General features: G+C 38.8%; 48 protein-coding genes and 1 riboswitch (2 of these 49 only partly in view). Of the genes, 20 read left to right on the top strand and 28 right to left on the bottom strand.

From position 1 onward, the window contains the following. Nucleotides 1-182, bottom strand: the 5' portion of a protein-coding gene (locus tag EMK97_RS01550) for a cystathionine beta-lyase (RefSeq protein WP_130598795.1). 997 nt of this gene lie to the left of the window's left edge; the window shows 182 of its 1,179 coding nt (coding positions 1-182); its start codon is at nucleotides 180-182; its stop codon lies beyond the left edge, outside the window. Between the two features lie 194 nt (nucleotides 183-376). After that, nucleotides 377-2,788 carry a DNA polymerase II gene (locus tag EMK97_RS01545; protein ID WP_130598793.1) on the bottom strand — a complete coding sequence of 804 codons (2,412 nt, stop codon included), beginning with the start codon at nucleotides 2,786-2,788 and terminating at the stop codon, nucleotides 377-379. Between the two features lie 120 nt (nucleotides 2,789-2,908). Here EMK97_RS01545 and dinG point away from each other — a divergent pair, with 120 nt between their 5' ends. Next, nucleotides 2,909-5,041, top strand: coding sequence for an ATP-dependent DNA helicase DinG (gene dinG, locus EMK97_RS01540; RefSeq protein WP_130598791.1), 2,133 nt, complete (start codon nucleotides 2,909-2,911; stop codon nucleotides 5,039-5,041). A 63-nt stretch (nucleotides 5,042-5,104) separates the two neighbouring features. Here dinG and EMK97_RS01535 read toward each other — a convergent pair whose 3' ends face one another. The 5 genes from EMK97_RS01535 to pdsO form a co-directional block, all read right to left on the bottom strand. After that, complete coding sequence (locus EMK97_RS01535) at nucleotides 5,105-6,721, bottom strand: di-heme oxidoredictase family protein (protein WP_130598789.1); 1,617 nt, start codon at nucleotides 6,719-6,721, stop codon at nucleotides 5,105-5,107. A 120-nt stretch (nucleotides 6,722-6,841) separates the two neighbouring features. Then, nucleotides 6,842-7,993 carry an imelysin family protein gene (locus EMK97_RS01530; RefSeq protein ID WP_130598787.1) on the bottom strand — a complete coding sequence of 384 codons (1,152 nt, stop codon included), beginning with the start codon at nucleotides 7,991-7,993 and terminating at the stop codon, nucleotides 6,842-6,844. 41 nt (nucleotides 7,994-8,034) lie between these two features. Beyond that, entirely contained in the window at nucleotides 8,035-9,396 is a 1,362-nt protein-coding gene (locus tag EMK97_RS01525) for an alginate export family protein (protein ID WP_130598785.1), read from the bottom strand. A 246-nt stretch (nucleotides 9,397-9,642) separates the two neighbouring features. Continuing rightward, nucleotides 9,643-10,683, bottom strand: a complete 1,041-nt coding sequence (locus EMK97_RS01520) for a tetratricopeptide repeat protein (RefSeq protein ID WP_130598783.1) — start codon at nucleotides 10,681-10,683, stop codon at nucleotides 9,643-9,645. 322 nt (nucleotides 10,684-11,005) lie between these two features. Next, the gene (pdsO, locus tag EMK97_RS01515; RefSeq protein ID WP_130598781.1) at nucleotides 11,006-11,788 is read right to left on the bottom strand and encodes a sortase-associated OmpA-like protein PdsO; all 783 of its coding nucleotides are present in this window, start codon (nucleotides 11,786-11,788) and stop codon (nucleotides 11,006-11,008) included. Nucleotides 11,789-12,016: 228 nt separating this feature from the next. Between pdsO and pdsR the strand changes: the two genes are divergently transcribed. Both pdsR and pdsS read left to right on the top strand, forming a co-directional pair. Then, nucleotides 12,017-12,709 carry a proteobacterial dedicated sortase system response regulator gene (gene pdsR, locus EMK97_RS01510; RefSeq protein WP_130598779.1) on the top strand — a complete coding sequence of 231 codons (693 nt, stop codon included), beginning with the start codon at nucleotides 12,017-12,019 and terminating at the stop codon, nucleotides 12,707-12,709. A gap of 1 nt (nucleotide 12,710) precedes the next feature. Further along, entirely contained in the window at nucleotides 12,711-14,909 is a 2,199-nt protein-coding gene (pdsS, locus tag EMK97_RS01505; RefSeq protein WP_130598777.1) for a proteobacterial dedicated sortase system histidine kinase, read from the top strand. Nucleotides 14,910-15,053: 144 nt separating this feature from the next. Here the strand turns inward: pdsS and EMK97_RS01500 are convergent, their stop codons facing one another. Next, complete coding sequence (locus EMK97_RS01500) at nucleotides 15,054-16,043, bottom strand: questin oxidase family protein (RefSeq protein WP_130598775.1); 990 nt, start codon at nucleotides 16,041-16,043, stop codon at nucleotides 15,054-15,056. A 69-nt stretch (nucleotides 16,044-16,112) separates the two neighbouring features. After that, nucleotides 16,113-16,655 (bottom strand): helix-turn-helix domain-containing protein, encoded by a 543-nt coding sequence (locus EMK97_RS01495; protein WP_130598773.1) that lies wholly within the window; start codon nucleotides 16,653-16,655, stop codon nucleotides 16,113-16,115. Between the two features lie 264 nt (nucleotides 16,656-16,919). Between EMK97_RS01495 and EMK97_RS01490 the strand changes: the two genes are divergently transcribed. Further along, on the top strand, nucleotides 16,920-17,108 hold the full coding sequence (locus EMK97_RS01490; RefSeq protein WP_130598771.1) for a hypothetical protein: 189 nt from the start codon (nucleotides 16,920-16,922) through the stop codon (nucleotides 17,106-17,108). A gap of 43 nt (nucleotides 17,109-17,151) precedes the next feature. Here the strand turns inward: EMK97_RS01490 and EMK97_RS01485 are convergent, their stop codons facing one another. From EMK97_RS01485 to EMK97_RS01465, 5 genes are all read right to left on the bottom strand, one after another. Beyond that, the gene (locus tag EMK97_RS01485; protein ID WP_170176706.1) at nucleotides 17,152-18,081 is read right to left on the bottom strand and encodes a P-loop NTPase fold protein; all 930 of its coding nucleotides are present in this window, start codon (nucleotides 18,079-18,081) and stop codon (nucleotides 17,152-17,154) included. Nucleotides 18,082-18,147: 66 nt separating this feature from the next. Next, complete coding sequence (locus EMK97_RS01480; protein WP_130598767.1) at nucleotides 18,148-19,425, bottom strand: DUF3300 domain-containing protein; 1,278 nt, start codon at nucleotides 19,423-19,425, stop codon at nucleotides 18,148-18,150. A gap of 91 nt (nucleotides 19,426-19,516) precedes the next feature. After that, nucleotides 19,517-20,908: an ATP-binding protein gene (locus tag EMK97_RS01475; protein ID WP_130598765.1), complete on the bottom strand. Its 1,392-nt coding sequence runs from the start codon at nucleotides 20,906-20,908 to the stop codon at nucleotides 19,517-19,519. Nucleotides 20,909-20,932: 24 nt separating this feature from the next. Then, nucleotides 20,933-21,610 carry a response regulator transcription factor gene (locus EMK97_RS01470; protein ID WP_130598763.1) on the bottom strand — a complete coding sequence of 226 codons (678 nt, stop codon included), beginning with the start codon at nucleotides 21,608-21,610 and terminating at the stop codon, nucleotides 20,933-20,935. Between the two features lie 5 nt (nucleotides 21,611-21,615). Next, nucleotides 21,616-21,900: a PepSY domain-containing protein gene (locus EMK97_RS01465; protein WP_246028851.1), complete on the bottom strand. Its 285-nt coding sequence runs from the start codon at nucleotides 21,898-21,900 to the stop codon at nucleotides 21,616-21,618. A 222-nt stretch (nucleotides 21,901-22,122) separates the two neighbouring features. Here EMK97_RS01465 and EMK97_RS01460 point away from each other — a divergent pair, with 222 nt between their 5' ends. Continuing rightward, entirely contained in the window at nucleotides 22,123-22,947 is an 825-nt protein-coding gene (locus EMK97_RS01460; RefSeq protein ID WP_130598761.1) for a choice-of-anchor H family protein, read from the top strand. On the opposite strand, the gene EMK97_RS01455 is transcribed toward EMK97_RS01460, so the two are convergent. The 5 genes from EMK97_RS01455 to EMK97_RS01435 form a co-directional block, all read right to left on the bottom strand. Next, nucleotides 22,944-23,690: a substrate-binding periplasmic protein gene (locus tag EMK97_RS01455; protein ID WP_170176705.1), complete on the bottom strand. Its 747-nt coding sequence runs from the start codon at nucleotides 23,688-23,690 to the stop codon at nucleotides 22,944-22,946. The two genes, EMK97_RS01460 and EMK97_RS01455, sit on opposite strands and share 4 nt — an antisense overlap. 133 nt (nucleotides 23,691-23,823) lie before the next feature. Continuing rightward, nucleotides 23,824-24,483 (bottom strand): peptidylprolyl isomerase, encoded by a 660-nt coding sequence (locus EMK97_RS01450; RefSeq protein WP_130598757.1) that lies wholly within the window; start codon nucleotides 24,481-24,483, stop codon nucleotides 23,824-23,826. 54 nt (nucleotides 24,484-24,537) lie between these two features. After that, nucleotides 24,538-24,894 (bottom strand): HopJ type III effector protein, encoded by a 357-nt coding sequence (locus EMK97_RS01445; protein WP_130598755.1) that lies wholly within the window; start codon nucleotides 24,892-24,894, stop codon nucleotides 24,538-24,540. Between the two features lie 5 nt (nucleotides 24,895-24,899). Further along, nucleotides 24,900-25,163, bottom strand: coding sequence for a DUF2999 family protein (locus tag EMK97_RS01440; protein WP_130598753.1), 264 nt, complete (start codon nucleotides 25,161-25,163; stop codon nucleotides 24,900-24,902). A gap of 77 nt (nucleotides 25,164-25,240) precedes the next feature. Further along, nucleotides 25,241-26,308: a CNNM domain-containing protein gene (locus EMK97_RS01435; RefSeq protein ID WP_130598751.1), complete on the bottom strand. Its 1,068-nt coding sequence runs from the start codon at nucleotides 26,306-26,308 to the stop codon at nucleotides 25,241-25,243. A 364-nt stretch (nucleotides 26,309-26,672) separates the two neighbouring features. On the opposite strand from EMK97_RS01435, the gene sbcB reads away from it, so the two are divergent. After that, complete coding sequence (sbcB, locus tag EMK97_RS01430; RefSeq protein WP_246028850.1) at nucleotides 26,673-28,130, top strand: exodeoxyribonuclease I; 1,458 nt, start codon at nucleotides 26,673-26,675, stop codon at nucleotides 28,128-28,130. 104 nt (nucleotides 28,131-28,234) lie between these two features. Here sbcB and EMK97_RS01425 read toward each other — a convergent pair whose 3' ends face one another. The 3 genes from EMK97_RS01425 to EMK97_RS01415 all read right to left on the bottom strand — a co-directional run bounded on the left by EMK97_RS01425 (nucleotide 28,235) and on the right by EMK97_RS01415 (nucleotide 32,732). Continuing rightward, nucleotides 28,235-29,599, bottom strand: a complete 1,365-nt coding sequence (locus tag EMK97_RS01425) for a sigma-54-dependent transcriptional regulator (protein WP_130598749.1) — start codon at nucleotides 29,597-29,599, stop codon at nucleotides 28,235-28,237. Between the two features lie 9 nt (nucleotides 29,600-29,608). Beyond that, nucleotides 29,609-31,450: a sensor histidine kinase gene (locus EMK97_RS01420; RefSeq protein WP_130598747.1), complete on the bottom strand. Its 1,842-nt coding sequence runs from the start codon at nucleotides 31,448-31,450 to the stop codon at nucleotides 29,609-29,611. A gap of 238 nt (nucleotides 31,451-31,688) precedes the next feature. Then, nucleotides 31,689-32,732, bottom strand: coding sequence for a porin (locus EMK97_RS01415; protein WP_130598745.1), 1,044 nt, complete (start codon nucleotides 32,730-32,732; stop codon nucleotides 31,689-31,691). Between the two features lie 549 nt (nucleotides 32,733-33,281). On the opposite strand from EMK97_RS01415, the gene EMK97_RS01410 reads away from it, so the two are divergent. Both EMK97_RS01410 and EMK97_RS01405 read left to right on the top strand, forming a co-directional pair. Next, complete coding sequence (locus EMK97_RS01410; RefSeq protein ID WP_130598743.1) at nucleotides 33,282-34,733, top strand: SLC13 family permease; 1,452 nt, start codon at nucleotides 33,282-33,284, stop codon at nucleotides 34,731-34,733. Between the two features lie 346 nt (nucleotides 34,734-35,079). Further along, nucleotides 35,080-36,786: a methyl-accepting chemotaxis protein gene (locus tag EMK97_RS01405; protein WP_130598741.1), complete on the top strand. Its 1,707-nt coding sequence runs from the start codon at nucleotides 35,080-35,082 to the stop codon at nucleotides 36,784-36,786. 18 nt (nucleotides 36,787-36,804) lie between these two features. On the opposite strand, the gene EMK97_RS01400 is transcribed toward EMK97_RS01405, so the two are convergent. Then, nucleotides 36,805-37,668, bottom strand: a complete 864-nt coding sequence (locus EMK97_RS01400) for an NAD(P)-dependent oxidoreductase (protein WP_130598739.1) — start codon at nucleotides 37,666-37,668, stop codon at nucleotides 36,805-36,807. 154 nt (nucleotides 37,669-37,822) lie between these two features. Between EMK97_RS01400 and EMK97_RS01395 the strand changes: the two genes are divergently transcribed. Then, nucleotides 37,823-38,302, top strand: coding sequence for a glutathione peroxidase (locus tag EMK97_RS01395; RefSeq protein ID WP_130598737.1), 480 nt, complete (start codon nucleotides 37,823-37,825; stop codon nucleotides 38,300-38,302). A gap of 116 nt (nucleotides 38,303-38,418) precedes the next feature. Here the strand turns inward: EMK97_RS01395 and lysC are convergent, their stop codons facing one another. Further along, nucleotides 38,419-39,792 (bottom strand): lysine-sensitive aspartokinase 3, encoded by a 1,374-nt coding sequence (gene lysC / locus EMK97_RS01390; RefSeq protein ID WP_130598735.1) that lies wholly within the window; start codon nucleotides 39,790-39,792, stop codon nucleotides 38,419-38,421. Between the two features lie 110 nt (nucleotides 39,793-39,902). Further along, nucleotides 39,903-40,106, bottom strand: a riboswitch (Lysine riboswitch). A gap of 439 nt (nucleotides 40,107-40,545) precedes the next feature. On the opposite strand from lysC, the gene EMK97_RS01385 reads away from it, so the two are divergent. Continuing rightward, nucleotides 40,546-44,349 carry a collagenase gene (locus tag EMK97_RS01385; RefSeq protein ID WP_130598733.1) on the top strand — a complete coding sequence of 1,268 codons (3,804 nt, stop codon included), beginning with the start codon at nucleotides 40,546-40,548 and terminating at the stop codon, nucleotides 44,347-44,349. 57 nt (nucleotides 44,350-44,406) lie between these two features. Here the strand turns inward: EMK97_RS01385 and EMK97_RS01380 are convergent, their stop codons facing one another. Next, complete coding sequence (locus EMK97_RS01380; protein WP_130598731.1) at nucleotides 44,407-44,823, bottom strand: DUF4124 domain-containing protein; 417 nt, start codon at nucleotides 44,821-44,823, stop codon at nucleotides 44,407-44,409. 231 nt (nucleotides 44,824-45,054) lie between these two features. On the opposite strand from EMK97_RS01380, the gene EMK97_RS01375 reads away from it, so the two are divergent. After that, the gene (locus tag EMK97_RS01375; RefSeq protein WP_246028849.1) at nucleotides 45,055-45,777 is read left to right on the top strand and encodes an ElyC/SanA/YdcF family protein; all 723 of its coding nucleotides are present in this window, start codon (nucleotides 45,055-45,057) and stop codon (nucleotides 45,775-45,777) included. Nucleotides 45,778-46,077: 300 nt separating this feature from the next. Here the strand turns inward: EMK97_RS01375 and EMK97_RS01370 are convergent, their stop codons facing one another. Together EMK97_RS01370 and EMK97_RS01365 are read right to left on the bottom strand one after the other, a co-directional pair. Then, nucleotides 46,078-46,836, bottom strand: a complete 759-nt coding sequence (locus EMK97_RS01370) for a Nif3-like dinuclear metal center hexameric protein (RefSeq protein ID WP_130598727.1) — start codon at nucleotides 46,834-46,836, stop codon at nucleotides 46,078-46,080. Nucleotides 46,837-47,012: 176 nt separating this feature from the next. Further along, the gene (locus EMK97_RS01365; protein WP_130604333.1) at nucleotides 47,013-47,753 is read right to left on the bottom strand and encodes a class I SAM-dependent methyltransferase; all 741 of its coding nucleotides are present in this window, start codon (nucleotides 47,751-47,753) and stop codon (nucleotides 47,013-47,015) included. 132 nt (nucleotides 47,754-47,885) lie between these two features. On the opposite strand from EMK97_RS01365, the gene gloB reads away from it, so the two are divergent. Both gloB and EMK97_RS01355 read left to right on the top strand, forming a co-directional pair. Next, on the top strand, nucleotides 47,886-48,683 hold the full coding sequence (gene gloB, locus EMK97_RS01360) for a hydroxyacylglutathione hydrolase (protein WP_130598725.1): 798 nt from the start codon (nucleotides 47,886-47,888) through the stop codon (nucleotides 48,681-48,683). 95 nt (nucleotides 48,684-48,778) lie between these two features. Next, nucleotides 48,779-50,413 carry a lytic transglycosylase gene (locus EMK97_RS01355; protein ID WP_130598723.1) on the top strand — a complete coding sequence of 545 codons (1,635 nt, stop codon included), beginning with the start codon at nucleotides 48,779-48,781 and terminating at the stop codon, nucleotides 50,411-50,413. A 216-nt stretch (nucleotides 50,414-50,629) separates the two neighbouring features. Here EMK97_RS01355 and EMK97_RS01350 read toward each other — a convergent pair whose 3' ends face one another. Further along, a complete protein-coding gene (locus EMK97_RS01350; protein ID WP_130598721.1) occupies nucleotides 50,630-51,130 on the bottom strand; it encodes a hypothetical protein in 501 nt (166 codons plus the stop codon). Between the two features lie 113 nt (nucleotides 51,131-51,243). Here EMK97_RS01350 and EMK97_RS01345 point away from each other — a divergent pair, with 113 nt between their 5' ends. The 7 genes from EMK97_RS01345 to EMK97_RS01315 form a co-directional block, all read left to right on the top strand. Continuing rightward, on the top strand, nucleotides 51,244-52,017 hold the full coding sequence (locus EMK97_RS01345; protein WP_130598719.1) for a Crp/Fnr family transcriptional regulator: 774 nt from the start codon (nucleotides 51,244-51,246) through the stop codon (nucleotides 52,015-52,017). 396 nt (nucleotides 52,018-52,413) lie between these two features. Beyond that, nucleotides 52,414-53,838, top strand: coding sequence for a cytochrome-c oxidase, cbb3-type subunit I (gene ccoN, locus EMK97_RS01340; protein WP_130598717.1), 1,425 nt, complete (start codon nucleotides 52,414-52,416; stop codon nucleotides 53,836-53,838). Between the two features lie 10 nt (nucleotides 53,839-53,848). Further along, nucleotides 53,849-54,493 carry a cytochrome-c oxidase, cbb3-type subunit II gene (ccoO, locus tag EMK97_RS01335; protein WP_130598715.1) on the top strand — a complete coding sequence of 215 codons (645 nt, stop codon included), beginning with the start codon at nucleotides 53,849-53,851 and terminating at the stop codon, nucleotides 54,491-54,493. A gap of 6 nt (nucleotides 54,494-54,499) precedes the next feature. Beyond that, nucleotides 54,500-54,700, top strand: a complete 201-nt coding sequence (locus tag EMK97_RS01330) for a cbb3-type cytochrome oxidase subunit 3 (protein WP_130598713.1) — start codon at nucleotides 54,500-54,502, stop codon at nucleotides 54,698-54,700. Next, nucleotides 54,693-55,664 carry a cytochrome-c oxidase, cbb3-type subunit III gene (ccoP, locus tag EMK97_RS01325; protein ID WP_130598711.1) on the top strand — a complete coding sequence of 324 codons (972 nt, stop codon included), beginning with the start codon at nucleotides 54,693-54,695 and terminating at the stop codon, nucleotides 55,662-55,664. Before EMK97_RS01330 ends, ccoP begins: the two co-directional genes overlap by 8 nt. 168 nt (nucleotides 55,665-55,832) lie before the next feature. Continuing rightward, on the top strand, nucleotides 55,833-56,327 hold the full coding sequence (locus EMK97_RS01320; RefSeq protein ID WP_130598709.1) for a FixH family protein: 495 nt from the start codon (nucleotides 55,833-55,835) through the stop codon (nucleotides 56,325-56,327). Nucleotides 56,328-56,332: 5 nt separating this feature from the next. Beyond that, on the top strand, nucleotides 56,333-57,671 hold the 5' portion of the coding sequence (locus EMK97_RS01315; RefSeq protein WP_130598707.1) for a heavy metal translocating P-type ATPase. The gene runs 1,094 nt beyond the window's last position; the window shows 1,339 of its 2,433 coding nt (coding positions 1-1,339); it begins with the start codon at nucleotides 56,333-56,335; its stop codon lies beyond the right edge, outside the window.

Here is a 57,671-nt window from a genome sequence, read left to right as displayed (position 1 = left end):
GCTGTTGTTGTACCTCGTCTACCATAAACCATGGTTTGATTAAAACGGTTAGCAACAGCGTTATTCATTTCATCAACAGTATTAAAAACAACGGTTGATGCTCTGGTAACACTTGGGTTTACTACACCATTGGTCCACTTGTCATTGCGTCCCGCTGTTACAAACTTGGTTTCATTCTTCATGGGTTACTATCCTAAATTTTAATTGCCAATATTAAATGACACTAGGCTGTAGCTATCTAGCCATCTAAACGTTTATTGGCTTTATTTATAACCTGAAATACAACTTTATGCACTAAGTAAAGACAAAAAAATTAAAATAACTCATAACATACTTATATAAAACAGAGCTTAATATCTCACTAAGCTGAGGTTAACTAAAAAAGCTCTTGCTGGCTGTTGGTGAGTTGCTCAAAAGATGTGTGTAAAAAGGGCAATATATCATTGGCGATGGGTTTTATTTGTTTATCAATATAATAATCATAATCTAAAGGGCTAGTTAACATCTCAAGCGGCTGCACACCATTAACGGTAATAACATAGTCAATTTTGCTACCACGCTTATAGTGATTTTTACCTAGCTGTTTATTGGCAATAATGCAGGCTTTAATATGTGGTGGAGTATTCTTATAATCTTGTAAGTTTCGCCTGATTTTTTTACTAAAAACCAATTGCTCGTCATGATCTCCTGCTCTAATTTGCGCAATCAGCTTTATTAAATAATCTTTATACGGCTCACCATTAAAAATCAAAGAGTACAGTTGTTGTTGAAATAACTTCGCGGTCTCTGTCCAGTCACTTCGAACCGTTTCCATACCTTTAAACACTATTTTGTCATCTGCTAGTCCTGCGTACCTTTTTTTAGTGCCGATTGACTTTCCACCTTTAGCAATATCTAACCCTCGTATGGTTGGCATCAAAAATTTACTAAAGTGAGTTTCAAATTCAATTTCCAAATAACAATCCAGCTGGTACTTTTCTTGCAGTGTTTCTTGCCAACGCTCATTGATATACCCTTCAAGTTGTTTACCTAACTTTAAACTCTCAGCATTAGCTAAATCATTATCAAGATAAACAAAAATAGAATCGGTATCGCCATAAATTACCCGATAGCCTTGCGCTTCTATCCATTGCTTGGTGGTTTTTAAAATTTCATGACCTCGTTTAGTTATTGCACCTGATAAACGCGGATCAAAGAATCGACAGCCCGTTGAGCCTAAGACACCATAAAAGCTATTCATAATAATTTTTATCGCTTGTGATAATGGCGCATTTTTTTGCTGTTTTGCTTTGTCTCGCTCTTGCCAAAGGTTAGTAATGATATCTGGTAAAAAGTGCGCCTCTCTTGAAAAATAAGCGTCATCAAATGCTGGGATAACTTGGCTGACATCTTCCTGCTGCGCTTTAACTTGCATGCCTTCAATCAGCCCCATAGGGTCTATTTTAAAAGTACGAATAATACTCGGGTACAGGGATTTAAAATCTAACACTAAAACATTGTCATATAAGCCAGGTAATGAGTCCATCACGTAGCCACCCGGTGACACTAAATCAGAGTTGCCATCCCCCATATTCGGTGCAACATAACCGCTTCGATGCAATTTAGGTAAATACAGGTTAGTAAAAGCCGCAACTGAGCCACCTACTCTATCTATGGTCAGCCCAGTTAAGCTTGCTCTTAATAAAGCAAATTCAAGCAATTGCTCTTTGGCAAAAATAAGTGATACTAATCGGCAATCTTCTAAGTTATACGCCGCTAATGCCGTTTTGTTATGATGAAAGTTGTCAGTGATTTCTTTAACACGATTTTCAACATCAGTTACTTGCTTTTTTTTCCCTAAAAGTTGTTGGGCTATGAAATCTAGTGAAAAGCTAGCAAACTGGTAGGTCGCCGTTTTTAGCACATCAATACCATCAAGTACTACTCGACCGGCAATATCAAGGAAGTAATGCTCATTTGCATTACTGTTTTGTCGCCAACGCACCGCACTATGGTCACGGCCAATGGCAAACGGTAAGCCATATTTATCAAAACGCTTTTGCAATAACCTAAAATCAAAGTTAATAACATTCCATCCTATAAACACATCAGGGTCAAAAGTATTAATTTCTGCTAAGAGTTGCTCTAGTAATAACTCTTCATTCGCCACCCAGTGAATATAACTTGGTGCATCTGCTTGCTCAGCCCCAATCATAATAACTCGCTGAAATTCTTCATGGTTATTATTATGCTTAGCCAGCGCGTACAGGCCTATAGAATAGAGCTCTCCTTCCATTGAACACTCAATATCAAGTGATAGCGTTTTTAATGATACATTGTTTTGCTCAGTCGTTTTTTTACACTTAACTTCATATACCTTTCTATAGCGATGACAATGTTGACTTGCGCCGATAAAAGATAAGTCAGCAGTAATAAAGCGCTCCATTAAGTAACGATCATCAGGGCGAATATCATCTTCATAACACTTTATTCCCTCTCGCTTTAATACATCACGAGCACGATAAAAATGTTGCAATGACTGAAAATAGCAGGCAAATACTGGCTTTTGATTAAAAGTCTTTAATGGCACAGCTTGACAGTCCACAGCCATATTTACCAATAGGCTCTTGGCCTTGTGAGCATAGTCAGCTTCAATAAATAATGTTGCCCGTTGATCATCAATAATTAACTGAAATACACCAGACTGACCTTTTACCCACAACCTAATTTGCAAGCGACCATCAACATCAAGTGCTTGGCGAGTCAATAACTTACCGGATTGAATGACATTTGTTGCTGTACTAGACATGTCGCCCCATTTCTTTAAAAATTTATCAGTTTTTCGCAGTTAATTATGTCAACAAACAACAAACCTGTTAATATATACAGCACTTTACCCTAATACTAACTATTTTTAAACGACTTATCTATGCTAACTGATGCGCTAAAACAAGTGATACGTGAATCGTACAAAGCAATTGGCGAGAACTTAACTAACTTCAGCCCACGTAAACAGCAAAACTTTCTTATTGCCGAAATAGCAAAAACATTAGCGGGTGAATATTCGAAAGAGCGTAAAATCATTACTATAGAAGCTGGTACAGGCACAGGTAAATCTCTCGCATATAGCTTAGGTGCTATTCCTCTGGCTATAGCTCGTGATAAAAAGGTCTGTATTTCAACAGCAACCGTTGCTCTACAAGAGCAGTTGGTCAATAAAGATCTGCCCTTTCTTAAAGATTACGCCAATATAAATTTTGACTATGTCTTAGTGAAAGGAAGACAAAGATATGTTTGCCGACAAAAACTTAGCCAAGCGGTAACATCAGACTCATCGCAAATTGGTTTTACCTTCGCGCAAAAACCGGACGCAAGTGATATTCGCACACTCAATGCGATGCATAAGGCGCTACTTGATGGCAGTTGGCAAGGCGATATTGACTCGTGGAAAACTCATTTACCTCAGCACATTTGGCAACAAGTACAAAGCGATAAACACAGCTGTTTAAAGCATTTATCTGAGCATAGTCATTGCCCTTTTCATAAAGCGCGTGAGCTTATGGAGCAAGCCCATGTGTTAGTGATAAACCACAGTTTATTACTGGCTGATTTAGAGCTTGGTGGTGGAAAAATCCTTTCAATTCCTGAAGATACCTACTACATCATAGATGAAGCTCACCATCTACCCAAGGTAACGCGTGACCATTCAAGCGCAACAATCACGCTAAAAGGCGCCTTAGACTGGTTAAAAAAATTACAAGAAACTGGCGACAAAATGGCAAAGCTGATTAAATCACAAAAAGCCATTTCTCCGTCGTTAAAACTCGCTGATGATTGCCAAGATTTATTGGTTGAGATGCAAAAAGTACTCACGTTTATCGAGAATAATCGAGCAAGTTATTTCCCTGTGAGCGAACAGTCGCAAGCAAAATTCAATCAAAGTGACGAGCAAATTTACCGTTTTGAAAATGGTATTATTCCCAGTACCTTAAAAAACTGGGCGCAAGATATTCAAGAACTCAGTAAAAAAGCCCTTAACAGCTTAAATAAATTGTACAATAGTTTGATAGAAGCAGTTAAAGATGGCGATTGTCAACTTTACCTCGCTGAGCCCTTACTGGCGGAAGCTGGCTTTATGATCCAGCGCTTGGAAAATTTGCAATCACTTTGGGCGATGTACGCTAAAACTGATAGTGAAAAAGCCGCCCCTATGGCACGCTGGCTGGAAAACTTACCTGTTGGTGAAAATAGAAAACGACAAGACTTTTTACTTTGTGCCTCACCGATTGACGTTGGCTTTGCTCTTGAAGATATGCTTTGGAGTCAATGTGAAGGCGCGGTATTGTGCTCAGCCACCTTAAAAGCACTTAATTCATTTGATCACTTTCGCTACCAAGCAGGATTAAGAGCCGATGATGGCTCTCAATATCAGCAAGTCAACTCACCTTTTAATTATCAGGAAAATGCTCAACTAATTATTGCTGATATGCTTAATGAGCCCAGTGCTAAAGCATTCACCCAAGAATTAATTAATGTCATGCCAAACTACTTATGTGCAAGTGAAGAAATTAACAAAGCGAGCTTAGTATTATTCTCTTCTTATTGGCAAATGAAAGAAGTGGCTAAATCACTGCGCAGTGATCACAAGCTTAAAATATTAATGCAAGGAGAAGATTCCAGACAGCATATTATTGATACGCATAAGAAAAATTGTGATAACAATAAGCAAAGTATTATATTTGGCACACAAAGTTTTTCAGAAGGGTTAGATTTACCAGGTCATTACTTAACCAATTTAATTATCACTAAACTGCCCTTTTCTGTCCCTACCTCTCCTGTTGAACAAGCACAAGCTGAGCACATCACGGCAAAAGGTGGTAATCCATTTATGACACTTTCTGTACCAGATACCTCCAAAAAATTGGTACAAGCGTGTGGTCGATTGCTACGTAATGAAAAAGACAGCGGCCGTATTATATTATTAGATAAACGTGTTGCTACTAAACGCTATGGCAAACAATTACTCGACTCTTTACCGCCATTTAAACGACTTTACGAATAAAAAGCCAAATAAAAAAGCCGAAGGTTAATCCTTCGGCTTCAATACTATAGCTGTGCAATCAACTTATAGTGACATAACAAAATCAAGTAATGATTGACGCTCGGCTTTATCAAGCGCCATAAAATCAGTTTTACTTTGCTCAGCCTCGCCGCCATGCCATAAAATAGCTTCTTCAACGCTTGCTGCACGGCCATCATGTAAAAAACCAGCGCCGGGGTTTACTGTTTTCGTTAAGCCTAAGCCCCAAAGCGGACGAGTCTTCCACTCAAAACCATTGGCTCTAAAGTCACGACGGTGATCAGCCAAACCTTCACCTAAGTCATGTAATAACATATCTGTGAACGGGTAGATTTTTTGCCCTTTAATTGCATCTGGTGCCGGTAAGCCTCCTAATAATTGTTCACCTGATGCAGTAGTAAATTCAGGGTGATGGCATGAGGTACAGTTTACTTGATCAAATAGCTGCGCTCCCGTTATCACGCTTTCATCATTGACGTTTCTACGTGCTGGCACAGCTAATGTCTCAGCGTAAAACACCACATCATCAGAGAAGGCTTGATCTGCTTCGGTATTTCCCTGCTCATCAATGCCCGTATCAACAAAGCCAGTACGAGCTAAATAATCTTCATGCATTGCAGTACCTGCAATACTTTCATCAGGAAATAATGGATTAGTAATGCCCATATCGCCGCGTAAAGCACCTAGTGACTGTACACGCACACTTGGCGTACTCGCCTTCCAACCAAAGCGACCTAAAGAGACGGGGTTTTCATCATCTTGCTTGGCTTTTACAGGATCAAATACCCAGTTTGCTCGACCAGAAATATTATCACCGTTACTATCATCTTCATCGGCTAAGGCAAGAATATCTGCTTCAGGTATTAACTCTAATAAACCTAAACCAAATACTGGCATACCATTTCGAGGGCTGTAACGTACATTATCTTGTAATATTGCGCTATTTAATCGATCACCACCATTAACATCATAAGGTTCTTCAATAGTAAACAAGGGCTTTTTCAGTTGAACACGACTACCATCTGGGTAAGTTACCGTTGAATATTCATACGATAAATAAACATTCGCTTGACCTATAAAAGGCTGTTCTTGCCAATCAACACGCGCTTTTAGTACTCCGCGATGGAATAACTGAGTACCAAAATCTGGTACTGGCGTATTTTTACAGTAATTATTATCAATAGATGGCATATCGCAATCATCATCAGCTATGCTCATTCTTAAGAAAATACCCGCTTCAGGCCCGAGCAAGACACGCTCTTTACCTTCAGGTATTGTTATGGTTGATGAGCGACCGTCACGTTGATGACAAGAATTACAATCTTGGTTGTTAAATACCGGGCCTAAACCATCTAGCTCAGGGTGTTCTTCATTTGGCGCTGTGGTAAAAGATGTTTCAAACAAAGCATCGCCAGCTAAATGTTGTTCAAGCTCTTGAGCAGTTAAATTAGGCATAGGGGTTGAGAAACCGTGACCTGAATCACTGGCATCAACGGCAGTAGCGTCACCACCAAGCTGAGTAACCAAGGTATAACTCACTTGTGGTTCGACAACATCATCGTTATCAGAATCACTTGAATTACAAGCAGATACTAGCAGCATACTACTAATAATAAGCGCTAATTTATTCAATTCGGCTCTCTGTAGATTATGGGAATTCATGTTATTGTCCAGAACAGTGTGCATCCATGCACTGATTGTTTCCCTGCGATAGGAGTTAGCGATCTAAGCGTTTATGCCTAAATCGCCTGTTACAGTCATTTATCAGTGATTTATCAGTGATTATTGCTGCCACTGTTGAAGTAGCGTTAATACGTCATTTTCCAAAGATGACTGCAATACAGTTAATGCATCAATAGCCGTTTGAATGCGCTCACGAGCAGCTTCATCACCTATGGCTTGTCTAAATGGCATATTGTTATCACCAGCTATGGCTTTAATTGCCGCAATAGCCGCTTCAATTTCACCATCAACACGAGCTGCAACGGTAGCATCTGCCGCTTCAACAAAGTCAATAATGCCTTGTTTATCAGCTTGCTCTGGGTATTCACCACGATATACATTTTGTACACCTTGAATGTTATCGCTAAAATCTACTAACGAGTTCCAGCTATACTGAGATTCAACCGTCGACGTATCACTTGTTTCAATGCTAGTACCAAATGGCTCAGCTATTTTTCCGTTACCTACTTCATCAACAATACCTATCATGCCATTGATTAACTCTTCAATAACACCTAACTGAGAAGCGTAGATGTCATTATTAGGATCTAATAGCAAATCTTTATAGGCAGGGCTTGCACTGTCATTTGGATCATTAGCTACAGTCCAAGCATCAAATAAGGTTTGTGTATGATTTTTAAATACTTCAGCCGTTGCAGATAAATACTCACGCTCAAGCTCTGTCATTTCATCAATAGACTTGTCATTATCTGTAACACCATCACCGAACAATAAAAACTCCATGGTGTGGAAGCCTTGAACATCATCATTCCAGTTTTTAATTTCATCCGCTGAGAAACTTGTTTGATTAGCTAACAAGGCACTTAAATCACTGGTATTTAATGGCCATGTATCTAAATGCGGATCAATAGATAAGGCGTCAACCGGGCCAAAGATATGTGCCTCACCTTGTTCCCATGGCACACGAACATCTTTCCACGCTTGTTGAGCCGCAGCCAAGTTTTCAGCCGTTGGCGTATTAACTAAAGTCTGAGTTGCATTAACAAAAATTTCAGCTTTATCATTAAGTGCTTCATAACCAGCTACGATAACATCATTGGTTAAATTGGTGATCATCTCTGTTGCTTGAAAAGAAAACCCGGTTGGCGCAGGTGTCACATCTTTGTCATCATTAGAAGAGCTACTGCTACCACAACCTGCTAATAAAGCGGTTGATACAGTCAATGCGATAAGTGACTTGTGTAATTTCATGTTATTTCCTTGTATTAAACGTTATGTCTTAACAGTTATTTTTAAATTGAGAAGTAATAGCCCATTGAAAGACTAAAACTTGAGGTATTATCTAAATTGTCTTGCGCATACATTTGCTCAGCAACTTGCGCTTTAAAAACAAGATTTTTCATAGGTAAGTAGTTAACACCAATCGAGATTTCTTGGGTGTCAAATCTACTGGTTGCATTGCCTTGCTCTACTTCTTTAATTGGGTTGGCATATTCATAGCCAGTAAAGAAATATAAGGGTGTAGATAAATTAAAAAGACTTTGGCTGTTGTAAGCTAATTCAACAAATGCAGATTCAGCTTCGCTGCCAAGTTGTGCAAAATTGCCTGGTTTTAATCCTGGTGTGGTTTTATTGGCATTGGTGATGGCTTGGCTATCTTCAAGTTGACCAAATAAGTATTGGCCGCGAACTAACCAGTTTTCGTAACTGTAAGCCCCGTGAATACCAAAAATTGTCAGGTTACCATCGCCCTCAACTTTGTTGGAATTATTACGGTTACCGGTAGTATCACCCGTATAAAAACTAAAGCCGACACCCTTGCCTTTTTTGATATCGCCATAATCTAAACGAAGCGTTAACGCTAAATCATCCGCATTCACTTGTTCAAAGCGCTTTTGATGACCTGTTGCGACCCAATTGTATGTTCGAAAATATTCCGAGTTTAAGCCCGTAGTGACTAATGCTTGTGCTGTGATGTTTTGCCATTTGCCAATAAAGTTAACACCCGTCTCATGCCACACTTGTGGAATTAAACTAGCTTCGCTCCAATGACGCTCAGTTGTTAAATACTCATCTGGTTTGTGTAAATCGGTACCTATACCAACAGGAACAAAGATATGCCCCATTTTGATAGCAAAGTTATCATTGTGTGTATATTTTGCCTGAAGCTTTTCAACGATAATTTCGCCGCCTGCTTCAATTTCGGTTTCAAACTCACCAAACTCTTCAAAACCATCGTATTCCAATGCGGCACCTGTACCGCCATGTTCATATTCAATTTCTGCTTCAATTTGCCATTTACTGTTAACATCGTAAACATACTCAATCACTACACGCTCAATATCAGTGCGGGCACGACGCTCAGGATCGGTATCTTGAATATTTCGAAAAATCTCCTCACTCTTATACAAAATACTGCCGTACGAATTTAACTGCCAATTTTTGCTTGCACTTATTTGATTAGCTTTATTGTGTTCAAGGGCTACAACTTGACTTTGTTTAGCTTCAAGTTCTGCTAATTTCTTCTCAATTTCAGCAAGTTGTTGCTTTTGTGCTTTGATTGCGTTTTCTAATACGACCTTATCTGATGCATAGCTAGGAGCTGATATTGCCAAGGCAAGCAATAAAGATTTTTGAATTAATGAAACTTTCATTACGACCACTCACGATTACAAATTTGCGCAATGATAGTAACAATAAACTGCAATTGCAAATGAAAATAACTATCATTTGCATGGTTAGTGTCATTATTGATTTAAATCAAGGTTTTTGATAAATGTCACAAAAGATAAGTACTTAGCTAAATGAAAGTAAGCTATATGCGAGTTAGGTGTGATTTTAAGGTAAAAAAAATGCTCAACAAACGTTGAGCATTTTTGCTAATAAACGAAATTAGACTGTTATTTTATATTCGCAGGCGCAGCTGTTTCTGAGAACTTAATATTAACACCTGAACGTACTAACTCTTGATAGAAATCTTCAATTTGGCACGATTCTAATTGCTTACAGATAATTGAATATTTAAGTACTGCAGGTTCGTGTGCTTGTAAAGCTGCTTGTTTCAATATCGCAAGTGCTTCGTATTTATCTTCACTTACCCCTTTACCCGTGAGATACAGCTGAGCTAAATTAACTAAACCTGGCGCATAACCTTGTGCCGCTGATTTTGAAAATTGCTTATAAGCTTGCTCATCATTTACTACACCACCCAGCTTAAGTAGTTCCATACCGGCAGCATTTTCTTTTTTACCAGGAATAAACAAGCTATTCTTATTAGCAAATTGTTTATCTGGAATAACGACATTACCGTCAAGCATATTTCCTTCCGGACGTCTTGCTAAAACAATAGCACCGCTTTCGATCATGCTTTCAAGCGTAGCAATTTTAAAGTCATGTCTTCTTTCTTGGAAAAAACGACCAAAACGCAACTGACCATAGCGAATCGCTTCATTTAGCTCATGCTCTTGTAAATAGAAATAGCTACTGTATTTCACCGTAACAATGTCACCGGTGATATCAGTTACTTTCGCCATTCTAAATTTTTCTGACGGACGTAAATTATCTTGTATTAAACGAAAATCAAGATAATACAAATCACCAATAACAGGTGAAGCTACATAAGCTTTTGTTTGCTCGTGTAATTTATTTTTTTCATAAAGCCAATTACCTACGGCTGCAGCCACGAGTAATAACACAACTGTAAGAATTTTGAATCTATGCTTTTTTAACCATGGATCTGGGTCTGACTTATCAACCGTATAGTGATAGTACTCCCCTTGACATGTGCCTGATTCATCTTGAGTTACAGTTTGTTTAACCTCTTGATTTTCATCAGAGATTTCGTCAATAACATCTAACTGTTCAACCGATTCTTGCTGACTTATTTCACCTTCTGGCAAAAGTTCGTCTTCCTCATATTGGCGAATTGCTGCTTGTGGCATAACCGCTCCTTCTTTTTATTTTGCTCCATTAATACCATTCGAACACAAATTATACAAGCGTTAATTTCATGTTAACACATTACTTATTTTTCAATCTGTTAGTACCGTATTTTTCGTACTTACGTTATAAAAACTATGTCAATTACTACAAGTGTCACTCAAAGCCAGTAAAATAGCGGTCTACATGTGTATATTTTATACAACACAATAATAAAAAAGCAAGTCAAATAGTTGTATCTGACCTGCTTAAATTTTTATTATATATTCTAAATGGTTATTGTACCTCCCCAAAAAAATTAGAACAATTGTTTAATTTAAAATGCTAATTACGTTGCGCCATCTGACTATTAGGCTTATGCAATTTCAACACTACCCTGCGATCATAAAAGCTCACTTCGCGTTCACTATTTGCGACCACGGGAGATTTTTCGCCATAAGCAAAGGTTTGAATTTGTTGCTCGTCTACCCCCTGAGCCATTAACAAAGTTTTAACCGATGCGACCCGCGCTTGCGATAACGACTGATTCTGTTCTTCTTCTCCAGCTAGATCCGTATAACCAGATAAATCGATTTTCATGTCTGGTGCATTATTTAATATCTGGGCTAAAGCAGAAATTTGTTCTTGATAATGGGCGGCAATATCACTGGAACCTGTTGAAAACTGTAAACTCATCAGCAAGTTTTCTGCTTGTAATTGCTCAGATAGACGTTCATTATGCTCAAGCATACTGAGTTGGGTTTGCAGCTCTTGCTCAGTTCGAGCTAATTTACTTTCATATTCACTCACCTGCTCAAGGTGGCTTTCTTTTACATAAGCTAAATTTTCAGTTAATAGCTCAACCTCATCTTTGGCATTAATGTGCTTGGCAATAAAATTACCCGCAATACCGCCAACAAACGCGCCTATTGGCCCTGCAACCACAGCACCAACAAGCAAACCACTACCAAAACCAATATTTTCCACATCTTGTTGCTGTTGATGTAGCTCTTGTGCCGTTGGCATAGCCTTCGTGGTTTCACCTGCTGTCGCCAATATAGGCGCACCAGCTAGTGTTGACATTAATACCGCTGAAAGCATTACTTTTTTAGAACTTAAGTTTTTCATGTTAATGACCTCTTTATTTCAAGATTGAATATGTTTATCTGTTTTAAGTTTTAGTTACTGTGTGAACGCTTTTAATTAAACCTAAGTAAACTGATGCTTTAGTGGCGCAACTATGACAATGTGCTGAGCAAATGTGGCAACAAAATGGCAATTTCAAAAATTAGGCGCATCAAGCGAATTTATTCGATATAGTTGCCAAATAAATTAAGACGTTATCGGTTAAAGAGAATGAGCAAAAGAATTGCAATTGTTGAAGATGAGGCAGCCATCAGAGAAAATTATGCTGACGTACTTCGCAGTCAAGGTTATCAAGTACAAACCTATGCAAACAGAGCAAGCGCTACACAAGCATTTAATCTAAGATTACCAAACTTAGTTATTTTAGATATCGGCCTTGATGATGAATATGACGGTGGCTTTACCCTATGTCAGCAGCTTAGAAACTTATCTGCAACATTACCTATTATCTTTCTAACCGCCAGAGATAATGACTTTGATACAGTATCAGGTCTTAGAATTGGTGCTGATGACTATTTAACTAAAGATATTAGTTTGCCGCATTTAACTGCACGTATATCAGCCCTATTTCGCCGAGAAGATGCCCTTAAAAAGCCAATAGACACCGACCATATATTAAACACAGGAGATTTAACAATAGACAGCCAGCGTATGACAATTACCTGGCAACAAAAAACCATTGATCTTACCGTAACTGAATTTTGGTTAGTCCATGCTTTAGCTAAACACCCGGGCCATGTGAAAAACCGCAATCAACTAATGACTGATTCAAAAATTTATGTTGACGACAGTACCATCACTTCACACATCAAACGCATAAGAAAGAAATTTCTCTCTTTAGATGACAACTTCGACTGTATTGAAACAGTATATGGTATGGGCTATCGCTGGAACACTCATTAGCATGTCGTCGTTTAAATTACGTTTTGGTCTTAGAGCGAAATTATTATTACTTTCAAGCTTTCTCTTTATTATTCCTTGGTTTGGCTATCAGTATGTATGGGAAATGGAAAAATATTTACGCTATGGCCAAGAACAAACCTTAGTCGGCACAGCAAGAGCGTTAGCAACAGCGCTGCATGAACGCCCTAATCTGTTTAATAATCAAGCGAGTTTTTTACCGAGCGTTGAACAAGGTAAAGATCTCTACGGTTATCAGCTTAAAGAAGCAATCCAATTAGATGGTTTAATTCACGACTGGCCGACAAAAGAACATAGTCAACACTATTATGGCAACGACAATATACTATTTAGTAAAAGCAATAACTTAGATGGTAACTTAGCAGCTAGCTTAAACTTTACTGCCAGTTTAGGTAAGTATGACAAATACTTATACTTGTTCTTTAAAGTTAATGACAACCACACCATTTTTCGTGGCGCAAACGCAAGAAGCATAACCCATAACGATCATATGCAATTATCCTTTATTAATAATCGTGGTCAATTTAGGCGCTTTATTGTCAGTAATAAGCAGGCTGGCTGGCTATCCGCTTTTGAGCTCATCCCCTCAGAGCAAGCAAATAAAGACACCCTGATACCACAGCCTATGATACAAGGACATTGGCTATTAACACCCACAGGTTACAATATTGAAATGCGTATCCCGTTAAAAGCCGTTGGCGATAAAATCGCTTTTGCTTTTAATGATGTCGATGAGGAAAATGGCGAAGTTCTCAGTCAAATTGGCTCAGCCAACCCACAAAGTGCTAGTACTTTGGGCACTATTTTGGTGCCTTCACCCGAGATTGAACGTATTGTTAATGGTATGCGCCATACCAACTCAAGTATTTGGGTTGTTGATCACCACCACCGCGTATTAGCCAGTGCCGGCTCGCTAAAAACGGCAAGTGGCTTTTGGCAATCAAGTAAAATATCAGAGCAACCACTTATTTCCAGTAAATACTGGCAGCAGTTTAAAAACTCAGTGCTGTTGCCCTTGTATTACAAAATACTGACTAAGCCACCTACTGATTTTATAGATAAACTCTATGATGCTCAGCATTTAACTGGCGATCATATTGTTAGTGCCCTTTCTGGGCATGCAAAATCACAATGGCGCTTAACGACAGATCAACAGGCATTAGTTTTATCTGCAGCCTACCCTATTTTTATTAACAATAATGTTAAAGGCGCAGTAATTGTAGAAGAAACAACAAACGGTATTCGCACCTTACGCAATCAAGCTTTAGAGAAACTATTTACTATCATACTGGCAATAATGTTACTTGGCGCGTTAACCTTTGTCTTTTTCGCCAGTAGGATCACCAGCAGAATTAGACAACTAAGCAGCCAAGCTGAACAAGCTATTGATGAACATGGTCGCATCAAGTCTGATATTGCTATCTCTAAAACCAACGATGAAATCGGTGATTTATCTCGCAGCTTTGCTCGGGCAATCAAGCGATTGCAACAATATAATCACTACCTAGAAAATATGTCAGCACGGTTATCGCATGAGCTAAGAACGCCCATTGCTGTAGTCAAAACTTCATTAGAAAATTTATCGTTACAGCAAAATCAAGCTTCAGAGAACCTCTATATTGAACGAGCACAAACAGGTATTAACACCTTAAACGAAATATTATCCAATATGAGTGAAGCGACTCGCCTTGAGCAAATGCTAGTGAATACAGAAAAAAGTGCCGTAGACATTATTAAGCTTATTCAAGGTTGCTGCCAAGGTTATCAACATATCTATCCAAAACATCATATCGAATTAGTGACTGATAATAGCTTACCCGATGATTGCACCATAACTGGCTCTGCTGAACATATAGTGCAGCTTTTAGATAAAGTCGTAGGTAATGCTGTAGAATTTAGTGAAGATAACAAGGTTACGGTTACCGTCTCTCTTAAAGGAAAGTACATTGTCATGCAAATTATCAATAATGGCATTCACTTACCTGAGCAAATGCTAACCAGCTTATTTGACTCTATGGTTTCTATCCGGCCAAATAAAAAGCAAACACAGCCTCATTTAGGCTTAGGACTTTATATCGCTCGCTTAATTTGCCAATTTCATTTAGGGGAGATTCGCGCAGATAATAATTATCAACCCGATGGCGTAACCATCACCATTAGCTTACCCATTGCCAAACAATAACTAGACTGTGCATATCTTGAGCTTATCTTGAGCTAACCATTTAGCTAAGAGACTTTAACCGCACATAAACTAATAGCAGCGAGTGTCTAGCCAGCAGAATATTTTATACCAAGTTAATTAAGTATTTGATCAAATTGGTATTAGTTAGCCAAGATGAGCAAAAACAGCACGTTTGGCGACTAAGTAATACAATGGCTTATTACTCTTTTGATACTCTGCTCGACAACTATAAACCAGTTTTATTATATGAGAGTCTTTTGATTGTAATGCATTGCTTCTCAGTTGCTCAAAGTCTACATCACATGCTGGTATGTTAAGTTTTTCATCTTTAAAGCCAAGGCCAGTGCTTAAATAAGCGACGAGTATAGCTTTCCACAGCTGTCGTAGTGCGAGCTCTTCGTTCTTAAGAAAAGGGAGAATAATTGAAAAGGCATGACACCCCGTTACTGTATGTAACAATGTAAAATCATCCGATAAATAAAATGATTTTAAAGCAAACTGCTGCAAGGTTTCTAAATCAATAGCTGCAGGTTGTATAACCGAGCGATGACTTTTTAATAACTCAGCTATTTCATTCATTCTGTTAACAATAATACCCGGCGAAAAATCATAGTGCTCCCCAAGCGGAGCTAATCGAGTCAAAATATCTGCTAACCTTTCGCTAGTTGTCTCCTCAAGCAACTCAAACGGCTGATATTCTGCACTCCAATATGCAAGGGCAATAGCAATTTCACTTCGACTGTTTGCTTCAAGGGCATAAGCTAATCTGATCAAGCCATGAAATGCCGATGCTGCTATGCCTGAAATCAAAATTGGCAGTGACTTTTCAAGCACCGCTTTGATAGTGTTTTGTGCTAATTGATGTTGAAAATACTTTAAGTAGCGTTTAAAGCTCTTGCTATTGCCTAATTCACTTTCAATATTTGCCACCATATCAACCTTATCTAGGCTACCGATAACTTCTAAATTATCGACACTGTTATGGAATGTTTCTACCAGCTTCGCATTGGGGGCAGACAATTTATTTAAAGCGATTAGCACCATGGGCAGATGAGTGGCTAGTCCGCCGCCATATGAGGGCTGATAGCGAGCAACTTTTTCAAGCAATGAATTTAACTGTGTTATTTCTTCCATAATTTCCTCAGTAAAATACTGTCCTAGGCTATCTAAAATTTTTGATTTTTCAAATTAATATAAGCTAACTTAAGCCATATAAACAACGGCAACCGCATGTACAGGCTTAACCCCTTCATTACCATAACAATGCGGCAGATGACCGTGAAAATAAATAAGGTTGCCTGCTTCAACTTGATATTTCACACCTTGCACTTCAACCGTTGCGATACCATCTAAACAAAGAAATAACTCATGACTGCCTTCAGGGTGAGGCACGCCTTTGCAATAACATGACGGCATCATACTGATATCGTTGATTTGTAAATTTTGCGTACTAATTGGGCTTGCTTTAGTGCTAGAGAATTTACCATCATCTAAGTGCAGTACAGGCATATCAGCCCGTTCAACTTCAGTTACATGCGCAGCGGGATGCTTACTGATAAGATCATCCACACTTACCCCTAAAGCCTGCGCCACTTTAACCACTAAACTAATACTCGGATTTGATTGGGCACTCTCCATATTGGCAAGTGTCGCTCTTGGTATGCCCGCAAGCTCTGCTAATTTGGTTTGCGTCAACTTATGTTGGTTACGCAAGCTTTTAATGCCATCGCTAATTGGGTTGCTCATAGACATCTCTCTTTATATCAGCAAATTAAATAAACCTATGTGTCTTAATGTACAAAACTACAAGATATCAACATTAGACACTATTATTTTCCAATATTAAAACAAAACTCTATATTTACAACATTTTTAGCTAAATACACGTAGACATTGGCAAAATTTTAATTACAATGCCAACATCTTAGCGTTTCGCAGCGACTAAGATAAAAGTTTCATTGAAATGACGCGATTAGATCGCAATTAAATTTTTGTCCTGGAGAAAATAAAATGAATGTTGATCAACATATCAAAGTAGCACAATGGCATTTAGAACAAGCTCGTTTACACAACGTAAGTGATCATACGTGTGGTTGTCCACCAAACAAGCATGACCAACGTGCAATTGACGCTGTTGAAGCTGGTCTTATCGAAGAAGAAAAATCTTGTACGCTTGAAGCTAAAGAAGCTCGCGCTTAATAGCCTTTAAGTTGATGTAATTGATGCGCTCAATGCACATCAATTACATTTGCTCTTTTCTCGTTTTACTCTGTACCCCAATCACTTCCCTGTTAGCATTTAAGATAAATACCTTATCCATTTTAGGTGGCAAATCAATCAATGCATGTTCAGTTAGCCGCTGAAAATACTCAACAAAACTCGCAACCTCTTCAGCCGACATTGCTTTAAGCAACTTGTTGGTCATTAATGATTTTGCTGACTTAGCTCGATACTGCGTAAGCATTTTCTGCTCTTGCTCTAAACGCCATTGATATACACAATCAAAGTTTGGCGCTTTTAACATCAGCCAATAATGCATCTGCTGATATAACGGCATGTAGTCTTGTTTTAATAATTGATTAATCGTCTTTCGCCAAACTAGTAACGGATCATAATGCTTTTCTAAACGATTAATCGGTACAGTTAACTGTTTATCATCTTGTGCAGCAACACCCCAGCACCAGCCTTCAAATAACACAACGTCTACTTTACCGGCTATTTTCGGGCAAAAATCTATCGCCAGCGGCTCATCAGTTAACTTGTCAAATTGAGGTAAGGTTAATTCTTGGCGCTCAGATAAGGCAGTTAGTTTATTGAGGATATGTGTTAACAATGGAATATTATGCGTTCCCGGCACGCCTCGGGTGGCGAATAACGGATGAATACTTTTACCATGCTTTGCTCTTTCGTTAGATGATAAATAAAAATCATCAAGCGATAAGCACACCACATTCAGTTGATAGTTATTGTGTAAGTATTGTTTTAAGTATTGACATAAGGTTGACTTACCACTGCCCTGACAACCATTTACCCCAACAAAAATAGGCGTATGCTGTTGATATTGATGTTGACACCAATTGACTATCTCGTCAGCCAAAGGGTGCCAATAAGTTAATGCATTATCTTTAAAGTGATCCGTTAAATTATGTTTGTTAATAAATCGACTTAACACAAACAGTTATACTCTTTTTTTTACGTGATACGACATAATAAAGCAAACAAAACGGTTAAAGCTATTCTATCTATGCTTCTGCACCCTATGCTGACTTTTACTGCTGTGATTAACAGAGCGACTACGGTTAACTTGAGCCGTTCGCGTATTGGCAACACTTTTACTGGCGTTTTGTCTTAACTGACTTTTTCTCACCATGGTTTGCTTTTGCTTTGTATGAGTTACAGCATGTTTTTGCTTACTAGTACTGCGATTAAACGTGCCCTGTTTGCTAGGTTTTGTCCTTACTGGCACCTTGTTGACACTTCGCTGATGGGGTTGTTTTACTAAAGTCTGTTTATTGGTTTTAGTGTTAGCTTTAACTACTCGATTATTATGCTTAATAGCATGCACTTTATTTTTGTTTAGGTTTGATTTAACCCGAGTAAATTGTCTAGTGTTTTGATGCCCTTTGCTTACCTTAGCACTGTGGTAGCGCTTATGTAATGCCTTGTTAGTATAGTTGACACCTCGTCTATGATGTTTTTTATGCTGCCATCGACTGCCACCAGTACTTACGCTTTTCTTGCTATAGCGAGTGACATGTCGGTAATGAGGTTTTCTTGAGTGATGTATAACCACATAGCGATTATGCCAGTGAAAACTACTAAAAAAGAAATGATGACGAATATGAATACCTGTGTGCCAATAAAATGGGTGATGGTGTCTGTGATAATAATATGAGGTATGTAAGCCAACTGGCGCAGCCCAAAATATTGGCGGATAATGTCGCCAATGCCAACGACCATAAATAATGCGAGTATCATAGTATGGAACATAAACAATATGCTTTTCTACAGGCGTTAAAATAATATGCGCTTGTTCACGCTCGACATTAATATTCGCCATTTTATCTAAGTTACCGGCATCGTCTGCTTGTTGTCTCAGCGCTTGAATACTTGATAGCAATAAAGCTTCATCAGCTAAAAAGGCTTCTCCTAATTGTTGCGTCCAATTCAAGTCATCATTAAGTCGCTGCAATACTGATGGAAAGGCTAACAGCGCAACAATACTTTCATCCCACTGATATTTTGCTACTAAAGATAAGTGTTGCTCTGAATCCAAATCGGGATTCTGCTCAAGCCAGCGGTGCGCTTGCACCACTTCAAGCGGATAAGTTGAAGCAATTAAGATATGTGTTAATAATGCATCTGGATATAACGCAATAGGCGCAAGTATTTGCTGTAGCTCTGCTTGCGTTGTTGGCGATGATACTTGACTGTTATTGCTATTATCTGACGCAAAAGCCACAGAGCTAAGCGTTACCATCATCAATAGCAGACTAGTAAAGATATATGTTTTCATAAGCCACCCCTTAATAGTTTAGCTTATATTAAGGCTAAGCAACTGAACGAAAACTGAACGTGAAGGAGAAAATATTAAGGCGTGTTGATTATTATCTATGTTGATAAGGAAATTGAATGAAAAACTCAGCGCCACCTAATTTATCACTGCGACCAATGGTAATCGAACCTTGATAACTCGCTAGCAAATCCCTGACAATAGCAAGCCCAATACCATGACCTTGTTGATAAGTATCAGCTCTAACACCGCGACTCATAATAAGCTCGGCCTGTTGCTCAGTTATGCCTGCGCCATCATCGGCAATGATAAAACTCAAATGATGTTGTTCTACTAAAATACTCACCGCAACGCAGGTTTTTGCTGCTTTACAGGCGTTATCTAGCACATTACCTAAAATCTCAAACAAATCGGCTTTATCCCCCTTAAAAATAACCTCGTCATCTCCTTGAACATCAAAGCGTATTGCTTTGTCATGATAAATTTTAGTTAAACTATTCAGCAAGGGCTTGATGACTTCTGCCACTTGAACACCTATGTGCCAAGAAGAATCGCCAGCACTTTGTGCTCGCTTTAATTGATGTTCAATGATTTGATTAATAATGTGTAATTGCTCAGCATTACCAGTGAAGTCCTCTTGCTGACTTTGAATAACAGCAAGTGGCGTTTTTAGACTATGCGCCAAATCAGAGAGCGCGTTACGATAGCGTTTTCGTTGAGCTTGCTCAGTTTTTAATAGCAAATTAACCTGTGTTGTTAACGGTGTTATTTCAATGGGGTAACTATTAGATAATGCATCTTGCTTGCCCTGCTCTATCTCAGCTAGCTCGTGCTTTAAACTTGCCAATGGCTTTAGCGTCCACTTTAGCCAAATGGCTTGTATCAACATTAAGGCCACCATCAAAATAATCAGCCACAATATCAATTGCTGCTGAAATTGTGCAACTAAGGCATCTAGTGGTTGTTTATCTTTGATAATGTGTACAGTAAATGGCAATTCACCACTGTCATTTTCACTTATAAGGTAATTGAAGCTCACACTATAGCTGTAAACAAAGTAACTTTGCTGCTCAAACTGTACAGTAGTAAAACTGTTTTTGCCCACCTCAGGTTGCGGCAGTAAAGGTATATTCATTACAGCAAGCAAAGAAGGAGATTGCCAAAGCGCATGCTCTTCTTGCAAGAGCTTAGAGGTTTTTTCGCCAGTTTTTATCGGTTTAATCAGCGCATAAAGGCCCGATTGACTGATATTAAATTGGTTTTCTAACAGTTGCTCTGGCATCAACAAGTAACCATTTTCAACTTCAGCCACCGCTAAAATAGAATAGCTATAAGCACTTAACTCATTTTCAACACTGCGAGTTAACCTTGTTTCAAAGACATTGCTCAGGATCACGCCTATTGTCGGCAAGAGTAATATGATCATTAAACCAGCGCTGACGATTAAACGTAATTTTAATGAATGCCTTAACTGGTTTTTAAACATTTTTTATTTGCGCTCGCATTTACATTAACATTCTAAATCACGAAGAAGATAACCAGCGCCACGGTGTGTTTCGATAAAGTTGTATTGACTATCAGGATCAAGTTTTTTGCGTAAACGGCGAATAAACACCTCAATAACATTAGAATCTAAATCAAAATCCTGATCATAAATATGCTCAGTTAAGACAGACTTTGACTTTACCTGGCCTTTATTTAGCATTAAGTATTCCAACAAGCGATACTCAGAACTACTTAAATTTACCGCTTTATCATTAACTTTAACCGATAAACTCGCAGTGTTAATGGTTAACACACCATTGGAAATTTCAGGGCTTGCTTGCCCAGCAGAGCGCCGTATTAATGCATTCAATCGGGCAACTAATTCGCCAGATTCAAATGGCTTAGTTAGATAATCATCTGCACCAGCATCTAACCCTTCCACTTTATGTTGCCAATGATCACGCGCAGTTAATATTAATACCGGATATTTAATCCCTTGAGCGCGTATTTTTTTAATTAAACTGATGCCATCAAGTTTAGGTAAGCCAACATCAATCATAGCGACATCGTAATCATACTCTGTCGCTTGAAAAAGTCCCTCTTCGCCATCGCTTGCCAAATCAACCGAGTAACCAACAGATTCTAATGCATTTTTAAGATTTTGCTGTAAGGCTAAATCATCTTCTATTATTAACAAACGCATGGTTATTACCCTTTAATCTTACCGGTTTTCGCATCAACAAAAACAGAAACAACATGACCATTTTTTTTCACTAACTTAACACGATACCCGGTATTCCCTTTACTTTTACTCACTTTGAGTACCTTACCGCCAAAGCGACTTTTGACAAGGTGAGCAGCCTGAGAAGCACTGGTAACTTTAAGTTGATTATGATTAGCCTTAGCTTGTGCGTACATTACAGGTTGATATGCCTGCAACTCAACAGAAAAGCCTAATAAAGCCATCATTCCAATAAAACTTAATACCTTCATTTACATGCCCCTATGCATGAAAAGCAATAACTATTGTTAGTGTAAAATATCTGCCTGCTGATAGAAACCTTCACAATCGCTATTTTTCTCAAACCATAGTGAGCATAACCTGACAAGCTTAATGCAAGCTGAATATTGTCTTGGTTGGTGTTCAGCCAACGGTAAGCATCAACATGATTAAGTAAAGAAACACATATTCTACTAACTACATGAGGTATTCCTATGCTAAATCATTTAATGTTAGCGCCATCACTTAAACGAGCTATATCTGCATATTTAACTGCGATGCTTAGTTTAACGTCACTTTTCGCTCATTCAGCCACTGAGCAGAACAATCAACCTCCAGAAGCTGTTGGGACAAAACAAGTTTCAAACCTAGGTAGAGTTACTGCTTTATCACAAAAACCTAGCACAGATAAACAAAGTAAAGTTACCTACTCTCCCATACCGCGCAAGCAGCATCTGCAAAACTTAAACCAGCAAAGCCTAAGCCTGCAAACAGCAGCTAAACAACTTGAGGTAAAGCAAAGCCAATCAGCACAGCTACATCAGGGGGAATTCATTATTTATGATGCCTTTAGCTACCTTGAAGCCGATATTGATGGCGATGGTTACCATCAAAGCTTTAGTATTGTTTTTGATGCCGACTACTTTCCTTATGGCTATAGCGACTATGCCGATGTTTATGCTTCACTTTATTTAAGTCGAAATGGTGGTCCTTGGGAGCACTATTACTCGAGTGAAATATTTACCTTATACCTAGATTCAGACCAAGACGAATACGAAGTATCAACCACGCTTGAGCAAGGTTATATTGCCGATCACTATGATATTTTAATTGATCTTTATCGCGCTGATAACAATCAGCTAGTGGCAAGTTATAGTAGCGACGACAATAATGCGCTATATGCTTTACCGTTAGAAAGTAGTGAAAATGATATGTTGTACGTTAATGATGTGGTGGTAACACACGGCGGTAGCTTTTATATATTATGGATTTTATGTTTAGGGGCTTTTTTGATCCGTTCGCTTAATTTACGTGACTAATAGACTTGCGCTAAATCATCAGCAATTGACCACTTAGCTTTAATTTCAGCAAGCTTGCCTGAGCCGATTAAATGTCGAAAGGCTTTTTGTAGTCGCTTTACCAAATTAGGATCTGACGATTTACTTAGGGCAATATCAAGTGAGTTGTTTAACTCATACGCTGGCATCAGTTTAATTAACAGCTCAGGGGAATACCCTAACGCCTGAGCTTGGCTTTTAATGATTAAACTATTGCCTAACACCATATCAACACGGTTGTGATATAGCATTTGTACTTGTTGATCACTTTTTACCACACGGTAAATATTAGTGAATCCTTGAGAAGTTAAATACTCATCAGAATTGTGACCATTAGGCGCAGCAATTGAAATTGCTTTAAGCTCACTTAACGCCTGAAAAGGTTGCGTAAACTTAGTTTTTAAGCCCCAAAAATAGAAATTTTCATACCTTAACGCGCCAATCCAATGAAATAATCTCGCCCTCTCTTTAGTGTGAGCGATAGAATAAATCAATACATTAGGCTCTTTCAGCGCTTTATCATACGCTCGTGCCCAAGGTATGACCTGAATGTCGGCTTCATCACCCGTTAACGCGAAAAGTGCATGTAAAACTTCGGTAGCATAACCACCAAGCGAACCATCATCATTAGGTTGTTGAAATGGTGGTAAATACTCTGTGACTACCGTAATTTTTTCTGCATAAGCAAATTGAAAAGAAAAAACAAAGGCATATATTGATGCCAACTTTAGCAGCTTCCCCACTAAAGTTGGTCTATTTGAAATGAGAAACACGCGACAATTAAAACCTGAAGACAGCACCACAATAATGAGCATTCAATATATTCACAAGGGAATATAAATGCAATATTTGTTGGTTTTATTTCTTATCAACAACCTTAATGCTGGCTTTATTAATAATAACAGGCTGCTGAGTTTTACCTCGTCGACTACCTAATTTTTCAATGGCTGCTAGCGTATCATCAAGCCCACTAGTCACTTCACCAAATACCGTGTGCTTACCATCTAAAAATACTGTAGGTACAAAGGTAATAAAAAACTGACTACCATCAGTGCCAGGGCCTGCATTGGCCATACTTAACATACCTGGCTTGTCATGGCTTTTACCTTGCTCAAACTCACCTTGATATTTATAACCAGGATTACCGCGACCATTACCTATAGGGTCACCACCTTGCGCCATAAAACCAGGGATAACCCGGTGAAATGTTAAGCCATCATAAAAACCTAATTTAGTTAAATAAATTGTGCTTGATACATGCATAGGCGCGGTATCTGCAAATAATCTAATACTGATATTGCCTTGATTCGTTTCTAACTCCCAGAAGTAATCTTTAGTGTGGTTAAAAGTAAACTTGGGCGGCTTAGACAAGCTTGTTTTCCATTGCTTATCCGTTTTATCAATCGCCTGCTTATTGATAAATTGTTGCGCTTGTTTGATTGCTAAATCAGGTCCACAACATGCTTGTAAACCAAAGACAATAACCGAGATAACACCTAATTGCTTTAATAGTTTCATAGCTATTACTTAACCTTTTTATTATTTTTTCAATAAGCGTACTAAATAAGCATATTAACCTAATGCTACATCAGCAAAAGCGATACCAGACCAACCAGTATTGATAAAATTACGTATATTACCATGATCATTACCTTGAGGGTTTTCCAGGACATCAAGGCGATAATAATCACCAAAGCAATGCAGTGTTTGTTGCTCAGATAAATTATTTAACTTAGCAAAGTAAAAAATCTTACACGAACCTTCATTTTCACCCGCCTTATTTATAACAGCGCCATTACTAAATTCAGTAGGCTGATATTGATAAAGCGAGTCAATCACCGTCATAACTTGCGTAAACTGCACTTGCTCAGGCGTAGTATTTAACTGCGCGATTAAATCTGACAGGAGTACTTTAGCATCATCTTTCATTTAGGCTAATCCTGCTTTTCTTGAGCAAGCTTTGCTTTTGCTTGTTCTACTTTGGAAAAATCTAAACCTAACTCATCAACCGCTTCTTTAATCAGGTGTGGTTGACTCATAACCAAAGCCATTAATGCTTGTAATTTTTCTGCTGGAATACCCAGTTGACCTATCAAGCCCATTGCCATCATAGGGTTATCAGTCAACGCGATAAAAAGCTCATTGATTTTTTCTTGACTGACATTTGATTCTTGTAATTGTTGAATTATTGGATTCATAAACTTCTCACTAAGTTACAAAGAGTAAAGTTGCGGCATTCTAACAAAATTACTCAAAAGAAAACTAGGCTATTCACTTAAGATTTTGATTCATCATTATCTTTAATCACAATAGAATTAGTTTCTTTTAACCGTTGGCGATACTTAGCCTTAGCTAACATTTGCATATCTTCTACTTGATCACTTTCATCAACAATTTCTCGGCCAAGGAAAGTTTCAATGGCATCTTCTAACGTCACAACACCCGCTGTTTGTCCAAAATGATCCTCAACAATAAACAAATGCTCATGACGCTTAATAAACCTATCTAATAGCTTTAATACCGGTAGATTTTCTGATACTCGCTCCACTGGACTAGCAATACTCGCTAAAGTTTGCTCTCCTTTTCCCTGTCGCTCCAGCTCATACAGTTGCACTTTAATAATAATCCCAGTGATATTATCAATTGAGCCATCATAGATGGGAATGCGGGTAAAATTAGCGGTTTGCTCTTTAGATATAGCGCCAGAAATTGTGGTTTCTTGTGGCAGTGCATGGACAACACTGCGAGGAGTTAAAATATCTTCTGTTTTGGTATCTCTTAGCTGCAGAATATTTTCTAGCATCTGACTTTCTTGGTTATTTAATGCGCCTTCTTTTCGACTCATCGCTGCAACCGTCAATAACTCTTCTCTAGTAACAACATCTTTATTTTTACTGCCAAATACTTGGGTCAGTAATGAAGAAAGCCACACCAGCGGGTAAACCAACTTAACCAAAAACGAAATCATATACGCAGACGGAATGGCTAATATACGCCAGAAGGTAGCACCAAGGGTTTTAGGTATAATTTCTGAAAAATACAAAATCGCTAGGGTTAATAAAAATGCGATCAAAGCTTCTTTTTGCTCGCCGTATATTTTAATGGCTTGCGCGCCAACCCCAGCAGCCCCCATAGTATGAGCAAAAGTATTTAAGATCAAAATACTCGAAATAGACTTATCTAAATTATTTTTTACCTTAGCGAGTAATTTAGCACCACGCACCTTGGCCGCTAGCTTTTGCGCAACAAAGGTGGGAGTAACGGAAAGCAAAACAGCCTCTAAAATAGAACATAAAAAAGATACACCGATAGCAATGACGAGATAAATAATAAGTAATGTCATTTTAAGTCAATCAATCTCCGAGTCTTTACAAAAAACGCTAACCAAATCAGCGCGCAGTGATTACGCTTAATAGTATCAAGTTAACAAAAATAAATCTCTTTTATAACATGGCATAAACTGACTTTCTTAACACCAAGGTGCCCTAATACGATGATTTGCTCTCTAATTTAACCATCAATTTGTTCAAGTAATATTTCATTCATTATGTAAAGAAATATCAGACACATTCGACTACGCATTTAAACAAGTTGATAATGTGCAACATTAATCATAACAATGATCACCATAGAACCTTCTACATTAACAAAAAGCCGTGTTATAGTTCGCCGCAGCAATATCAATAAAAGATGATTTTTAAAAGACTATGATGCAAACCAGTGACTGTGAATCTCAGCCCACCATCCTTTGGCATGATTATGAAACCTGGGGGGTATCGCCCAAATATGACAAACCATCTCAATTTGCGGGTATTCGTACCGATTTAGAGTTAAATATTATTGGTGAGCCTGAGATGTTTTACTGTCAGCCGCCCGTTGATTATTTACCGCATCCTGAGGCATGCCTTGTTACTGGTATTACTCCACAAAAAGCACAGGCAGAAGGGTTAACCGAAGCAGAGTTTGCCGCGCGCATTCAAGCCTTATTTTCACAACCCAATACCTGTGTTGCCGGGTATAACAATATTCGCTTTGATGATGAAGTTAGTCGCTATCTTTTTTATCGCAACTTTTATGATCCTTACGCACGCGAGTGGCAAAACGGCAATAGCCGTTGGGATATTATTGATATGGTGCGAGCTTGTTATGCGCTTCGCCCTGAAGGCATAGAATGGCCAACCATTGAGCGCGATGGTGAGCAAGTGGTTAGCTTTCGCTTAGAATTATTAACTCAAGCCAATGGCATAGCACATGAAGCAGCCCATGATGCCATGAGTGATGTCTATGCCACTATTGCCATGGCTAAATTAATTAAAGAAAAGCAGCCTAAGTTATATGAATTTATTTTTAATCTTAGAAATAAAAAACAGGTAGCAGAGCTGCTTAATGTCGCTGATATGACGCCAGTGGTGCATACCTCATCAAAGATTTCTTCCGCACATGGCTGTACTAGCTGGTTTGCTCCTATTAGTTATCATCCTGTTAATAAAAATGCTGTGATATGTGTTGATCTTGCTCGTGATATTAGCCCTCTGCTTGAACTCACCGCTAACGAAATAAAAACACGCTTATATACTCGCTATGATGATTTAGCTCCTAATGAAAAGCCAATCCCAGTAAAGTTAATCCATACCAATAAATGCCCGGTCATAGCACCAGCGAAAACTCTGTTACCGGAAAATGCTGAGCGCTTAACTATTCCAAGAGAAATGTGCTTAGAGAATTTGCAGCGATTAAAGCAACATACTGAATTAAGAGATAAACTAAGTGATGTCTTCGCCGCTGAGAGTTTTGATAATGAACAAGTCGATGCCGAGCATGCCCTTTATGGTGGCAATTTCTTTAGCCACAGCGATAAAGCGCAAATGGACATTCTGCATGGCTTAGCGCCTGAGCAATTGGCAAGCCACCCATTTCAATTTCAAGATGAGCGACTCACTACCCTGCTATTTCGTTTTAGAGCCAGAAATTACCCACACACACTCACCAATGATGAGCAACAAAAGTGGCAACAATATTGTCAAAATAAACTGCTCTATGGCGGTAAAGGTATCCTAAGTGCCGACGAGTTTATGATAAAAATTGAAAACTTGGCTCATGAGCATGAAGAAGATAAAGGTAAAATGTCTGTTCTTAAAGCCTTATATGACTACATTCAAGGTTGATGTCAGTAGTCTCAAGTCCTCCAACAATATCAAAGATAAAGAGCCTAACAAATGACTTGGCAGGCTCTTAATCGTTAGTTCTGGTACGTGTAGCTATCAAGCCTTTACTCTTGATATGTCTTGCGCTCTAACTGGTACTTTTTCATTTTGTCATAGAGGGTTTTTCTCGCCAGCTTAAGCTCAGCCATTGTATCTTTAATGCAGCCTTCATTGTTGGCTAATGCTTCTTCAATTAAGAATTTTTCAAAAAATTCAACTCTTTGGGTCAGCCCCATACTAACGTGCATGGTACTGGCACACATAGTAGTGTTTAAGTTAAACGCTGCCGCTTCTCCTAGTAGCACATAACGCTCAGCTAAATTACGTAACTCTCGGACATTACCAGGCCATTCATAGCTTAATAATTGCGCCTTATGCTCTTGTGATAACGGGATCAGCTCTTTTTTATAGCGCGCCGAGGCAACTCGAGTAAAGTGTAAAAAAAGCAAGGGAACATCTTCAATACGTTCTCTCAGTGGCGGTATATCAACCTTCACTAGGTTTAACCGGTAATATAAATCTTCGCGAAATAGCCCCTGCTCACAGAGTTCGAGTAAATTTACTTTCGTTGCCGCAATCACTCTAATATCAAGATTAATGCCCTCATTCGCACCTAAACGAACAACTTTTCGCTCTTCAAGCACTCTGAGTAATTTCACCTGTAACGCCATGGGGGTACTTTCAATCTCATCAAGAAATAAAGTCCCGCCATTGGCATATTCAAATTTACCAATACGCTTTTTATCAGCACCGGTATAAGCGCCCGGCTCTGCACCAAAAAGTTCACTTTCAATGATATTTTCAGGTATCGCGCCACAATTTAGCGCAACAAAATTTTTATCTCGGCGTATACTATGATCATGTAAATAGCGTGCCACTAACTCTTTACCTGTACCGGTTTCACCATCAATCATAATATCTGCTGGTGCATCCATCACTTGATTAAGAATATTGCGCATCTGTACTATCTTAGGTGAATTACCCAAAATTCTAGGGCCAGGTAAGCAATGAGTCTCTACCTCTTTTTTCAGCTGACGGTTTTCAAGCACTAAAGTACGTTTATCGAGTGCTCTTTTTACCGTATCGACTAAGTGCTCATTATTAAAAGGCTTTTCAATAAAGTCATATGCGCCATTACGCATTGCCTTTACCGCCATAGATATATCGCCAAAGCCAGTTAATAAAATGGTTGGTATGTCAGCATCAATGGCTTTGATTTCCTCCATTAATTGATGACCATCTTTTTTAGGCATATTAATATCGCTAATAATAACGCCAGGCCAAGTATTACTAAGCTGACTCAATAGCTCAGTGCCGTCTGAAAAGCTCTGTATTGAAAAGCCCTGTAACTCAAAGACCTGCTCAATTGCGCTGCGAATATGTTCTTCATCATCAATGACAAAAACATGGCCTAAACTAACTGTATCCATAATACTTCCTTACAAAACCTGCTTAATTGGTAGGCTAATGGTAAACACTGCACCACCTTCTTGATGATTACTCACTTTGAGCTGCCCTTGCATTGACTCAATAATACGGTGTGATATTGATAAACCAAGCCCTAAACCAAAGTTCTCTTTGGTGGTAAAAAATGCTTCAAAGATTCGATCGATATTATCAGCTAAAATGCCAGGACCATTATCTCTAATTTCAATAAAAACTAATGCGTTATTCTCATAGGTGGAAATGGTTACTTGCTTGTCTTCTTGCTCACTAAGTGCTTGAATGGCATTACTTAATAGGTTAACCAACACTTGCTCAAAACGCACGGCATCACCAAATATATGCAACTCTTCTGAGCAAGGCGCTAGGGTAAGCTTTACCGAAGCAGTTTTTGCTTGATGCTTAACAATACTTAGTGCAGCCATAATGCTAGCGTGCACATTCACTAAACTAGCAACCCCGGTACTTTTTTTAGAAAAACTGTTAAATTGACTGACAATATCACTTAAGCGATCAACTAAGCCAACAATAAGGGTTAAGTTCTTCTTTACTTTATCTGTCATATTGCGCTCTTGATAAGCAAGAGCATTTTCAGAATAGCTACGTAGCGCCGTTAACGGCTGATTAATTTCATGGTTAATACCAGCAGACATACTACCAATCACAGCCAGTTTTTCAGACTGAATTAACTCTTCTTGCATTTTTTCAACTTGCGTTTGCGCTTGCTTACGCTGGGCTATTTCTTCAAGCAACTTAACATTACTTGCACTTAAGTCCGCGGTACGCTCTTTTACTTTTTGCTCGAGCAGCTGTTGAGATTGCTTCAACCTTCTTGCATTCTTTAGCCTTTCGTTGGCAAATAACAGTAAAAACACCACCAATAAATAACCGCAAGCACTCAATATAATCAGCAAGGCTCGTTGCTTTTTAATCGGGGCTAAAGAGCTCCACAAATGCACTTGCCAATTCGCGGCTTTCATCAATGTTTGCATAGCAAAAACCTGCTCTTGCTTATGTTTTGACGATATTTGCAATAATTTACTGTCCAGCCCTTTAGGCAAATAGTGGTTAGAGATATCGGAGACATTAAGGGCTGTGATACTCTTGTCTGTGTATCGCTTAGCGGCAATGATTTTTGCCCGTTTACTCGCTGATAACTCACCAATCGTTTTTAAGCGCCACTCCTCTCTATCTGAAATAAAAACCACATCATCGGGGGCAACAATTAAGAAATTAAAACTATCGGTTAATAGTGTTTTTTTATACTGCTGTTCAATTTGCGCAATACTAATTTTTAACGCTATCACGCCAACAATGTCACCTTGTGCAATAACTGGGTAAGCATAATAAAACCCTCGCTTGGCGCTACTTAAACCCACCGCATAATAGCGAGATAACCCTCCTTGCATTGCCTGCTGAAAGTAAGGTCTAAAGGTAAAGTCCATACCAATAAACGAGGTATCCAGTTGATAATTACTCGCTGAAACCGTAATGCCCGCGCTATTAATAAGGTAAATATCAGATGCTTGTGTCATAGTGCGAATTTCAGCTAAGAGCTGATTTAACCTGATAACATTACTTTGATCATCAGGTGAAGTTAGCACTTGCGCTAATAACGGGTGTTTCGATAACACCTCAGGAATTTTTTCAAAGCGACCCAGTATATTCTCTATATAGCTAACTAAACTGGCAAGCTGTTGGCTTGATTGCTGGTGCATTTGCTGATACGCATGACGTAAACCAATCACCTGAGTGAGTTCAATGGCTAGCAATAAGCCAATCACCACCAAAGTGGATAAAATGTAATTTTTATTCGTCGATTTACTGTTAAAAGCCAAAAAAATTTACCTAATCCTGATAAAACAAACCCTGCAATAGCAGGGTTAAGCTGTGATACCAATTGAATTCACTATTTGCTTATTCAACGATAATTATTTTATATTATTCACTATAAAACATTACTGACTTAAACATTGTGCTAATACTTTGTTTCATATCAAATACTAGACTAATTCACACCGAGTGTTGCTCTTTGTCAGCTGTTTTTATTGCAGATTAGCAAGTCTTAGCATCAATTTAAAAATCAAACCTTGCCCCTAATTGCAGCTCTGACATATTTTCCCCCGTTGAAGGTAAACGTGTCGTATCATTATCTAGCTGTTCAAAGGATGCCCAAAGTCGGAATTTCTTTGAAAAGTAGCGGATATACTCCACTTTGATTGAGCTGACATCCCCTTTTACTTCACAAGCATTCACGGCATAACGTGCATGTACCTGGTTATCTCCCTGGCGCCACTTACCATATAGCCCTGCTGTTGAGCGTTCTTCATCGGTACATGAGGTAACACCACCCACTTTCCCTGACTCTTTGGCTGATACTAAGCGGACATTGCCAGATGAATTGCCTTTATAAATATCAAAATCGTCCTCCGCTAAATGATAAAAAGCAGACACAGTCAATGAGTCTGAAATATCGTACCAAGCTCTTACACCATATAAATTACCTGTATTCTCTCCTTGCTGATCTGCTGCTAATGCTGCTTGAAGTTTTAAACCATGAGCTTGGTATTGTGCTGCTAACTGGTATTGATCAATCGAGTCACCATCTTGCTGCTCAGTTTGAATAGCAGCGCCAAACTTCCAATTATGGTAAGTTTTTTGCCATTGCAGCATATCATCATCACGAATTGCCCCTTGGCGCAATGAATCTAAGGCATCAGAAAAATAGGCACTTCGCACATATTGATGCCATATAATGGTTTGCGAGCCGTAAGTCACTGTACCAAAATCACCTTTTAAACCAACATATATCTGGCGCATACCGGCCTTTTGATTTTGATTAAAATTTACCCCATCATCACCACGTAAGCCGTATTCCACTTTACCTATACCAGTAATATTCTCAGCAAGTTGAATACTTGCTTTTACGCCGACACGGCTTAAGTAGTCTCGCCCGTTAACCGCATCATCTGCTGTGCCGCTATCAACGTAGTCAGCCCCTAAACGTAATGAGCCATAGAAGGAACTTTCCGCCTGTGTTGCCTTGGCACTAGCACTCGCTAGTATGAGTGTCGTTAACAATAGTGTTTTACTTGTTTGGACAGTGTGAACATGCTTCATCGTTTTCCCCTTTATATTAAGAAGTTTTTATATTTTTTATGTAAGCCACAGCACGCTAATGCTTAGCTTTATCTCTGTTATCGCAATGTTTAGGCCAATTTCCCCAAACAGAAATAAAACACAATAAATGCTTTACAAACATAAGGTTAAATAAAAACCACCTCACTACTAAAATTACCATTCGGGGGAAATTTCACCCGAAAGCGCATAAGTTGTGTATAGAAATCCCCCCATAATGAACAATACCAAGCAACAGCGCCCTGCCTCACTCTGTGTAAATTTCCTAAGGTTATAGCGATATAAACTAAGCCAAAGCGACATTACTCAGATGCGTTCAAAACACTTGGTCATAACAATTAATACAAATGCTATTACAGGTGGTTTCCCACACATCTGATTTTTTTTATGGGTGGTTTCCAATACTAAAACAGGCAAAACAATACACAACAAAACAATAATTACCCTACAAAACAATAAGATAAAAACATGGCAATGACTTTGCTATTGAGACCTTAAAACGATTATAAAAAATAATATGAGAGGAAAGTTATGAATAACACCCAAGAGAAAGCAACCCCGTTGCCTATGTTAATACTCGGTCCAGCCTTAATGCTTATGACCTTATTAACGCCACCTTTTTTTGAAGGTATGTCTGTAACAGCATGGCATACTTTAGGTTTAGCACTATGGATGGCTACTTGGTGGATCTCTGAAGCCACCCCGGTATCTGTGACAGCCTTTTTACCATTAATTGTTGCGCCAATTGTCGGTATTGCCCCCATCAAGGTGACAACCTCATCTTATGCACACCCGCTAATATTCCTATTTCTAGGCGGTTTCTTTATCTCGATTGCCATGGAAAGATGGAATCTGCATAAACGTATAGCTTTAAAAGCCATGTCATTAGTGAGCACCAAGCCAAGCCATCAAATTGGTGGCCTGATGTTAGTCACGGCATTTTTATCTATGTGGATGTCTAATACGGCAACAGCCGTGATGATGCTACCCATTGCCTTATCCATTATTGAAATGGTCAAACAAAAGCAACATGGCGATAATCACGAAAGCTTTTCAAAAGCTATGCTACTTGCCATTGCATTTTCTGCCAGCATAGGTGGCTTAGCAACCTTGATAGGTACACCACCTAACGCCCTGATGGCGGCTTACTTAGCAGACAGTTATGATATTGAAATTGGCTTTGCCCAATGGATGATTGTCGGCGTGCCATTAACCACAGTATTATTAATACTTTGCTGGTTTATCTTAACTAAGGTCTGCTATCAAGTGAATACAGGTGAACAGGTCGACACCCACACTATGTTCAACAATAAATTGCAAGAGTTAGGACAAATGAGTAAAGGGGAAAAATTAGTGTTATTTTTCTTTGCCTTTGCCGCACTTGGTTGGATATTTAGACCCCTGATTGCCAAAGCAACTGGGCTAGCGATTTCTGATACCGGCATTGCTATGCTAGTGGCGCTATTATTATTTGTTGTGCCAGTTGATAGTAAAAAAGATATTCGTATTTTAGCCTGGGACGATACCAAAAGATTACCTTGGGGAGTGTTACTCTTATTTGGTGGTGGTTTAGCCTTAGCAAGCTTAATTAAAAAATCAGGCCTTGCCGCTTATATCGCTACACAACTAGAAGCAACGTCAACCTTCCCGGTAATTGCTGCAATACTGGTAGTTACCATAACAATATTATTCTTAACAGAAGTCACCAGCAATACCGCAACCGCTGCCAGCTTTTTACCTTTACTTGGCCCAATCGCAGTAACTTTAACCGACGGTCCTATGATGCTAGTCATTCCCGCCGCATTAGCAGCAAGTTGCGCCTTTATGATGCCAGTTGCCACACCACCTAATGCCATCGTATTTAGCTCTGGAGAATTACGGATCAAAGATATGGCTAGGGCTGGCTTATGGCTTAACATCGCCGCAATTGCCATTATTGCTTTATTGATGTTAACAACTGTGCCTATGGTTTTTAACCTGTAACTGTAGCCTACGTAGTAAATCACTTCAGACTAATGCCCTAAGCATAGCCATTATCTATGCTTAAGGCATATCTTTTACCAGCATTTGGGTCGGTATTTTTCTTATATTTATCTATCTTTTTATAGTATCTGCGCTAGTTGTTGTTGCTTCTTTAGACTAGCTTGAACAAGCACTGAGTATGACTATCGCTGTAAGAAAATAAAAGCTGATACTCTATTCATATTAGCGCTCGATACTCTTTAACCAAGGCAATTCATGTTGCTCATAAGCACATCCATTAATGCTGAACTACAATAATTAAACATAGCCCCTAAAACTTTTCTCCTTTAAGGTTGGTAGGTGATTTATGGCCATTGCCTTTCAAGATAAACTCAGTACCCGATTATTTACTCCCTTGATCATTATCTTTGTCTTGATCTTCATTGTACTAAGCTATTATGTGCCTAATCTTACCAAAAATAATGCCATTGAATCGGCAATACGTTCTGCCGAATTAACAGTAAAACAATATAAAACAATTAGAGGATACTACACGCAAAACATTATAAAAAAGGTCATTCCTATAAGCGGTCTTAGCCCTGACTATCAACACAAAGGTCAACAAGATAAAATACCACTGCCAGCGACCTTTATTCACGAACTTAGCGAAGAATTTAATAAGAAAGGCATCATCAACTTAAAGCTCTATAGTCCCTTTCCTTTTCCAAATAGAACAAACAGACAACTTGATGACTTTGCTCAACAAGCATGGCAAGCACTAAAACTAACCCCGAATGACACTTTTGCTGTAACACAAACAATTGATGGCAAACAAATTGTCAGGGTGGCTGTTGCTGATACCATGAGTCAGCAAGGGTGTGTTAATTGTCATAACTCCCATCCTGATACCCCTAAAAATAACTGGCAGCTAAACGATGTGCGAGGTGTTTTAGAAGTTCAAGTCCCAATCGAAGAGCAACTTGCTGACGCAAGAACACTTAATATATCTATCGCCATGTTAATGATATTAGCATTGCTAGCGACGATTGGTTTACTGTTTTTCATGTTTCGAAAGTTGATTTCAAATCGTTTAAGAACAGTGAGTACCGCACTAGAAGTCATAGCCGATGGTGAGGGCGATTTAAGCAAGCGCCTTGACGAGAGTCCAAAAGACGAAATAGGCAATATTGCTATTGCCTTTAATCGTTTTATCAATCAATTAAGTAAAACCTTAACGGGAATTAACAAACAAGTTGTACAACTCCAACAAACAACGCAAACCATGGAGTCAATCTCACATGACACCCAGTCCGGTGCACTAAATCAGCAAGACTTAGCTGACCAAGTCGCTAATGCTATGACAGATATGAAAGCATCGACACAAGAAATGGCAGAAATAGCTGCTAGTACTTCGGAAAACTCACAAACCGCTCAGCAAGAATCCCAACAAAGTCAAAAAGTCATTGAACAAAGTATCAATTCTGTCAATGAGCTAACTAGCATGATGAATGACGCTTCAAATGTCGTAAATCAACTTGAAGCAGATAGCCAAAATATCGGTAGTGTTTTGGAGGTTATTCGAGGTATCGCAGAGCAAACCAACTTACTCGCACTTAATGCAGCAATTGAAGCAGCGCGAGCCGGAGAGCAAGGTCGAGGCTTTGCCGTTGTTGCTGATGAAGTAAGAACATTGGCCAGTAGAACTCAACAATCTACCGAAGAAATTGATGCCATGATCACACAACTACAAAGTGGTGCAAAGTCGGCAGTTAATTCAATTAACCAAGGTAATGAAAGCATAAAACAAAGTAACCAAAAAGCGCTGGAAACCAATGAAGCTATTTCCGAAATGAGTAACCTTATCAATAATATTCAAGCACAAAATATACAACTAGCGACTGCCGCCGAACAACAGGCCGCAGTTAGCAACGATATTAATCAAAGTATTGCGACGATCAAGGATGTTTCCTCCACGGCAAGCAGTAGTAGCAAGCAGCTATTAGCGACAGCAGAGGAAATTAATAAAGCAGTCAACGCAATTAATAGACAGCTACAAAAGTTCTCTCAAGAATAACTCGTGTACAGTTAACTACTATTTTTTAAAGCGAGCAATCAAACTTGATGTGTCCCAGCGGTTGCCCCCTTGCGCTTGAACTTCTTGATAAAAACCATCAACCATTTTAGTCATTGGTAGCTCGACCCCTCTTTTATCCGCTTCTGCAAAGGCTATGGCTAAATCTTTGCGCATCCAATCAACTGCAAAGCCAAAATCAAATTCTCCCGCAAACATAGTTTTATAGCGATTTTCCATTTGCCATGAGCCTGCCGCACCTTTTGATATAGTTGCAACTAAAGCATCGGCATCTAAACCAACCTGTTTCGCTAAACTAAATCCTTCAGCAAGTCCCTGAACTACGCCAGCGATACATATTTGATTAACCATTTTCGCCAACTGCCCGCTTCCGGCTTTACCCATTAGCTGGCTAAATTTTGCATAAGCTGCCATTACTGGCTCTACCTTAGCAAAAACTGCACTATCACCACCAACCATCACAGTTAAAGCACCGTTTTCAGCGCCCGCTTGACCACCCGATACCGGAGCATCTAAAAATGCTTGACCATTTTCATGGCAAAGCGCCTCTAACTCAATCGCTAAATCTGCTGACGCTGTCGTATGATCAACTAAGACACTTCCTTTAGGTAGGCCAGCTAAGATACCTTGCTCACCTAAAACTACCTGCCTAACATCATCATCGTTGCCTACACAGCAAAAAACTATATCGCAGCCCTGTGCCGCTAATGCAGGTGTTGCAGCCATTTTCCCCTGATATTGCGCTTGCCACGCCTTAGCTTTTTCTTGATTTCTATTGTAAACACAAACTTGATGACCTGCTTTTTGTAAGTGACCTGCCATCGGGTATCCCATAACACCTAAACCGATAAATGCTAACTTCATATGATTTTCCAAACTTAACTAAATAAAGAACTAAATAAAACTTAACTAAATTAAAATAGTGTACTTAACTTTACTGTGCTTGTCTTAACACTTTGCAATTTTACTGGGCACAATTTAAAGTGAACAAAATTAACTTAACTATAACGAAAAGATAATGACATCAATTTACCAATTTAGTGTTAATGATTATAAAGGTGTAGAACAACCGCTATCTCAATACCAAGGTAAAACCTTGCTTATTGTCAATACTGCGAGCAAGTGCGGCTTTACCCCTCAATATGAAGGACTAGAAAAGCTTCAACAAAAATTTCATAACCAAGGATTTGACGTTTTAGCCTTTCCATGCAATCAGTTCAAACAACAAGAAAGCGGCAGCAATGATGAAATCAAAGCCTTTTGTGACTTGCACTTTAACATCAGTTTCCCGCTATTTGCTAAGATTGATGTCAATGGTGAAAACGAAGCTGCACTTTATACTTATTTAAAAGAACAAGCACCAGGCTTATTAGGGACAAAATCTATCAAATGGAATTTCACTAAGTTTCTAGTGAACAAACAAGGTCAAGTGATTCAACGCTATGCGCCTCTAACCAAGCCAGAAGCACTTGAAGCAGATATAAAAGCAATACTCTAACTTACAGCAAAAATAGCAGAAAAATTAGCTAGATTTTTTACCGCCAGCAAGCCGTAAAAGTATAAAAAATACTTATGAGCAACTAACGTTTTAGCTGCTCATAAGTTATTATCAAACTAAGCAAATAATGTGTCATGCAAAGTTTCAACAACATGATTGGCTTCTTGCTCTTGCACCAAAAAGCATAAATTATTGGCACTCGCACCATGACAAATTAGGCGAATATTCGTGTCATTGATTTTTTCAAAAATACTCTGCCCTATGCCTCTTGCACTATCTAAACCATTACCAATAACAGCAACCAATGATAAGCCATGTTCAACAGAAACTTCACAAAGCTGCTCTAACTCTTCAACAACCGTTGAAGTTAACAGCGCTTGCGTTGTACCACTTGGGTTATCAAAAGTTAATGCAACACTGATCTCACTGGTGGTGATCAAATCAACACTTAATTCATGTTTCGCTAAAATAGCAAATACCTGAGCCAGGAAACCACTAGCATGTAACATTGCCGGGCTTTTCACTGTCACTAAGGTTTGCTCTCGTCGCAGTGCGATTGAACGAAATGTCGGTGATGATTCAACTTGTTGTTTAATACGGGTACCGCCCTTTTCAGGCTCTTTACTGGAACCAACAAAGACAGGAATATTGTGACGCATAGCAGGTATTAAGGTTGCAGGATGGAGAATTTTAGCGCCAAATGTTGCCATTTCCGCCGCTTCACCAAAGCTAATTTCTTTAATTGCTTTCGCCTGCGAAGTAATGCGAGGATCTGTGGTAAAAATACCAGTAACGTCTGTCCAAATCGCTAAATCATCACTGTCTAACGCTTCAGCTAATAACGCAGCACTATAATCAGAGCCACCACGACCTAAGGTTGTTGGGTTGCCAAGACCATCTTGACCAATAAAGCCTTGAGTTACAATGACACTGTCTACTAACTTTGGTGCTAAAAGTTGCTGACAAGCTGACTTTAATTGTTGCTCATCAACAACGGCTTTACCGTATAAGCTATTGGTTTTCATTACCTGTTGAACGTTAAAGTATTCACCAGCAACATCTATTGAGCGTAGTACTTGCGCAAAAATACGCGAACTAAACTGCTCACCAAAAGATAAAATGGCATCAGCAGTTTTAGCGCTGAATTGCTGTGATTGATTTAACGCTTGTTGCGACAACTCATCCAACAACTGATTTATTTCACTATTAAGTTGCTCTTCAACTGTCGCTTCAAGATGTTGGGTAATATTAAATTGAATGGCGCCTATGTTAGCAATAATTTCTTCTTGCTCAGCGAGAGCAACATTTTCCTGACTAAGACGAACTAAATAGTTTGTTACACCAGCACTGGCCGAAACAACGACAACACGATTACTTGTACTACTTTTAATGATATTTGCACATCGCAGCATGGCGTCAAAATCAGCAACACTGGTTCCGCCAAACTTGGCTACCGTTAATGAAAACGATGAAGATTGATTTGAATTCAAAAGAAATTTCTCCCAATTAACATATACCTAGGATTTACCTAAATATTGGAAGAGCATGACTGAGCAGTTATTTATACCAATTCAATGACATAATTAGAAAGTTAACTTTTTCAGCCAGAAGCTCTCCACCTTTTGTTGTAAATAACAATTACTACAGGTGACAGCCCTAAGGATTCAACCTTAGTGACCGAATATTGCACGCCACACATGCAACATCCTCGGCGATAGTCTCCCTCAATAACGTTTATGGAATGTGGTTCCGTATACTCTGGGTATAACGTTATCTACCTAGCTACCGCACCTCTTCTGGTGCCAATCGATAAATATTCGAAGTATCTATCAAAAGCGCGTCTATTTAACCTTATATCCATCAAAATAGCAATAGCCTTTTAGACGTCCAAAAAATAAAAGTTTACAATAAGGACAACATAATTCTTAAATCAGGAATTTGGGAAAAAATAAATTAAACAAAACCAGCTTCTAGTAACCAATTAATTTGTACTATTAGCTATCAATTAGTTAAGTTAACGCCAGAAAAATTGTGACTAATTTAGCTAAAAATATAACTTTTTTCTTAAATCTCCGCCATTATCTGTTTCATTGTCTACTATTGAACTTAGCAATTAGTTAATCTGTTAATTTGTTACTCAATCGTTATCTGATGTAACTTTTAAAACACTTATGATATAAAATATATTGCAAGGTTATAAATGAATTTCATGAGATGGAGCTCAGTATTTGGAGGTTTCACTTATGAATAGACGGGTATTAACACTACTTAGCCTAATTACTATCGTCGCACAATATCTACTACCAACAGCCCACGCTGCTGATCTTTGTGGCGAAAAAACGCTCGATAGACAAACACTAGTCGAAGCAAATACAAGCTATTGTTTAACAGATTATGGTCATTACCTTTGGATAAACATTCCATACAATAATAGCCAAGTCACTATAACTACCAGTGGTGGCAACTATACCCCTTTCCTTGATGCTTCCATAACGTTATATTCTGGGCAATCATGGAACTTGGATGAAGTTGAAAGCAGTGTAAATACACCTGATAGTAATAATGAAAGCCTTAGTTTTATTTCTCCAGCAGGCACAAGATACTTTCATCTAGGTGGTGATGTCAGTGAAATGACATTACATGTTTCTGTTGCAGGGGGGGATATCCCACCACCTTTAGGCGACTTTGTAGTATTTGATACTGACATTACCGTAGATATACCTGAGCCAATACTTAGTAATGAAAATGAATTTTCAGCTATTGTTCAAACGATAATCGCTGCAAGCACCAGTGAATATGCCAATATAGCCCAGCAAAATCCAGGTTCAATAGCCGATGTGGCGGCTGCAATTCACTTTCTAGCAAATCAAGATGATATAACGCATCCAAGCCTTGCAGCACTAATACCTTACATTGAAAATTATGCTCGCTACGGCGAAAGTATATCTGATGAAGAAGCACTTGATGTTAACCATGCTTTACTTGCAGTAGCAGATATGAATGATTTTATCAGCGCAAGTGCTGAAGCAAGTATCATACATGACTTATACTCTAGCAACCTGTTTGTTTTTCAATACGGCAACCATACAAACTACTTTAAACAACACCTACCGCATCTGTTAGCCATAATTCAATATTTTTCATTACAACAAAGCCCTTACGCTTTACCAGGTGCTACCGATACGCTCATGGCAGTTTTTGTCGATTTACATTATGCCATTACATTAGGTTCTTCCGGTGTTAACAATGCAATCAATGAGCAAATGCTATCAGTTTTATCGGTTCTGAGATCATTCACTTTACTTGGAGAAACCTCACTTGATAGACGCTGGAGCACTGAGTATGACTTAACATGGTTCACTTATTACAGTTACTATGCCTTAGGGCTAGTACATACTTTAGCTAATGATGACGCTAAAGCGAGAATAGATGGGATTTTTAAAGAAATTCATGGCGCAATCCCACCCGAGGTATCGATTGATTACCTTGAGCGAATGATCACTAAACACTTTATCGAAAGAGCTAATCGCGTTTGTGATGAAAACGATCCGTTAACTGGCTATTGCTGGCAACCACCTAAAGAAGAAGATATTTTAACAGTTAGTCACCAATGTAATGCCAATATCACCATTAGAGCACAATCCTCTATTACAACAGAAACATTAACAAAATCATGCCAAACACTTGAACAAGCAAAAGCGCGCTTTCATCAAGTGTTCCCTATAATCACCGGGCCACTTTCTGGCGATTTTAATGAGCATCTTGAAGTTGTCGTTTTTGCAAGCCCCAGTGACTACGAACAATACGCGGGTGAGTTTTTTAATATTGATACAAATAATGGTGGCATCTACTTAGAAGGAAACCCTGCTGATAATAACAATCAGGCTCGATTTATTGCAATGCAATGCCCTAAAGCTTGGGTTGGCGTTTCCTGTGAAGCCGAAAATGATATTTATAATTTAACACATGAATATTTTCATTACTTAGATGGACGCTATATAAAATCTAACGGTTTTGGCTTTTATAATTACAATGTAGCCTGGGCTGAAGGTTTAGCGGAATATTTAGCCTTTGGTGACCAGCACCCAAGAACGCTCAATGCAATAAAAGATCAACATGTGCCACCATTATATAATGTTTTATTCATGTCATATGAATATGACTTTTTATACCAATGGAGCTATTTTGCGATCCGTTTTTTACTCGAAAACTATCCAAGTGCAATCCAAAATCTAACTCTAGCACTTCAGTCAGGCGATAAAGCGTTTTATCTTAGTGAATTACGTCAAATTAGTGATATGGCCGAAGCAGGTTTTGAAGCTTTCGTTTTAGCAAACTCACAAGCCTTACCAGCTGTATCTGCACAAATACCTCCACAAAACACCTTAGGCACTTGTGAGCTAGAGCAACAGTATGCAAGAAAATATGATGCTCCTTATGCAGAAACATTTACCATCACTAATAATACAGAGACACCTATTTCATTATTTTGGATAGACAGTACCAAAGGAAAAACCCATCAAAGCAAAAATTATCAAACGCTTTTAAAAGGAGATACTTTTAGTTCCAATGCTTGGCTGCAATCTGATCGAATGATGCTAACAGACCAAAACCGAAACTGTGTTGCTGTTGCAGTACTAACGCATAGCAGCAATGAATTTACTATTGACGCAGAAGATGTAAAAGATATTCATGTAGAAGAGCTACCAGAAGCCAATGAACTAGGTCAATGCGACTTAATGCAAAGCCATATCCCACTAGATTTTGCTCACGAGTTTTCGATTACAAACACAACAAACTATCCTGTGCTTATCTTTAGAGTTGACGATAAAACAGGATTGCCAATTTACTCCAATAAATATGCCACGCTAGCATATGGCGAAAGCTATAGTGCAGATTTTTGGTATGGTAACCGCCGAGTAATGGTGGCTGATGCTAGGCTTAATTGTTTAGCCGTTGGAGTTACCGAGCAAGCGCTTTCAAATTTTACTATTGATGAAAATACCATTGCCCATGCCGCAGCTGCTGAGGAGTTACCTGATGATAATGAAATTGGTAGCTGCGAGCTTGTACAAAAACACTTAATAGCGAATGAAAGTTACCGTTTATCAGTTACCAATAATTCAGATACCGTTATCAATGTGTATAGAATTGACAATAATACCGGCGAAATACTAACAAACAACTTATACGCCAGTTTAGCCAAAGGTGACAGCTATCAAGCAGATTTTTGGTATGGTAAACGTAGAATAGCTTTAACCGATGAAAATCAACAATGTCTTGGTGTAGCGATACTATCACAGCAAAATGTCACTAATGAGTTTATTATCGAGCCTACCAGCTTTGACTCTGATGGTGATGGTGTTAACGATTTAGACGATGTATTTCCACTAGATCCTACAGAAACAGCCGATAGCGACAACGATGGCGTAGGTGACAACAGTGATGCCTTCCCTTTTGACCCGTTAGAAACTAAAGATAGTGATAACGATGGCGTAGGTGACAACAGTGATGCCTTCCCTTTTGATCCATTTGAAACTAAAGATAGCGACAATGATGGTGTTGGTGATAATAGCGATGCCTTCCCGCTTGACCCATTTGAAACTAAAGATAGCGACAATGATGGTGTTGGTGATAATAGCGATGCCTTCCCTTTTGACCCGTTAGAAACTAAAGATAGTGATAACGATGGCGTAGGTGATAATAGTGATGCTTTTCCACATGATCCACTAGAAACAAAAGATAGTGACAATGACGGTGTTGGTAATAATAGTGATGCTTTTCCACATGATCCACTAGAAACTAAAGATAGCGACAACGATGGTGTTGGCGATAATAGCGATGCTTTTCCAAATAACCCGCTAGAAAGTGTGGACACAGATGGAGATGGCATAGGCGACAATGGTGACTACTACCCTTATGATCCAAGCCGTCATAGTGATACTAGTAATTATAAAACTAAAGCAAGTAGCAGTGGCTTTATTTTACTTCTTTTATTATTAATCGCATTAAGGTTTAGTCTAAATAAACGACAAGAGCACACCTAAAACAAGTAACAGGTTAAGTTAACATTGAGGTGCTAACTTAACCAATGCACACTATTATTACTTACACTGTTTTTTAAGCTGCTTAGATAATTCTTTTATTTTGCTCGCGCGTTCTTCATCGCTTATATACTGTCTTTCACCTTCGGCTGTCATGGTATAAATGCGACCTGAACGCTGATAAGTATACAGGTTACGCTGATAACCATCACAACGTTGCTTTTTTTCCTGTTCCGCTGTTTTCTTCTCTAGTCGAGCTTGTTTATCTTTTTGCTTGTTCTCATTGTATTCCTGCTGCCACTTATTCGCACCAGTTGAATTAAATGTACTATTGTTTGAAGTTACCGTGACTTGCTTTGCTTGTTCACTTGTCTTAGGTTGGTCTCCGTAATGAACATTGCCATCTTTATCAACCCATTTATACACTGTTGCTTGTATAGGCAACGAAAATAATAAAACTAAATACAGTGCCCTCATCTCAAATCCCTTTCATTAAAATCATATTGGTTAAGACTATCGGCTAGCTTAACATCTGTAAAGTTTATTTCGTTTTCAACGCAAAAGCACTTTTCCTGCTGATCAGCAAACAAATAATAATTAACTGATATCTCAAATAATAATTGCTATAGTAACGACAGCTTTAATTAATTTTAAAAAATATCAAATATGGATTTGTTTTTACTTAAGAAAGTTATCACAGTAATTATTATGCCTATTAATATAGTCATTTTATTATTGGTAGCAGCGCTAATTTTTAAAGGTAAAAATAACAAAGCAAGTTTTCGCTGCTTACTGTTTGCCATTATCATTTTACTACTTGGCTCATTGGCTCCTATTTCCGATAGGTTTATGTATGTACTTGAAAGCCAACACCCCGTTTATGAAAAATCAAACAAAAAAATTGATTACATTATCGTACTGGGCTGTCGACATACCTCCACGCAAAATCTACCGGCAACAAATGAACTCGCCTCCTGTTCATTACAACGAATGGTTGAAGCCTTAAGAATATATAACTTGCACCCAGAGGCACGTATAATTACCTCAGGTTATTCTGCTGCCGATACAGTCAGTAATGCAGAAAAGGTCAAGCAAGCTTTAGTTATGCTAGGAGTACCAGAGCACAAAGTTATAAATGAAAACTTTCCCAAAGATACTGAGGAAGAAGCGCAGCTGATTTCACCAAGGGTTCAAGATACTAACGCCATTTTAGTAACCAATGCTGATCATATGCCAAGAGCACTTGGCTACTTTAATGCGCAAGGCGTATATCCAATACCGGCACCAACGGGCCACTGGGTAAAAAATATTGATGGTGAAAAGTCTTGGGCCTATTACATCCCTTCTAGCCGGAAATTGAATCAAACGACCATTGCATGGTATGAAAGTTTAGGTTTGATAGTGCAATGGCTCAAAGACTTATTTAACTAATTGAATTAAATTAAAGTGTGTTGTCCTTTATCGTTATTTTCAACAACAAAGATATTTGTTAGGACAAGAACAACACGTGTTCGCAGTGTGGGTTCTAGTTAACCTCAGGTTTGCATAAGAAATAGTGCTAAACCTAACCAAATCGGCAGGTTATAGCTATTTATAATTTCTAGCCAGATATTTTTGTCTGAATTCAAGGCTTTTTGAATTAGGAATAGCTGGCTATTTCTCTTCAAAATAACGCAGAAGTCAGTAAAAATAACCGCTAGAAACGCATGGTTTATGTAAAGCTGAGGTTAGTTATACTGGGTTATCAATATCAATAAAGCAAACATCAAGTTGCAGTTCTTTTGCTATACGTTCGCCAAGAGCTTTAACACCATATCGTTCTGTGGCATGGTGCCCGGCAGCAAAAAAGTGAATATCCATTTCATGAGCAATATGAGTTGTTTGCTCAGACACTTCACCCGTTAAAAACGCATCTATGCCCTGCTCTGCTGCTAATTCAATATAACTTTGCCCGCCGCCAGAGCACCAAGCAATAGTTTTTATTTTCTTATTACTACTTGCCCCAATATGTAAGCAATCGCGATGTAAGGTTTGGTTAACCTTCTCGGCAAACTCTTCAGCAACCATAGCCTGCTTAAGCTGCCCTTGCATTGCGACACTATAAGGGTTGCCAAGCTCCAATGGTTGTACCTCTTCAATATCAAATAATTGCGCCAATTGAGCATTGTTGCCAAATTCAGGATGAATATCTAAAGGTAAGTGATAAGCAAACAAATTAATGTCATGCATCAACAAAGCTTTAATTCGATTGTATTTCATACCGCGAATAACATAAGACTCGTTTTTCCAAAAGTAACCGTGGTGTACTAGAATGGCATCGGCATTTACTGCGATTGCTTTATCAATCAAGGCTTGCGATGCGGTAACACCGGTAACAATTTTGCGAATGGTTTCTTTACCTTGTACTTGCAGCCCATTAGGAGCAAAGTCTTTAATGTTTTCTGGTTGTAATAATTGCAGTAAATACTGCTCAAATTGTGCTCTTTGCATTGTTATTAAACTCAAAATTTACTGTGATTAACATAATCCCAATTGGATTCACTGCACGCTCATCTAGCAAGCATAGTTATTGCAGTTGCTATAATACGTGATTGAACTAAATTTTTATAGAAAAAGGCTGAGTGATATAAATGGTACTTATAATAGTACAGCTTAATAAAGCCACACTACTTTTTACCTACTCGCATAGTCGTCGCTTTTACCGGGGTAAATTCAGGCCTAATTTGCCACTTAGGTTTTATTGGCGTCAGTGGAAGGACACGCTTTTTAGCAATAATAATATAAATAGAGCCTAAGCTCGTTAAATAGTTTTTAGCAAACAAGCTCCAACGGCGGCTGACTTTATTTTGATAAGCTTTACCATGCAAATTACTATACAAACAGCGTTGATCAGCTAGCACCTCAAAACCCATTAAATTTAGCCAGTCTTTCACTCGCATTGGCGTAAAAAAATGCTCATTCCACGGTGAGCGCTGTCTTCTGTAGGGAATTAATTTGTTTAGACCAACAAAACTAAATGGATTAAAACCGGTAATCACCAAATAGCCATTTGGGATCAAAACACGATTTGCTTCACGTATAACATGATGAGGATCTAACGAAAACTCTAAAGCATGGCTTAATAAACATACATCCACACTATGCTCTAGCAATGGCAGATCATCAATATCGGCAATAATATCGCCATTCTCTTTGGCTGAAGTACAACTAAATTGATGTTTAATCAAGCAAGAGTCACTGTTAATTTCTGCGCTTAAAGCACCAATTTTAATCAAGTGATAACCAAAAAATTTCGGCCACCAAGGCTCTAGCTCTTGCGCAATAGCCTTGGCTATCAGATCACCATTAGGTAAATCCTGCCAAGAGTGAGGATAATGAGGCTGTCGAAAAGCTAAGGCTGGTTTCATCAAAATAACTACTCCACCTTACTATAATAGCTTATGATACTAATATTAGAGCGTCTGCCCGATATAAAGGTAATCATACTAAATATCGGTTTATTTTTATACTTAATTTATTGAAATAACGAATGGTATCAAATGAATACAGCTAAATATCAAATTACCGGTATACCAGCCTTTAATGACAACTATATTTGGGCAATTACCCATAGTGATAACAACCATGTGGCGCTAGTCGATCCGGGTTGTGCCAATTCATGTATTGAATTTATAGAAACCAAGCAATTAGTTTTAACTGATATTTTGATCACCCACCACCATAAAGATCACACAGGCGGCATCGAATCATTAAAAGCCTATAACCAGGCTAAACAACTTGCACTCACCGTATATGGACCCGCTAATGACAATATTCAGGGAATTGATGTTTCGCTAAGTGAAAATGATGTTGTAGAGCTAAAACCGCTAAATATACGTTTTCAGGTAATAGATTTACCCGGACATACCCATGGTCATATAGCCTATGCCAATGAAACCTTAGTTTTTTGTGGTGATACCTTATTCTCTGCCGGTTGTGGTCGATTATTTGAAGGCAGCCCAAGCCAAATGTATCAGTCACTTTCTAAACTTGCCAATCTCCACGAACACACTAAGGTTTATTGTACCCATGAATATACTCTAGCTAATATTGATTTTGCGTTAGCGGTTGAGCCCAACAACCAAGATACATTAGCCTATCAACAACACGTGCTGCAATTAAGGCAACAAAACAAGCCAAGTATTCCAACAACAATAGAACAGGAAAAAAAGATCAATCCTTTTCTACGCTGTCAAAGCCAAGCAGTAAAAAGGAAAATTCATGGCGATTCAACGCACACAACTTATGATGATATCGCCACCTTTACCGCGATGCGTCAATGGAAAGACAAGTTTTAACATAAGAATAAATATGCTAAGGTGCTGTGTCATTATTCATCACAGTGCCTTGCAGTAAGTAAGGAAGCTTAAATTTTCACAATTATTGGTTTTTCATGAAGCACTATTTATTACCCGCACTTGTTCTTCTAACAGGTTGTCAAAGTACATTAAATACCGAAGATAACGACCTAACAGATAATGCTAGCCAACATACTGCCAGCGCCGTAGAAATTAATCACGCCTTATTGGCTGATGAAAGCATTGATGTTTTTCACCCTGTGGCTGATGTTGATTTTTCGTTAGATAAAAAGACCATTCAACAGCATGACGACATCTGGCAGCGTATTCGCGAGCAGCTAACCTTTGATGTCCCCGAAAACAGCCGTGTTGTTGCCCAGCGTAATTGGTATATAAAGCATCCTAATTATTTAAAGCGTGTTGCCAAACGCGCTGAGCCATTTCTTTACTATATTGTCCAAGAATTAGAAAAAAACAATATGCCGCTTGAAATGGCGCTTTTACCCGTTGTAGAAAGCGCTTTTGATCCATTTGCTTACTCTCACGGCAGAGCTTCAGGTATGTGGCAGTTTGTCCCCGGCACCGGTGAACGCTTTGGTATGAAGCAAAATTGGTGGTATGACGGCAGGCGCGATGTTGTCGCTTCAACGCAAGGAGCCATTGCTTATTTAAAATATCTACACAAATATTTTGATGGCGATTGGCTATTAGCGCTAGCGGCGTACAACTCAGGTGAAGGCCGTGTTGGCCGTGCGGTGAAAAAGAATAAACGTAATAATAAATCAACCGACTTTTGGTCATTAAAACTACCAAAAGAAACAAAAGCCTATGTGCCTAAACTGTTAGCATTAGCTGATATTATCAAAAGACCTCAAGATTTTAATTTAAGCTTATATCAAATTGATAATAAACCGGTGATCAGCCAAGTTGATATCAAATCGCAGTTAGATCTTGCCAAAGCAGCCAGTTTAGCTGAATTATCTTTAACGGAGTTACAACGTCTTAACCCAGGCTTTAATCGTTGGGCAACAGATCCAGATGGTCCTCACCACCTATTACTACCTAGTCAAAAAGTTGCGCATTTTCAAGAAGGCTTAGCCAAACTCAGTGATGAAGATCGCCTTGCTTGGCAACGCTACAAAATAAAACGTGGTGATAACTTAGGTGCAATTGCGAAAAAACATCACACCAGTGTCGCTCTCATTCAGCAGATCAATAATATTAAAGGCAGCCAAATACGGGCAGGCAAACACTTATTAATCCCTGTTGCAGCCAAGTCTCTTGATAGCTACATACTTTCACAAGAGCAAAGAATAGCGAAAAAACAGAGCAAAGCGCAACAGGGTCAAAAACTAGTTCATACTGTTGTCTCTGGCGATAATCTGTGGGACTTAGGTCGTCGATACAAGGTCAATAGCAAAAGTATTGCTAAATGGAATGGTTTTGCCCCAAGAGATACATTAAAACTAGGGCAAAAACTCGTTATATGGCAAAAACCAACCGTGCAAACGGCTAATTTAAGCAATCAAGTTAACGCTAATGCCGCAGAGCAAGCAATCATGCGTAATATCACTTATAAAGTACGCCGAGGTGATTCTTTTGCTCGTATCGCCAATAAATTTAATGTACGTATAGCTGATATTGAACGCTGGAATAACTTAAACCGTAATAAATATTTACAGCCAGGGCAAAGGCTCAAGCTATCCGTTGATGTAACCAATAACATCTAGTAAAGCCGAGCTTAGTTAACCTGAGCTCGGTTTAAGAGATAAGTTAACAGTTTGAAATATCAATAATTAGTTTGCACGTGTACTCTCTAGTTTGATAATTTGACTTAATTCAAGGAAAATTTCGCGTCAATAGCTAGCCTATTGCAAGTAAATTTAACGCCGAAGTAAGTTAAATTAGCTGCTAGAGAGCTATTTATTAAGCCGAGCTCAGGTTAATTAAGAGCGCTGTCCGGTAAAATCAACAAAGAGTGTTTGTTCACTCAGGTCAGCCTCTCCTGCTTTTTTCACCTTTAGCGTTAGCCATAAACGCCAAACCATGGTTTCTTCGCTACAATTAGCTAAAAGCCCGTCTGCGCTATATTGCCTCGCTGAACTTTCACTAAAAAATAACGGCACTTTCCCCATAAACATATCGACTCCTTCCATATAAGCCGATATCTGCTCAACTTGAATCAATTCATCCACTTGCTTTACGTTTAGCTGCACAGAAAAGGGCAATTCACCATAAATACCTTGCTTGGCATTCCCCTGTAAAGATGCAGGTAAAGCCTGAGCAAAGGTTATGGCAACATGCCCCATTTCTGTTTTGAATTCACACTGACTTTGACTCTTCAAGCAAACATACTCAAGCGCAAGCTTATTTTGCTCAGGTTTAGATTCAATAGGCTGACAAGCCACAAGTAAGCTACAAGCCATAATAGACAATTTTTTAAACATTCAATGTTTCCAATACCTTAGAAAGGGAGAGCCTTGACAAGGTTGTTATTATCACTTGACTGCCTTAAACTAGCCAGCCTTTCTCGGCAATAAAACAGATATTTAGGCGTTAAATGGCTTCTTTAACACAAGAAAATAGTTCAAATAAAGCTCAAACAAACTATGTTGAATGTGATGACTGCTCTATGCAATCTGTCTGTCAACCTATTGAGCAAGGAAGTCAGTCTTTAGCGTTAGCGAACAGTTATTTAACCCGACGCATTCCTATTAACACTGCAACAAGCCATGCCAACATTAACAACAGCATACTTTTTGAAAAAGGTACGCCTTTAACGGCGATTTATGCTGTTTGTTCAGGGGCTTTTAAGTTATGCGTTACCGACAAGGATGGTAGTGAGAAAATAGTCGGGCTGCGCTATCCAGGCGAGCTACTTGGTGAAGACGCCCTCTATTTAGAGAAGTATAACTATACTGCCGTTGCTATTGGTGAAAGCTCTATTTGCAAGGTTGAAGTAGAACAAATGACCTCATGTGGTAAGTTAGTACCAGAGCTTCAACAAAACCTAATCAAACTATTAAGTAAACAAAGCTTTGTCAGACAAACCAACTTTCAAGCCTTTATCGGTAAAAAATCAGCGGATAGCTTATTAGCAGCCTTTTTGATTAATGTTACCGAGCGCAATGCCGCCTACTCAGGTAATGACAAACAACTTAACCTTCTGATAAGTCGCAATGATGTCGCCAATTTTTTAGGATTAAGACGTGAAACCTTAAGTCGCGTATTCGCCAAATTCCAAAAAGAACAGCTTATTCACATTAACGGCAAAATTATCGAGTTATTAGATAAAGATAAATTAAAAGAATTAGCTAATTTTCATGAAGTGTAGCGTCTTAGCTTCAGAAAATATTTACTTACAATAATAGTTAAACTTGCTCAATAAGATGCGCTCTTCTACCCTTAGTGAGAAATGCTCAAACATGCGCTATTTTTTAGCAAAGAAAACCTTGCCAAGACAATAACCATACTAGCTATAAGGCATTAATCTTTTTAAGTTGATCTATATCAAATTTAAACAGATGTAGCTATTGATTTAGATCATTGGCAAAGGGTAAAATTGCTTTGAAATGACACATTTAGCAACACTTATGTGACATATATCACCGCGCTAATGCGGTTTCACAAGAAATAGTATAAATTTTGTCCTGAAGCTTGATGTTTTTAGTTTAGCTTTAAAAAGAATTTATCTTTTTCTGACTAATAATAACACTGCGGAATCCATAACATGACTCAAAGTAATACGTCAGCAGTAGACTACAACTTCGATGTTGTTCGTCAGTTTACTGTGATGACTGTAATCTGGGGGATCGTTGGTACATTTGTAGGTGTACTAATCGCGGCTCAATTAATTTGGCCTGCGCTTAACTTTGATACACCTTGGTTAACCTACTCCCGTCTTCGTCCACTGCATACCAATGCAGTAATCTTTGCTTTTGGTACAAGTGCCTTATTTGCTACCTCTTATTACGTTGTTCAACGAACGTGTCAAACAACCTTGTTTGGCGGTAAGTTAGCTGCGTTTACTTTCTGGGGTTGGCAAGCGGTTATTCTTTCAGCTGCAATTTCACTGCCTTTAGGTTATACCACATCTAAAGAGTACGCTGAACTTGAATGGCCAATTGATATTTTAATCACCGTTGTTTGGGTAGCTTACGCTATTGTTTTCTTCGGCACGATTATCAAGCGTAAAACGTCACACATTTATGTTGCTAACTGGTTTTTTGGTGGCTTTATTATCACAGTTGCAGTATTGCACCTTGGTAACTCAATGGCTATCCCACTTTCAGGCATGAAATCATACTCACTCTACTCTGGTGCAATCGATGCTATGATGCAGTGGTGGTATGGTCATAACGCCGTAGGTTTCTTATTAACCGCTGGTTTCCTTGGTATGATGTACTACTTCGTACCGAAACAAGCAGAGCGTCCAGTTTACTCTTACCGTTTATCTATCGTTCACTTCTGGGCGTTAGTATCACTATACATTTGGGCTGGTCCTCACCACTTACACTACACAGCACTTCCTGATTGGGCTCAATCAGTAGGTATGGTAATGTCAGTTGTATTATTCCTTCCTTCATGGGGTGGTATGATCAACGGTATTATGACCTTATCTGGTGCTTGGCATAAACTTCGTCATGACCCTATTTTACGTTTCTTAATCGTTTCATTATCTTTCTACGGTATGTCTACCTTCGAAGGTCCTATGATGGCAATTAAGTCAGTAAATGCCTTATCTCACTATACTGACTGGACAGTTGGTCACGTACATTCAGGCGCACTAGGTTGGGTTGCTATGGTATCAATCGGTGCTTTATACCACTTGATTCCTGTACTATTTAACCAAGGCCGTATGTACAGCATTCGTTTAATTAACATTCACTTCTGGATGCACACTGCCGGTATCGTTTTATATATCGTTGCTATGTGGATTTCAGGTGTAATGCAAGGTTTAATGTGGCGTGCAGTTAACTCTGACGGTACTTTAACTTATAGCTTCGTTGAAAGTTTAACCGCATCTTACCCATTCTACTTCATTCGTTTCTTAGGTGGTGTGTTGGTTGTTGCCGGCTTTGTTTTAATGGCTTACAACATGTTTAAAACTATTGGCGCAAAAGACGGAAGTCTTAAGCCTGTAGATGCAGCATAAGGAGATCAACATGAAAAATTCACATGAAAAAGTTGAAAAGAATGTTGGCATGTTTTTCCTTGCAACCGTACTAGCGATTAGTATTGGTGGCTTAGTTGAAATAACCCCATTATTTTTCCAAAAAGAAACCACTGTTCCGGTTGATAATTTAAGACCATACACAGCCCTTGAAATGGAAGGTCGTGATATTTACATCCGTGAAGGTTGTAGCAACTGTCACAGCCAGATGATTCGTCCATTTAGAGCGGAAACTGAACGTTATGGTCACTACAGTGTTGCAGGTGAGCACGTATGGGAACACCCTTTCTTATGGGGCTCAAAACGTACTGGTCCTGATCTAGCACGTGTTGGCGGTCGTTACAGTGACGATTGGCATATTGCTCATTTAACAGATCCTCGCTCTGTTGTACCTGAGTCAAACATGCCTGCATACTCTTGGTTAAATGAAAACACCTTAGATGGTGAGCTAACGGGTAAGAAGTTAGCGACATTTAATTGGTTAACGCGTAATCGCTCTCATAAAGACGAGCAAGGTAACCCTATTCCGCTATACACTCAAGCTGAAATAGATGGTGCTAAGGACGCTGTTGCTGGCAAAACTGAAATGGAAGCCTTGGTTGCTTACTTGCAATCACTAGGCCATGCATTGAAGTAGCTCCTGATGGATTACGGAACACTTAGAGGGTTTTTTGCCCTCCTAATATTGGCGTTATTTATCATTATTGTGATTTGGTCCTATTCAAAAAAACGCAAAGCTTCATTTGATGAAGTAGCGAACTCAATTTTTGAAGAAGACAAAAAAGCAGATAAAGAACGCCATCTTGATAAAGATAGCAAACAGGAGACTAATAATAATGTCTAGTTTCTGGAATATATGGGTTTGGGTTCTTACCCTAGGCACACTAGTAGGATGTATTATTCTACTACGTTGGTGCTTAAAGAACTTTGCAGGTGTTAAAGAAGGCGAGTCAATGGGACACGAATTCGATGGCATCGAAGAATTAAACAATCCATTACCAAAATGGTGGAGTACTTTCTTCTTAGTGACTATCGTGTGGGCATTTGTTTATTTTGCCATGTACGGTTTAGGTAACTGGACCGGCGTTTTAGGCTGGAAAAGTTCTAACCAAGGTATTTTAAACATCGCTGAGTCAAAAGCTAAAACAGCTGAATACTTAAATAAAGATTCAGGTGTATTAGTACAGTATGACCGTGAAGTTGCCGCAGCTGACGCTAAATTTGGCCCTATTTTCGAAGCTTACGCTGCGCGTAGCATTGAAGATTTAGCCACTGATAGTGAAGCGTTAAAAGTGGGTCAACGTTTATTCATTCAAAACTGTGCACAATGTCACGGCTCTGATGCTCACGGTACAACTGGCTTCCCTAACCTAGCCGACAACGATTGGTTATACGGCGGTACACCAGAAGCAATCAAAGAAAGCATCATGAATGGCCGTAAAGCCTCAGGTATGATGGCTTGGAAAGATGCTTTAGGTGGCGAGCAAGGTGTTAAGGAAGTTGCAGCTTATGTTATTAGCCTAAGTGGTCGTTCAGTTGACCCGGAACTGGCAAAAGCTGGTCAAGCCAAATTTGCTATGTGTGCTGCTTGTCATGGTCCTGAAGGTCAAGGTAGTTTAGCGATGGGCTTACCACTTGGTGCACCTAACCTGACTGACAACATTTGGTTATACGGCGGTTCAAAACGTGCTATTGAAGAATCAATCCGTAATGGCCGTGCCGGTGTAATGCCTCCTTGGAAAGATATCCTAGGTGAAGAAAAAGTTCATATTATTTCGGCTTATGTTTATAGCTTGTCTCAAGACTAACTAAAACATCGTAATAATTAACTGTTAATAAAAGCCCTTGTTACTAATTGTAAACAAGGGCTTTTTTAATGCTTATTTCTTGGTAGCGTACTAGCTGTAAGCGAGCAAAAACAGTATAATAACGGCACTTTTATCCAGCACAAATTGACACAATTGGTATAACAACTTATGAAAACTTCATGGTATCGCGAGCCTTGGGCTTGGTTAGTATTTATTCTTCCTTTTACTGCGGTTGTTGCTGGTATTGCCACCTATATCATTGCCAATCACGAACCAGACACGCTTGTTGTTGGCGATTATTATAAAAAAGGTAAATCAATTAACTTAGAAGTGTCTAAAGTTAAAATGGCGCAAAAGCTAGGTATGCGTTTTGCGCTCAAGCTTGATAATAATGAACTTGTAATTAAGCCAACGGGTATCGAAAAAACCTTTCCATTACTCAATGTCAATTTCTTTCACCCTACCCTTGCTGAAAAAGATTTTTATATCGCTTTAACACCTGATGGTAATGGTCACTTTAGACACCAATTTGATCATGCAGTAACAGGTAAATGGAAAATCACCATCAGTCCGTTTGAAGATCACTGGAAAATTCACAATGCCATTGGCCTACCACAAAAAGATTTTATCGATTTAATTCCAGATCCAACCAAAGCTCAGTAGTTATTATGTCCATGTCCTGTTTTCACTGCCAAGAGCCAGTGCCTAATGGTATTTCATTATTTGTTAACATAAATGAAAAAGCGCAACCTATGTGTTGTGTAGGTTGTCAGGCGGTAGCACAAACCATAGTTGATAATGGCTTAACGCAATACTATCAAGTTCGTACTGAACCGGCGAATAAGGGTCAATCACTTATTCCTGAGCAGTTGCAAAAGAAAAAACTACTTGATGAAGAAGTCTTACAAAGTGAGTTTATTTATCAAACAGACCAGTATAAAGAGGCCATATTAACCGTTGATGGTATCAGTTGTGCAGCCTGTGCTTGGTTAATTGAAATGCAGATCAGTAAACTTGCTGGTGTGATCGATATTAGCGTCAATGCCACCTCACAAAGAGCCACGGTAAAATGGCATGACGATACGGTAATACTCAGTGATATTTTAATCGCGATTGAACATATCGGTTATCATGCCCTGCCTTTTAAAGCGAACGATGCAGAGATTCAAAATAAAAAGCACAGTAAAATATTTATTAAGCGCTTAGGCATCAGTGGCATTTTAATGATGCAAGTGATGATGATTGCCATTGGCCTATATTTTGGCGCTTTTGCCGATATGGCTGAGCACAATAAAGTCTACCTAAGGTGGACAAGTTTTTTATTAACCTTGCCTATTGTCAGTTATGGTGCCTTTCCTTTTTATACTGGCGCAATCAATGCGATAAAAGCCAAGCGGCTTTCCATGGACGTTCCTGTTTCTATTGCCATTATATTAGCCTTTAGTGCCAGTGGTTGGGCAACTATTTCTCAGCAAGGTGAAGTGTACTTTGAATCAGTTTCTATGTTCACTTTTCTTTTACTCATTGGTAAATTTTTAGAGTTTAGAGCTCGCTCAAGAGCAGCGCAAGTATCTGCTAATCTACTTAAATTAATGCCAATGACAGCAACTAAGCTGATAAACAATACACAGCAAGAAAATGCCAGCGAAGAGCAATTAATCGCAGCTAAGCAACTGGTTAAAGGCGATAGCGTTATCGTTAAGCCAGGTGAAGTAGTACCCGCTGATGGCATTATTATTTCAGGGCAAAGCCAACTGAATGAAGCCATGCTATCAGGAGAGCAGCGCCCTATAAGTAAAACTGAACAAGACAAAGTGTTCGCTGGTACAATTAATGGCGATGGTAATTTAATTGTTAAAGTTGATCAGCCTAGCAGTCAATCCTTTTTAAGCCAGTTAATACGCTTAAGCGAACACTCCCAAGCACATAAGCCTAAACTGGCTAAATTCTCAGACAAAGTCGCGCAATACTTTGTTGCTATTATCCTGGTTACTGCCATAGGCACCG

The organism is Litorilituus sediminis, assembly GCF_004295665.1.
GTDB lineage: Bacteria > Pseudomonadota > Gammaproteobacteria > Enterobacterales > Alteromonadaceae > Colwellia > Colwellia sediminis.
This window is presented reverse-complemented; position numbering and strand designations above follow the sequence as displayed.

Bases quoted from the DNA above. Each gene is read 5' to 3' on its own strand.
- EMK97_RS01545 (WP_130598793.1), bottom strand. From the start codon at position 2,788: ATGTCTAGTACAGCAACAAATGTCATTCAATCCGGTAAGTTATTGACT.
- dinG (WP_130598791.1), top strand. From the start codon at position 2,909: ATGCTAACTGATGCGCTAAAACAAGTGATACGTGAATCGTACAAAGCA.
- EMK97_RS01535 (WP_130598789.1), bottom strand. From the start codon at position 6,721: ATGAATTCCCATAATCTACAGAGAGCCGAATTGAATAAATTAGCGCTT.
- EMK97_RS01530 (WP_130598787.1), bottom strand. From the start codon at position 7,993: ATGAAATTACACAAGTCACTTATCGCATTGACTGTATCAACCGCTTTA.
- EMK97_RS01525 (WP_130598785.1), bottom strand. From the start codon at position 9,396: ATGAAAGTTTCATTAATTCAAAAATCTTTATTGCTTGCCTTGGCAATA.
- EMK97_RS01520 (WP_130598783.1), bottom strand. From the start codon at position 10,683: ATGCCACAAGCAGCAATTCGCCAATATGAGGAAGACGAACTTTTGCCA.
- pdsO (WP_130598781.1), bottom strand. From the start codon at position 11,788: ATGAAAAACTTAAGTTCTAAAAAAGTAATGCTTTCAGCGGTATTAATG.
- pdsR (WP_130598779.1), top strand. From the start codon at position 12,017: ATGAGCAAAAGAATTGCAATTGTTGAAGATGAGGCAGCCATCAGAGAA.
- pdsS (WP_130598777.1), top strand. From the start codon at position 12,711: ATGTCGTCGTTTAAATTACGTTTTGGTCTTAGAGCGAAATTATTATTA.
- EMK97_RS01500 (WP_130598775.1), bottom strand. From the start codon at position 16,043: ATGGAAGAAATAACACAGTTAAATTCATTGCTTGAAAAAGTTGCTCGC.
- EMK97_RS01495 (WP_130598773.1), bottom strand. From the start codon at position 16,655: ATGAGCAACCCAATTAGCGATGGCATTAAAAGCTTGCGTAACCAACAT.
- EMK97_RS01490 (WP_130598771.1), top strand. From the start codon at position 16,920: ATGAATGTTGATCAACATATCAAAGTAGCACAATGGCATTTAGAACAA.
- EMK97_RS01480 (WP_130598767.1), bottom strand. From the start codon at position 19,425: ATGAAAACATATATCTTTACTAGTCTGCTATTGATGATGGTAACGCTT.
- EMK97_RS01475 (WP_130598765.1), bottom strand. From the start codon at position 20,908: ATGTTTAAAAACCAGTTAAGGCATTCATTAAAATTACGTTTAATCGTC.
- EMK97_RS01470 (WP_130598763.1), bottom strand. From the start codon at position 21,610: ATGCGTTTGTTAATAATAGAAGATGATTTAGCCTTACAGCAAAATCTT.
- EMK97_RS01465 (WP_246028851.1), bottom strand. From the start codon at position 21,900: ATGAAGGTATTAAGTTTTATTGGAATGATGGCTTTATTAGGCTTTTCT.
- EMK97_RS01460 (WP_130598761.1), top strand. From the start codon at position 22,123: ATGCTAAATCATTTAATGTTAGCGCCATCACTTAAACGAGCTATATCT.
- EMK97_RS01450 (WP_130598757.1), bottom strand. From the start codon at position 24,483: ATGAAACTATTAAAGCAATTAGGTGTTATCTCGGTTATTGTCTTTGGT.
- EMK97_RS01445 (WP_130598755.1), bottom strand. From the start codon at position 24,894: ATGAAAGATGATGCTAAAGTACTCCTGTCAGATTTAATCGCGCAGTTA.
- EMK97_RS01440 (WP_130598753.1), bottom strand. From the start codon at position 25,163: ATGAATCCAATAATTCAACAATTACAAGAATCAAATGTCAGTCAAGAA.
- EMK97_RS01435 (WP_130598751.1), bottom strand. From the start codon at position 26,308: ATGACATTACTTATTATTTATCTCGTCATTGCTATCGGTGTATCTTTT.
- sbcB (WP_246028850.1), top strand. From the start codon at position 26,673: ATGATGCAAACCAGTGACTGTGAATCTCAGCCCACCATCCTTTGGCAT.
- EMK97_RS01425 (WP_130598749.1), bottom strand. From the start codon at position 29,599: ATGGATACAGTTAGTTTAGGCCATGTTTTTGTCATTGATGATGAAGAA.
- EMK97_RS01415 (WP_130598745.1), bottom strand. From the start codon at position 32,732: ATGAAGCATGTTCACACTGTCCAAACAAGTAAAACACTATTGTTAACG.
- EMK97_RS01410 (WP_130598743.1), top strand. From the start codon at position 33,282: ATGAATAACACCCAAGAGAAAGCAACCCCGTTGCCTATGTTAATACTC.
- EMK97_RS01405 (WP_130598741.1), top strand. From the start codon at position 35,080: ATGGCCATTGCCTTTCAAGATAAACTCAGTACCCGATTATTTACTCCC.
- EMK97_RS01400 (WP_130598739.1), bottom strand. From the start codon at position 37,668: ATGAAGTTAGCATTTATCGGTTTAGGTGTTATGGGATACCCGATGGCA.
- EMK97_RS01395 (WP_130598737.1), top strand. From the start codon at position 37,823: ATGACATCAATTTACCAATTTAGTGTTAATGATTATAAAGGTGTAGAA.
- EMK97_RS01385 (WP_130598733.1), top strand. From the start codon at position 40,546: ATGAATAGACGGGTATTAACACTACTTAGCCTAATTACTATCGTCGCA.
- EMK97_RS01380 (WP_130598731.1), bottom strand. From the start codon at position 44,823: ATGAGGGCACTGTATTTAGTTTTATTATTTTCGTTGCCTATACAAGCA.
- EMK97_RS01375 (WP_246028849.1), top strand. From the start codon at position 45,055: ATGCCTATTAATATAGTCATTTTATTATTGGTAGCAGCGCTAATTTTT.
- EMK97_RS01370 (WP_130598727.1), bottom strand. From the start codon at position 46,836: ATGCAAAGAGCACAATTTGAGCAGTATTTACTGCAATTATTACAACCA.
- EMK97_RS01365 (WP_130604333.1), bottom strand. From the start codon at position 47,753: ATGAAACCAGCCTTAGCTTTTCGACAGCCTCATTATCCTCACTCTTGG.
- gloB (WP_130598725.1), top strand. From the start codon at position 47,886: ATGAATACAGCTAAATATCAAATTACCGGTATACCAGCCTTTAATGAC.
- EMK97_RS01355 (WP_130598723.1), top strand. From the start codon at position 48,779: ATGAAGCACTATTTATTACCCGCACTTGTTCTTCTAACAGGTTGTCAA.
- EMK97_RS01350 (WP_130598721.1), bottom strand. From the start codon at position 51,130: ATGTTTAAAAAATTGTCTATTATGGCTTGTAGCTTACTTGTGGCTTGT.
- EMK97_RS01345 (WP_130598719.1), top strand. From the start codon at position 51,244: ATGGCTTCTTTAACACAAGAAAATAGTTCAAATAAAGCTCAAACAAAC.
- ccoN (WP_130598717.1), top strand. From the start codon at position 52,414: ATGACTCAAAGTAATACGTCAGCAGTAGACTACAACTTCGATGTTGTT.
- ccoO (WP_130598715.1), top strand. From the start codon at position 53,849: ATGAAAAATTCACATGAAAAAGTTGAAAAGAATGTTGGCATGTTTTTC.
- EMK97_RS01330 (WP_130598713.1), top strand. From the start codon at position 54,500: ATGGATTACGGAACACTTAGAGGGTTTTTTGCCCTCCTAATATTGGCG.
- ccoP (WP_130598711.1), top strand. From the start codon at position 54,693: ATGTCTAGTTTCTGGAATATATGGGTTTGGGTTCTTACCCTAGGCACA.
- EMK97_RS01320 (WP_130598709.1), top strand. From the start codon at position 55,833: ATGAAAACTTCATGGTATCGCGAGCCTTGGGCTTGGTTAGTATTTATT.